Source organism: Streptomyces plumbidurans, from assembly GCF_019857225.1.
Classification (GTDB): Bacteria; Actinomycetota; Actinomycetes; order Streptomycetales; family Streptomycetaceae; genus Streptomyces; species Streptomyces plumbidurans.
Map to the genome: position 1 here is coordinate 1 of NZ_JAFJSY010000072.1, position 56,423 is coordinate 56,423.

Annotated in this window: 52 protein-coding genes, 1 rRNA gene and 1 pseudogene (1 of these 54 running past the window's edge); 39 read left to right on the forward strand and 15 right to left on the reverse strand. The window is 71.8% G+C overall.

The window, feature by feature from the left end; all coding sequences use genetic code 11:
- Window positions 1-103 precede the first annotated feature (103 nt).
- The 3 genes from rrf to JYK17_RS32315 all read left to right on the forward strand — a co-directional run bounded on the left by rrf (window position 104) and on the right by JYK17_RS32315 (window position 2,270).
- Window positions 104-220: ribosomal RNA gene (gene rrf, locus JYK17_RS32305) — 5S ribosomal RNA — on the forward strand.
- Window positions 221-411: 191 nt separating this feature from the next.
- Window positions 412-1,575: a hypothetical protein gene (locus JYK17_RS32310; RefSeq protein ID WP_222811779.1), complete on the forward strand. Its 1,164-nt coding sequence runs from the start codon at window positions 412-414 to the stop codon at window positions 1,573-1,575.
- On the forward strand, window positions 1,467-2,270 hold the full coding sequence (locus JYK17_RS32315) for a hypothetical protein (RefSeq protein WP_222811776.1): 804 nt from the start codon (window positions 1,467-1,469) through the stop codon (window positions 2,268-2,270). The genes JYK17_RS32310 and JYK17_RS32315 overlap by 109 nt, the downstream gene beginning before the upstream one ends.
- An 84-nt stretch (window positions 2,271-2,354) precedes the next feature.
- Here JYK17_RS32315 and JYK17_RS32320 read toward each other — a convergent pair whose 3' ends face one another.
- Entirely contained in the window at window positions 2,355-3,647 is a 1,293-nt protein-coding gene (locus tag JYK17_RS32320) for a DUF1015 domain-containing protein (RefSeq protein ID WP_222811763.1), read from the reverse strand.
- 72 nt (window positions 3,648-3,719) lie between these two features.
- On the opposite strand from JYK17_RS32320, the gene JYK17_RS32325 reads away from it, so the two are divergent.
- From JYK17_RS32325 to JYK17_RS32340, 4 genes are all read left to right on the forward strand, one after another.
- On the forward strand, window positions 3,720-4,748 hold the full coding sequence (locus JYK17_RS32325; RefSeq protein WP_128803453.1) for an HAD hydrolase-like protein: 1,029 nt from the start codon (window positions 3,720-3,722) through the stop codon (window positions 4,746-4,748).
- 46 nt (window positions 4,749-4,794) lie between these two features.
- On the forward strand, window positions 4,795-5,838 hold the full coding sequence (locus tag JYK17_RS32330) for a FecCD family ABC transporter permease (RefSeq protein WP_128803454.1): 1,044 nt from the start codon (window positions 4,795-4,797) through the stop codon (window positions 5,836-5,838).
- A gap of 14 nt (window positions 5,839-5,852) precedes the next feature.
- Window positions 5,853-6,872 (forward strand): FecCD family ABC transporter permease, encoded by a 1,020-nt coding sequence (locus JYK17_RS32335; protein ID WP_261996387.1) that lies wholly within the window; start codon window positions 5,853-5,855, stop codon window positions 6,870-6,872.
- A gap of 464 nt (window positions 6,873-7,336) precedes the next feature.
- The gene (locus JYK17_RS32340) at window positions 7,337-8,143 is read left to right on the forward strand and encodes an ABC transporter ATP-binding protein (protein ID WP_372465349.1); all 807 of its coding nucleotides are present in this window, start codon (window positions 7,337-7,339) and stop codon (window positions 8,141-8,143) included.
- Here JYK17_RS32340 and JYK17_RS32345 read toward each other — a convergent pair.
- Complete coding sequence (locus tag JYK17_RS32345) at window positions 8,127-8,474, reverse strand: sterol-binding protein (RefSeq protein ID WP_108012039.1); 348 nt, start codon at window positions 8,472-8,474, stop codon at window positions 8,127-8,129. The genes JYK17_RS32340 and JYK17_RS32345 overlap by 17 nt on opposite strands.
- A gap of 204 nt (window positions 8,475-8,678) precedes the next feature.
- Here JYK17_RS32345 and JYK17_RS32350 point away from each other — a divergent pair, with 204 nt between their 5' ends.
- From JYK17_RS32350 to JYK17_RS32375, 6 genes are all read left to right on the forward strand, one after another.
- Complete coding sequence (locus JYK17_RS32350) at window positions 8,679-9,008, forward strand: hypothetical protein (RefSeq protein ID WP_372465350.1); 330 nt, start codon at window positions 8,679-8,681, stop codon at window positions 9,006-9,008.
- 7 nt (window positions 9,009-9,015) lie between these two features.
- On the forward strand, window positions 9,016-9,831 hold the full coding sequence (locus JYK17_RS32355) for a TlyA family RNA methyltransferase (protein WP_108012038.1): 816 nt from the start codon (window positions 9,016-9,018) through the stop codon (window positions 9,829-9,831).
- On the forward strand, window positions 9,828-10,733 hold the full coding sequence (locus JYK17_RS32360) for an NAD kinase (RefSeq protein ID WP_108012037.1): 906 nt from the start codon (window positions 9,828-9,830) through the stop codon (window positions 10,731-10,733). Before JYK17_RS32355 ends, JYK17_RS32360 begins: the two co-directional genes overlap by 4 nt.
- Window positions 10,734-10,888: 155 nt before the next feature.
- Window positions 10,889-12,607, forward strand: a complete 1,719-nt coding sequence (gene recN, locus JYK17_RS32365) for a DNA repair protein RecN (RefSeq protein WP_108012072.1) — start codon at window positions 10,889-10,891, stop codon at window positions 12,605-12,607.
- A gap of 68 nt (window positions 12,608-12,675) precedes the next feature.
- Window positions 12,676-13,485 carry a hypothetical protein gene (locus JYK17_RS32370; protein WP_222811765.1) on the forward strand — a complete coding sequence of 270 codons (810 nt, stop codon included), beginning with the start codon at window positions 12,676-12,678 and terminating at the stop codon, window positions 13,483-13,485.
- 727 nt (window positions 13,486-14,212) lie between these two features.
- Window positions 14,213-15,349, forward strand: coding sequence for a glycosyltransferase family 4 protein (locus tag JYK17_RS32375; protein WP_108012035.1), 1,137 nt, complete (start codon window positions 14,213-14,215; stop codon window positions 15,347-15,349).
- A gap of 6 nt (window positions 15,350-15,355) precedes the next feature.
- Here the strand turns inward: JYK17_RS32375 and JYK17_RS32380 are convergent, their stop codons facing one another.
- Window positions 15,356-17,044 (reverse strand): PucR family transcriptional regulator, encoded by a 1,689-nt coding sequence (locus tag JYK17_RS32380; RefSeq protein ID WP_222811766.1) that lies wholly within the window; start codon window positions 17,042-17,044, stop codon window positions 15,356-15,358.
- A gap of 79 nt (window positions 17,045-17,123) precedes the next feature.
- Between JYK17_RS32380 and JYK17_RS32385 the strand changes: the two genes are divergently transcribed.
- On the forward strand, window positions 17,124-18,080 hold the full coding sequence (locus tag JYK17_RS32385) for an LLM class F420-dependent oxidoreductase (protein ID WP_222811767.1): 957 nt from the start codon (window positions 17,124-17,126) through the stop codon (window positions 18,078-18,080).
- A 56-nt stretch (window positions 18,081-18,136) separates the two neighbouring features.
- Here JYK17_RS32385 and JYK17_RS32390 read toward each other — a convergent pair whose 3' ends face one another.
- On the reverse strand, window positions 18,137-19,939 hold the full coding sequence (locus JYK17_RS32390) for a glycoside hydrolase family 15 protein (protein WP_222811778.1): 1,803 nt from the start codon (window positions 19,937-19,939) through the stop codon (window positions 18,137-18,139).
- Window positions 19,940-20,403: 464 nt separating this feature from the next.
- Between JYK17_RS32390 and pyrG the strand changes: the two genes are divergently transcribed.
- From pyrG to JYK17_RS32440, 10 genes are all read left to right on the forward strand, one after another.
- Window positions 20,404-22,092: a CTP synthase gene (gene pyrG, locus JYK17_RS32395; RefSeq protein ID WP_108012031.1), complete on the forward strand. Its 1,689-nt coding sequence runs from the start codon at window positions 20,404-20,406 to the stop codon at window positions 22,090-22,092.
- A 94-nt stretch (window positions 22,093-22,186) separates the two neighbouring features.
- On the forward strand, window positions 22,187-22,813 hold the full coding sequence (locus JYK17_RS32400) for an NUDIX domain-containing protein (protein WP_108012030.1): 627 nt from the start codon (window positions 22,187-22,189) through the stop codon (window positions 22,811-22,813).
- A gap of 219 nt (window positions 22,814-23,032) precedes the next feature.
- The gene (locus JYK17_RS32405) at window positions 23,033-25,117 is read left to right on the forward strand and encodes a tetratricopeptide repeat protein (RefSeq protein ID WP_222811768.1); all 2,085 of its coding nucleotides are present in this window, start codon (window positions 23,033-23,035) and stop codon (window positions 25,115-25,117) included.
- 140 nt (window positions 25,118-25,257) lie between these two features.
- A complete protein-coding gene (gene ald, locus JYK17_RS32410; protein ID WP_128804564.1) occupies window positions 25,258-26,373 on the forward strand; it encodes an alanine dehydrogenase in 1,116 nt (371 codons plus the stop codon).
- A gap of 504 nt (window positions 26,374-26,877) precedes the next feature.
- Entirely contained in the window at window positions 26,878-27,918 is a 1,041-nt protein-coding gene (locus JYK17_RS32415) for a ParA family protein (protein ID WP_261996384.1), read from the forward strand.
- Window positions 27,903-28,493 (forward strand): hypothetical protein, encoded by a 591-nt coding sequence (locus JYK17_RS32420; protein ID WP_108012027.1) that lies wholly within the window; start codon window positions 27,903-27,905, stop codon window positions 28,491-28,493. Before JYK17_RS32415 ends, JYK17_RS32420 begins: the two co-directional genes overlap by 16 nt.
- 18 nt (window positions 28,494-28,511) lie before the next feature.
- Window positions 28,512-29,576 (forward strand): segregation and condensation protein A, encoded by a 1,065-nt coding sequence (locus JYK17_RS32425; RefSeq protein WP_222811769.1) that lies wholly within the window; start codon window positions 28,512-28,514, stop codon window positions 29,574-29,576.
- Window positions 29,573-30,247: an SMC-Scp complex subunit ScpB gene (gene scpB / locus JYK17_RS32430; protein ID WP_108012025.1), complete on the forward strand. Its 675-nt coding sequence runs from the start codon at window positions 29,573-29,575 to the stop codon at window positions 30,245-30,247. Before JYK17_RS32425 ends, scpB begins: the two co-directional genes overlap by 4 nt.
- Complete coding sequence (locus tag JYK17_RS32435) at window positions 30,247-31,320, forward strand: pseudouridine synthase (RefSeq protein WP_222811770.1); 1,074 nt, start codon at window positions 30,247-30,249, stop codon at window positions 31,318-31,320. The genes scpB and JYK17_RS32435 overlap by 1 nt, the downstream gene beginning before the upstream one ends.
- Before the next feature lie 261 nt (window positions 31,321-31,581).
- Entirely contained in the window at window positions 31,582-32,139 is a 558-nt protein-coding gene (locus JYK17_RS32440) for a TIGR03086 family metal-binding protein (protein WP_222811771.1), read from the forward strand.
- A gap of 157 nt (window positions 32,140-32,296) precedes the next feature.
- Here the strand turns inward: JYK17_RS32440 and JYK17_RS32445 are convergent, their stop codons facing one another.
- Window positions 32,297-33,211, reverse strand: coding sequence for a DUF72 domain-containing protein (locus tag JYK17_RS32445; RefSeq protein WP_108012022.1), 915 nt, complete (start codon window positions 33,209-33,211; stop codon window positions 32,297-32,299).
- A gap of 96 nt (window positions 33,212-33,307) precedes the next feature.
- Here JYK17_RS32445 and JYK17_RS32450 point away from each other — a divergent pair, with 96 nt between their 5' ends.
- The 3 genes from JYK17_RS32450 to JYK17_RS32460 are packed head-to-tail and all read left to right on the forward strand — an operon-like array spanning window position 33,308 to window position 35,811.
- Window positions 33,308-34,039, forward strand: a complete 732-nt coding sequence (locus JYK17_RS32450; RefSeq protein WP_108012021.1) for an NUDIX hydrolase — start codon at window positions 33,308-33,310, stop codon at window positions 34,037-34,039.
- Window positions 34,036-35,058, forward strand: a complete 1,023-nt coding sequence (locus tag JYK17_RS32455; protein ID WP_108012020.1) for an ADP-ribosylglycohydrolase family protein — start codon at window positions 34,036-34,038, stop codon at window positions 35,056-35,058. The genes JYK17_RS32450 and JYK17_RS32455 overlap by 4 nt, the downstream gene beginning before the upstream one ends.
- Window positions 35,059-35,061: 3 nt before the next feature.
- Window positions 35,062-35,811, forward strand: a complete 750-nt coding sequence (locus tag JYK17_RS32460) for a nucleotidyltransferase domain-containing protein (protein WP_222811772.1) — start codon at window positions 35,062-35,064, stop codon at window positions 35,809-35,811.
- On the opposite strand, the gene JYK17_RS32465 is transcribed toward JYK17_RS32460, so the two are convergent.
- The 4 genes from JYK17_RS32465 to JYK17_RS32480 all read right to left on the reverse strand — a co-directional run bounded on the left by JYK17_RS32465 (window position 35,743) and on the right by JYK17_RS32480 (window position 38,430).
- Window positions 35,743-36,480 (reverse strand): nucleotidyltransferase domain-containing protein, encoded by a 738-nt coding sequence (locus tag JYK17_RS32465; protein ID WP_128803467.1) that lies wholly within the window; start codon window positions 36,478-36,480, stop codon window positions 35,743-35,745. The two genes, JYK17_RS32460 and JYK17_RS32465, sit on opposite strands and share 69 nt — an antisense overlap.
- A gap of 22 nt (window positions 36,481-36,502) precedes the next feature.
- Window positions 36,503-36,913, reverse strand: a complete 411-nt coding sequence (locus JYK17_RS32470; protein ID WP_108012017.1) for a Rieske (2Fe-2S) protein — start codon at window positions 36,911-36,913, stop codon at window positions 36,503-36,505.
- Window positions 36,910-37,494 carry a DUF6529 family protein gene (locus JYK17_RS32475; protein WP_108012016.1) on the reverse strand — a complete coding sequence of 195 codons (585 nt, stop codon included), beginning with the start codon at window positions 37,492-37,494 and terminating at the stop codon, window positions 36,910-36,912. Before JYK17_RS32475 ends, JYK17_RS32470 begins: the two co-directional genes overlap by 4 nt.
- 276 nt (window positions 37,495-37,770) lie before the next feature.
- Window positions 37,771-38,430, reverse strand: coding sequence for a hypothetical protein (locus tag JYK17_RS32480; protein ID WP_108012015.1), 660 nt, complete (start codon window positions 38,428-38,430; stop codon window positions 37,771-37,773).
- Window positions 38,431-38,688: 258 nt separating this feature from the next.
- Between JYK17_RS32480 and aroH the strand changes: the two genes are divergently transcribed.
- The 5 genes from aroH (at window position 38,689) to der (ending at window position 43,162) form a co-directional block, all read left to right on the forward strand.
- Complete coding sequence (gene aroH / locus JYK17_RS32485; RefSeq protein WP_108012014.1) at window positions 38,689-39,057, forward strand: chorismate mutase; 369 nt, start codon at window positions 38,689-38,691, stop codon at window positions 39,055-39,057.
- The gene (locus JYK17_RS32490) at window positions 39,054-40,139 is read left to right on the forward strand and encodes a prephenate dehydrogenase (RefSeq protein ID WP_108012013.1); all 1,086 of its coding nucleotides are present in this window, start codon (window positions 39,054-39,056) and stop codon (window positions 40,137-40,139) included. Before aroH ends, JYK17_RS32490 begins: the two co-directional genes overlap by 4 nt.
- Window positions 40,140-40,267: 128 nt before the next feature.
- Entirely contained in the window at window positions 40,268-40,954 is a 687-nt protein-coding gene (gene cmk / locus JYK17_RS32495) for a (d)CMP kinase (RefSeq protein WP_222811773.1), read from the forward strand.
- Window positions 40,912-41,634, forward strand: a complete 723-nt coding sequence (locus tag JYK17_RS32500; protein ID WP_372465348.1) for a lysophospholipid acyltransferase family protein — start codon at window positions 40,912-40,914, stop codon at window positions 41,632-41,634. Before cmk ends, JYK17_RS32500 begins: the two co-directional genes overlap by 43 nt.
- Window positions 41,635-41,683: 49 nt before the next feature.
- Window positions 41,684-43,162 carry a ribosome biogenesis GTPase Der gene (gene der, locus JYK17_RS32505; RefSeq protein ID WP_108012010.1) on the forward strand — a complete coding sequence of 493 codons (1,479 nt, stop codon included), beginning with the start codon at window positions 41,684-41,686 and terminating at the stop codon, window positions 43,160-43,162.
- A gap of 70 nt (window positions 43,163-43,232) precedes the next feature.
- Here the strand turns inward: der and JYK17_RS32510 are convergent, their stop codons facing one another.
- Complete coding sequence (locus JYK17_RS32510) at window positions 43,233-43,631, reverse strand: hypothetical protein (RefSeq protein WP_181362440.1); 399 nt, start codon at window positions 43,629-43,631, stop codon at window positions 43,233-43,235.
- A gap of 74 nt (window positions 43,632-43,705) precedes the next feature.
- Entirely contained in the window at window positions 43,706-44,488 is a 783-nt protein-coding gene (locus tag JYK17_RS32515; protein WP_108012009.1) for a DUF8842 C-terminal domain-containing protein, read from the reverse strand.
- Window positions 44,489-45,022: 534 nt separating this feature from the next.
- Here JYK17_RS32515 and JYK17_RS32520 point away from each other — a divergent pair.
- Window positions 45,023-45,712, forward strand: coding sequence for a transglycosylase family protein (locus JYK17_RS32520; RefSeq protein WP_108012008.1), 690 nt, complete (start codon window positions 45,023-45,025; stop codon window positions 45,710-45,712).
- Between the two features lie 111 nt (window positions 45,713-45,823).
- Entirely contained in the window at window positions 45,824-46,507 is a 684-nt protein-coding gene (locus JYK17_RS32525) for a transglycosylase family protein (protein ID WP_108012007.1), read from the forward strand.
- On the opposite strand, the gene JYK17_RS32530 is transcribed toward JYK17_RS32525, so the two are convergent.
- From JYK17_RS32530 to JYK17_RS32540, 3 genes are read right to left on the reverse strand one after another with little or no spacing between them, the layout of a single operon-like run.
- Window positions 46,407-47,117, reverse strand: a complete 711-nt coding sequence (locus JYK17_RS32530) for an ATP-binding cassette domain-containing protein (protein WP_108012006.1) — start codon at window positions 47,115-47,117, stop codon at window positions 46,407-46,409. The genes JYK17_RS32525 and JYK17_RS32530 overlap by 101 nt on opposite strands.
- A complete protein-coding gene (locus tag JYK17_RS32535; RefSeq protein WP_108012069.1) occupies window positions 47,114-49,810 on the reverse strand; it encodes an ABC transporter permease subunit in 2,697 nt (898 codons plus the stop codon). The genes JYK17_RS32530 and JYK17_RS32535 overlap by 4 nt, the downstream gene beginning before the upstream one ends.
- On the reverse strand, window positions 49,810-50,286 hold the full coding sequence (locus JYK17_RS32540; RefSeq protein ID WP_222811774.1) for a hypothetical protein: 477 nt from the start codon (window positions 50,284-50,286) through the stop codon (window positions 49,810-49,812). The genes JYK17_RS32535 and JYK17_RS32540 overlap by 1 nt, the downstream gene beginning before the upstream one ends.
- A gap of 142 nt (window positions 50,287-50,428) precedes the next feature.
- Between JYK17_RS32540 and JYK17_RS32545 the strand changes: the two genes are divergently transcribed.
- The 4 genes from JYK17_RS32545 to JYK17_RS32560 all read left to right on the forward strand — a co-directional run bounded on the left by JYK17_RS32545 (window position 50,429) and on the right by JYK17_RS32560 (window position 54,228).
- Entirely contained in the window at window positions 50,429-51,004 is a 576-nt protein-coding gene (locus JYK17_RS32545; protein ID WP_128803472.1) for an MTB12 C-terminal domain-containing protein, read from the forward strand.
- Entirely contained in the window at window positions 50,973-52,271 is a 1,299-nt protein-coding gene (locus JYK17_RS32550) for an ABC transporter substrate-binding protein (protein ID WP_222811775.1), read from the forward strand. Before JYK17_RS32545 ends, JYK17_RS32550 begins: the two co-directional genes overlap by 32 nt.
- Before the next feature lie 85 nt (window positions 52,272-52,356).
- Window positions 52,357-53,175 carry a hypothetical protein gene (locus JYK17_RS32555; RefSeq protein ID WP_108012002.1) on the forward strand — a complete coding sequence of 273 codons (819 nt, stop codon included), beginning with the start codon at window positions 52,357-52,359 and terminating at the stop codon, window positions 53,173-53,175.
- A 12-nt stretch (window positions 53,176-53,187) separates the two neighbouring features.
- Window positions 53,188-54,228 carry a helix-turn-helix transcriptional regulator gene (locus tag JYK17_RS32560; RefSeq protein ID WP_108012000.1) on the forward strand — a complete coding sequence of 347 codons (1,041 nt, stop codon included), beginning with the start codon at window positions 53,188-53,190 and terminating at the stop codon, window positions 54,226-54,228.
- Here JYK17_RS32560 and ctaD read toward each other — a convergent pair.
- Window positions 54,122-55,795: pseudogene (gene ctaD / locus JYK17_RS32565) on the reverse strand (aa3-type cytochrome oxidase subunit I); the annotation flags it as partial. The gene JYK17_RS32560 and the pseudogene ctaD sit on opposite strands and share 107 nt — an antisense overlap.
- Before the next feature lie 427 nt (window positions 55,796-56,222).
- On the opposite strand from ctaD, the gene JYK17_RS32570 reads away from it, so the two are divergent.
- Window positions 56,223-56,423 carry the 5' portion of an I78 family peptidase inhibitor gene (locus JYK17_RS32570; RefSeq protein WP_128803474.1) on the forward strand. 15 nt of this gene lie beyond the right edge of the window, so only the first 201 of its 216 coding nucleotides appear in the window; its start codon is at window positions 56,223-56,225; its stop codon lies beyond the right edge, outside the window.

The following is a 56,423-nucleotide window of genomic DNA, read 5'->3' on the forward strand; positions in this document are numbered from 1 at the left end:
GTTGCTCGCGTCCACTGTGTTAGTTCTGAGGCAACGACCGTTGCCGGCTTTGAGCGGAACACATAACTGAAGAGTGTGCTTGTTCGCTCGAAACCATTAGGGTTTCGGTGGTTATAGCGTGAGGGAAACGCCCGGTTACATTCCGAACCCGGAAGCTAAGCCTTACAGCGCCGATGGTACTGCAGGGGGGACCCTGTGGGAGAGTAGGACGCCGCCGAACAATCTTTGGGAAGGACCCCTGGTCCCCAGCGTTCAGCTGGGGACCAGGGGTCCTTTTCTTTTTACAATGCTTGCTGTACCGAAGACAGGAGTCACCGATGTCCACCAACTCTCCCGACGACCGACCGGAGCGCGACCAGCGTCGACGGGACGGTGGGGACCGCGGCGACCGAGGCGGCTATCGCGGGGACCGTGGTGGCTTCCGCCGCGACGACCGCCGTGACGATCGTCGCGATGACCGTCGGGACGACCGGCGTGACGACAACCGCGGTGGTGGCGGTGGGTACGGCGGGCGTCGGGACGATCGCGACCGTGGTCCGCGTCGCGACGACCGAGGTGACCGCGACCGCGGCTTCCGCCGTGATGACCGCGGGGACCGAGGTGACCGGGGGGACCGTCCGCCCTTCCGGCGTGACGATCGTGGTGATCGTCCCTCGTTCCGGCGTGACGACCGCCGCGACGACAACCGTGGCGGTGGCGGTGGGTACGGCGGGCGCCGGGACGACCGGCGGGGTGATGACCGCGGCGACCGTGGTGCGCGGCCGGCGTACCAGCGTGATGACCGTGACCGTGGCCCGCGTCGGGATGACCGGGGTGACCGTGACCGCGGCTTCCGCCGCGACGACCGAGGCGACCGCGACCGCGGCTTCCGCCGCGATGACCGGGGTGACCGGGGAGATCGTCCGTCCTTCCGGCGTGACGATCGTGGTGATCGTGGCGATCGCGGGGACCGTCCCTCGTTCCGCCGCGACGACCGTCGTGATGACCGCGGGGACCGCGGTGACCGTCCGTCCTTCCGCCGAGACGACCGTGGCGACCGTCCCTCATACCGCCGTGACGATCGGCGGGACGACCGGCGCGATGATCGACGCGACGATCGCGGTGACCGTCCGTCCTTCCGTCGTGACGACCGCAGCGACCGTGGCGATCGCCCCTCCTACCGTCGCGACGACCGTCGGGACGACCGGCGTGATGATCGCCGTGACGACCGCGGCGGTGACCGCGGTGGCTTCCGCCGGGATGACAGGCGGGATGACAGCCGGGGTGACCGGGGTGGATTCCGGGGCCGGGACGATCGTGGCGGACGTAGCAGTGGTCCTCGTCGGGACGACCGTGGGGGCCGCCCCGGAGGATTCAGGGGGCGTGACGACCGGCGCGGTGGTGGCGGTGGCCGGTTCCGTGACGACCGACCCCGTGACCGTGACCGTGACAGGGACCGCGACCGTGACCGTGAGCCGATCAAGCGGCTGCCCATCCCCGAGGACGTCACGGGCGACGAGATCGACAAGGACGTACGGCAAGAGCTGCAGAGCCTGCCGAAGGGGCTCGCGGAGGACGTCGCCAAGAACCTGGTGATGGTCGCTCGGCTCATCGACGAGGACCCCGAAGGGGCCTACGGGTACTCCAGGGTCGCCCTGCGGCTGGCGTCGCGTGTCGCCGCCGTACGCGAGGCGGCCGGGTTCGCGGCGTACGCGAACCAGAAGTACGCCGAGGCGCTGGCCGAGTTCCGGGCCGCGCGGCGCATGACGGGCACCGTGGAGCTGTGGCCCGTGATGGCCGACTGCGAGCGTGGGCTCGGGAGGCCGGAGAAGGCTCTGGACATGGCCGGGGCGCCGGAGGTGCAGAAGCTGGACAAGGCCGGGCAGGTCGAGATGCGGCTGGTCGCGGCCGGCGCCCGGCGCGACATGGACCAGCTCGACGCGGCCATCGTGACGCTGCAGAGCCCCGAGCTCGCCTCCAACTCCGTGCAGCCCTGGACCGCGCGGCTGCGCTACGCGTACGCGGACGCGCTCCTCGCTGCCGGTCGTGAGGGCGAGGCACGGGAGTGGTTCGCGAAGGCCGTGGAGGCCGACCGCGACGGCAGCACGGACGCCTCGGACCGGCTCGCCGAGCTGGACGGCGTGGAGTTCGTCGACGCCTTCGACGGGAGCGACGAGGACGACGACACCCAGGACGCCGGCACCGAGGCGGAAGCCAACAAGGCCGCTGAGAAGGACGACGAGAAGGACGACGACCAGGACAAAGGCCACGACCAGGCCGACAGGGATTGACCGTTAGGGTTGATCGTCAGGGACTGATCGTTGACGAAAGGGCGGGGCCGTGAGGTCCCGCCCTTTCGTGTGTCCGATCGTGTGTCAGACGTCCAGCGTCCGTAGCACCAGCCCGGACGCCGGCTTCGGGCCGAACGACGTCGACTTGCGGGGCATCGTCACCCCCTGGCGGGCCAGGTCGCGTACGACCTCTTCGCGGACCGGGTGCAGCAGTACGGCCGTACCGCCGTCGCGCTCCGCTTTCTCGACCGTGGCGGCCGTGTCGTGGATGTAGGCGATGTGGGCCGGGGAGTCCTCGGGGATGTGCCAGACGTGGTCGAGGAGTGCGGCGTGCAGGACCGCGGCGTCCAGGGTGCGCCAGGCTGCGGGGCGGTCCGTCGGGATCGTGCGGGCCAGGAGGTCCGGGTCCGGTTGGTCGATCAGGTGGAAGGCGCCGTCGCCGGCCAGCAGGAAGGCGTTGCCGTCGCGGGCACTGTCGGCCAGCGCTTCGAGGGCTGCGGGCAGGGACACCGGCAGGTGCCGTATGCGGAACAGGCCTTCCACGGCGGCGAGCGCGTCCGCGACCGGCACACCGTGCAGGAGGCGGTGGATGGCGCGGACGCGCAGTGGGTAGCGGGCCGTGTCGACGAGGAGGACGAGGCCGTAGTCCCAGGGGCTGGGGGAGGCGTGCTCCGCGCGTAGACGGCGGTACGTCGCCCAGCGGTGGTGGCCGTCGGCGATCAGGGCCTGGTGCTGTGCGAGGTCGGACTGGATGCGGGCGAGGTCGGCCGGATCGGTGACCGCCCACAGACGGTGGCTGTAGCCGTCCTCCGTGGTCGTCGCGAGCAGCGGGGGGCGGTCGGCCATCCGCTCCACGAGGTCCGCTGCGGCCGACGCCGAGCCGTTGCCGCGGTAGGTCAGCAGCAGGGGTTCGAGGTTCGCGGAGGTGGCGCGCATCAGGGCCGCGCGGTCGGCGACGATGTGTGGCATGACGTCCTCGTGCGGCAGGACCACGCCCTCGGACGGGTCGGAGACGCGCAGGGCGCCTATGATGCCGCGCTGCACCATGCCGTCGTCGGCATGCTGTTCGTAGACGTACAGGCCGGGTTTGTCGTCGGCGGCGAGTACGCCCTCCGACTGCCAGCGGCGCAGGGTGTCGGACGCCTGCTCGTTGCGGGCGCTCGGCGTCGGGGCCTGCGGGAGGATCAGGCGGACGATGTTGTACGGGTCCGCCGACTGGAGATGGTGCAGACCGTCGGGGCGTACGACGACGTCGTACGGCGGCGACGTCACTGCGGCCAGGCTGCCGACCCGGTCCGGGTCGTAACGGAGGCCTCGGAACGGGGTGAGTTCCAGGCCCCGGAGCGCCTTTGCTTCCGAGTGACCTGCTGTGTTCATCCCGGCATCGTACGTGTGTCAGAGGCGTGAGGGATGATCGGGGGAAAGTCGACGAGCGAGGAGCGATGTGGAATGAGCCAGAGCGTCAGGACGAGGCCCGAGGGCAGTGGCCAGGCCCTGAGCGAGGCGTATGACACGGCGCTGCTCGATCTGGACGGGGTGGTGTACGCGGGGGGCAGTGCCATCGCCCACGCCGTCGAGTCGCTGGCCACCGCCCGGTCGGGCGGGATGCATCTCGCGTACGTCACCAACAACGCGCTGCGGACGCCGGACGCGGTGGCCGCTCATCTGACCGAGCTGGGGATCCCGACCGGTGCCGAGGACGTCATCACGTCCGCGCAGGCGGTCGCGCGGTTGATCAGCGAGCAGATACCGGCGGGCGCGCGCGTGCTGGTGATCGGCGGGGAGGGGCTGAAGGTCGCGCTGCGCGAGCGGGGTCTTGAGCCCGTCGAGTCGGCGGAGGACGATCCGGCGGCGGTCGTGCAGGGGTACGGCGGACCCGATCTGGCGTGGGGCCGCTTCGCCGAGGCGTGCTACGCCATCGCGCGCGGGGTGCCGTGGTACGCCTCCAACACCGACCTGACCATTCCCAGCGCACGCGGGATCGCGCCGGGCAATGGCGCAGCGGTGGAGGTCGTGCGGATAGCGACCGGCGCCGATCCGCAGGTCGCGGGCAAGCCGCTGCCACCCATGCACCGGGAGACGATCCTGCGTACGGGCGCCGAGCGGCCGTTGGTGGTCGGGGACCGGCTGGACACGGACATCGAGGGGGCGTTCAACGGCGAGGTGGACTCGCTGCTCGTCCTGACCGGCGTCACCGACGCGGCACAGCTGCTCGCAGCGCCGCCGCGGCACCGGCCGGCGTATGTCGACGCGGATCTGCGCGGAATGCTGACGGGACAGCCGGAGGTCAGCGAGGCGGGTGACGGCTTCCGGTGCGGCGGCTGGACGGCGACGGCGGCGTCGGAGCGGCTTGAACTGGACGGCGACGGCGAGGCCCTGGACGGTTTGCGGGCGCTGTGCGCTGCGGCCTGGACATCGGCCGGCGAGGGTGAGTGCGAGCTGGACGCGGGGAAGGCGCTGGGCAGGCTGGAGTTGTGAGGCGGCGGCTTGGGTGAGGGGTGCGAGGGTAGGCTAACCTAACTACGTGTTGGTCGACAGTCCTCCCGAACAGCGCGCGGAGACCGCCCCCGCGCCCCCAACCCGCCGGGCGATACGGGCCTTTGGGCTGCTGCTCTCTCTCGTCGTCCTGGTGCTCGTCGCCCTGGCGAGCATCGCGATCGGCGCGAAAGAGCTGTCCCTGGGACAGGTGTGGCACGGACTGTTCCAGGACACGGGGACGTACGGCGACGTAGTCGTGGACGAGCGGCTGTCGCGCACGGCGCTCGGGCTGCTCGCGGGTGCCGCACTCGGCCTCGCCGGTGCGGTGCTCCAGGCCCTCACCCGCAATCCGCTGGCCGACCCCGGACTGCTCGGCATCAACGCGGGCGCGTCGGCCGCGGTCGTCACGGCCATCACGTACTTCGGTGTCACCAGCCTGACCGGCTACGTCTGGTTCGCCTTCGTCGGAGCAGCGGCCGTCGGCGCGCTGGTCTGGTTCCTCGGCGGCAGCCGGAGCGCGACGCCGGTGCGGCTCGCGCTCGCCGGTACCGCCATCAGCGCCGCGCTGTACGGCTATCTGCAGGCCGTGATGATCACGGACGAGGCGGCGCTGAACAAGATGCGCTTCTGGACGGTCGGTTCGCTCGCCTCGGCGACCGACTCGACGATCCTGCAAGTGCTGCCGTTCATCGCGGCCGGTTCGGTCCTCTCCCTCGTGCTCGCCCGCCCGCTCAACGCCGTTGCGATGGGCGACGACACCGCCACCGCGCTCGGCGCCAACCTGAACCGCACCCGGGCGCTGTCCATGCTCGCCGCGACCGTGCTGTGCGGGGCGGCCACGGCGGCTTGCGGGCCGATCGCCTTCGTCGGGCTGATGGTTCCGCACGTCGTACGGTCCTTCACCGGCCCCGACCAGCGCTGGATCCTGCCGTACGCCGCGATCCTGTCGCCCGTCCTGCTGCTCGGCGCGGACGTGCTCGGGCGGATCGTCGCCCGCCCCTCCGAGCTGCAGGTCGGCATCGTCACCGCGATCATCGGCGGGCCGGTCTTCATCTTTCTCGTACGACGGCGAAGGACGGCACAGCTGTGAAGAGCACCCGTGTGATGAGGTCCCCGGGTGGGCTCTCCGTGCGCCTGGACGCACGGGCCGCCCTCGTCGTCGTCCTGCTGCTGCTTGCCGCGCTCGCCGCGGGCGTCGCACTGATCGGCACCGGCGACTTCCCCATCTCGGCCGGCGATGTGCTCAAGACCCTTGCCGGGAACGGGAACGCCGGGCAGGAGTTCATCGTCGACGAGCTGCGGCTGCCGCGGGTCCTGGTCGGGCTGCTGGTCGGCGCCTCGCTCGGACTGGGCGGCGCGCTGTTCCAGGCCGTCACCCGCAATCCGCTCGGAAGTCCTGACGTGCTCGGGCTCGGCCAGGGTGCGACGGCCGGGGCGCTGGTGATGATCGTGCTGTTCTCCGGCAGCGCGGCCGAGGTCACGGTGGGCGCGCTGGTGGGTGGGCTGGTCACCGGGCTGGCCATCTATCTGCTCGCCTGGAAGCAGGGGGTGCACGGCTATCGGCTGGTCCTCGTCGGAATCGGCGTCTCCGCGATCGTCACGGCGGTCAACGGCTATCTGCTCACCGTGTCCGACATCGTCGACGCCGCCCGTGCGGTCGTCTGGATGACCGGGTCCCTCAGCGGTCGCGACTGGGACCAGGTCTGGCCGCTGCTCGGGCTGTGCGCCGTGCTGGTCCCACTCGTCCTCGTCAACGCGCGCGGGCTGCGGATGTTGGAGATGGGCGACGACGTCGCCGGCGCCCTGGGCGTACGCGTGGAGCGCGTGCGGGCGCTGCTCATGGTGGCCGCCGTCCTGCTCACCGCGACGGCCACCGCCGCTGCGGGTCCCGTCAGCTTCGTGGCTCTCACCGCACCGCAACTGGCCCGCCGCCTGACCCGCTCGCCGGGCCCCAACCTCCTGCCGTCCCTCTGCATGGGCGCCGCCCTCCTGGTCACCGCCGACTTGACCTCCCAGCGGCTCTTCGGCGCCGACCAACTGCCCGTCGGCGTGGTCACCGGAGTACTCGGCGGTGTCTATCTGCTCTGGCTCCTGGTGACGGAACGCAGGGCGGGGCGGATATGAGCGACTTGAAGGGGCTGGGCGTGGGGTTGGTGGGGGAGCCGGGCCCGGGCTTGGCGGTGAAATCGGGCGTGGGCTCGGCGGCGAAGCCGGGTGCGGGCACGGTGGCGAACCCGGACTGGGGCTCGGCGGCGAAGCCGGGCGCGGGCTCGGCGGTGGAGTCGGGTGCGGGCAGGGCGACGAACCTGGACTCCGGCATGGCTGGGGGGCCGAGCGCCGGCTTGGTGGCGAATCCGGCCACGGGCAAGGCGGCGGGCGCGGGCGCGGGGGCGGAACCGAACCGGGTCGCGGCCACCAACCCAGACCCGGAGACAGCAACCACCCTGGACCCCAGCACAGCCACCACCCCCGACCCCAGCACAGCCACCACCCCCGACCCAGCCATGTCGACAAAGCCGGACGCGTGTACATCGACAAAGTCGGTCGCCGGCGGCACGGCGATCGTGACGAACACCCGAAGGAGCACTGTGAACCGCCTGTCCGCCGAGAGTGTGACTCTCGCCTACGATCAGCGGGTCATCGCCGAGGAGTTGTCGGTGGAGATCCCGGACAACTCCTTCACCGTGATCGTCGGTCCGAACGCGTGCGGCAAGTCCACGTTGCTGCGTGCCCTGTCGCGGATGCTGAAGCCGAACCGGGGGCGCGTACTGCTCGACGGGCAGGTCATCCAGTCGATGCCGGCCAAGAAGGTCGCGCGCGCACTGGGTCTGCTGCCGCAGACGTCGATCGCGCCGGACGGCATCACCGTCGCCGACCTGGTGGGCCGCGGCCGCTACCCGCACCAGGGCATCCTGCGCCAGTGGTCGACGGAGGACGAGCGGGTCGTACAGGAGTCGATGGCGCAGACCGGGGTCACCGAGCTCGCCGATCGCTATGTCGACGAATTGTCCGGAGGTCAGCGGCAGCGGGTGTGGATCGCCATGGCGCTCGCCCAGCAGACGCCGTTGCTGCTGCTCGACGAACCGACGACCTACCTCGACATCCAGCACCAGATCGACGTCCTCGACCTGTGCGCCGAACTGCACGAGGAACAGGGCCGCACCCTGGTAGCCGTACTCCACGACCTCAACCACGCCGCCCGCTACGCCACCCATCTGATCGCGCTGCGCGAGGGACGGATCGTCGCCGAGGGCGCGCCGAACGACATCGTCACGGCCGACCTGGTCGAGGAGGTCTTCGGGCTGCGCTGCCAGGTCATCGACGACCCGGAGACGGGAACCCCGCTGGTGGTGCCCGCGGCGCGGAAGGCGCGGGCCGCTACAGCAGCTTCCTGAGGAGGAGCAGGTCCCGCAGGCCGGCCTCCAGCTTCACCCGGCCCGAGCCCCACGCCCGGGCGAAGTTCAGCTCGCCGGAGACCAGCGCCACCAGGTCGTCGCCCTTCATGGTGAGCCTGATCTGGGCCTTCTCCCGTGGAGTGCCCTGCACCGTGTCCTCGACCACGATCCGGCCGCCGGTCATCCGGCCGACGAAGGTGATGTCGAGGTCGGCGATCCGGCAGCTGACCGAGCGGTCCAGTGAGACGGCCGTACGGACGTCCCCCTCGGCGCTCCGCATGTTGTCCGAGAGCTTTTCGAGTGCGGCGCGGCACTCCTCGATCGTGGCCATCGAGATCGACGGTACCCCAGGGCTTCGGGGTAGCGTCTGGGCATGAGCGACACTGTGCCCGAGCCCACGGCGGGGGACCAGCCGGCCGAGGCCGCTTCCTTGGGCGAGCCCGCACCCTCGGTCGAGCCCGTACCCCAGGTCGAGTTCGCGAACCTGGGCGAGCCCGCACCCCTCGTCGAGCCCGCACCCCAGGTCGAGTCCGCCATCCTGGGCGAGCCCGTACTCCCGGTCGAGCCCGCACCCCCGGTCGACACCGCGCCCCCGGTCGACACCGCACCCCTGGCCGAGGCCGACCAAGACCCCGCGGCCCCCGCTCCGCTGAACGTGCCCCGCACCCCGACCGGCAATGCCGAGGTCGATGAGCAGTTGGAACGGCTCGGTGACGCCGACCACCTCAGCACCGACGGACACATCGAGGTGTACGAGGATGTACACCGGGGGCTGCGCGACACGCTCACCGCGCTCGACGCCCGCCCGGGACCTCCGGCGCCCCCGCCCTCGAACCGACCGCCGTCGTACCAACACAGGAGCTGAACCGAACGTGGCAGGAGTCGCACGCCGCCGTCTGGACGCGGAGCTGGTCCGCCGGAAGCTGGCGCGCTCGCGCGAGCACGCCAGCCAGCTGATCGCGGCCGGGCGGGTCACCGTCGGCAAGACCGTCGCGACCAAGCCCGCCACCCAGGTGGAGACGGCGGCGGCGATCGTCGTCGCCGGCGACGCAGGCGATCCCGACTACGTCTCGCGGGGCGGCCACAAACTCGCCGGGGCGCTCGAGGCCTTCGTGCCGCGGGGACTCGTCGTCGAAGGACGGCGGGCGCTCGACGCCGGCGCGTCCACCGGCGGCTTCACGGACGTACTGCTGCGGTCGGGCGCCGCACACGTCGTCGCCGTGGACGTGGGATACGGACAACTCGCCTGGAGTCTGCGCAGCGATGAACGCGTCACCGTCAAGGACCGTACGAACGTACGCGAGTTGACGCTCGAAGCGATCGATGGGGAGCCTGTGGATCTAGTCGTGGGGGATCTGTCGTTCATCCCGCTCGGCCTGGTACTGCCTGCCTTGGTGCGGTGCGTGAAACCGGACGCCGACCTGGTGATGATGGTCAAGCCGCAGTTCGAAGTGGGGAAGGAACGGCTCGGCAGCGGGGGTGTCGTACGGAGTCCGCAGCTGCGGGCGGAGGCCGTGCGCGGGGTGGCCCACAAGGCGTGGGACCTGGGGCTCGGGGTGAACGGTGTCACCGCCAGCCCGCTGCCCGGACCGTCCGGGAATGTCGAGTACTTTCTGTGGCTGCGGGCCGGGGCACCCGAACTGGACCCGGCCGACGTAGACCGTGCAGTGGCGGAGGGGCCGCGTTGACACAGAACCGAGCTCGTACTGTTTTCCTGCTCGCCCACACCGGGCGGCCCGCGGCCATCCGCAGCGCCGAACTGGTCGTGAAGGGGCTGCTGCGTGAGGGCATCGGCGTGCGCGTCCTGGAGTACGAGGCGCGCGACCTGCCGCTGCCCGAGGAGGTGGAGCTGGTCAAGGAGGCCACCCCGCAGTGCCTCGACGGGTGCGAGCTGCTGATCGTGCTGGGCGGGGACGGGACGCTGCTGCGCGGTGCCGAGTTCGCCCGGGCCTCCGGGGTGCCGATGCTCGGCGTCAACCTCGGGCGGGTCGGGTTCCTCGCCGAGGCCGAGCGGGACGATCTCGACAAGGTCGTCGACCGGGTGGTGACGAAGGCGTACGAGGTCGAGGAGCGGATGACCGTCGACGTCGTCGTCCACCGCAACGGCGACATCGTGCACACGGACTGGGCGCTGAACGAGGCCGCCGTGCAGAAGGTGTCCGCCGAGAAGCTCCTCGAGGTCGTGCTGGAGATCGACGGGCGGCCGGTCACCGGGTTCGGCTGCGACGGGATCGTGCTGTCGACGCCGACCGGGTCCACGGCGTACGCCTTCTCGGCGGGCGGGCCGGTGGTGTGGCCCGAGGTGGAGGCGCTGCTCATGGTGCCGATCTCGGCGCACGCGCTGTTCGCGAAGCCGCTGGTCACGTCGCCGGACTCGGTGCTCGCGGTGGAGGTGCTGCCGCACATCCCGCCGGGGGTGCTGTGGTGCGACGGGCGGCGGACCGTCGATCTGCCGCCCGGGGCGCGGGTCGAGGTGCGGCGGGGGGCGGTGCCGGTGCGGCTCGCCCGGTTGCACCACGCGTCGTTCACCGACCGGCTCGTGGCGAAGTTCGCGCTGCCGGTCTCCGGATGGCGAGGAGCGCCCCATTAAAGGCGTAGCGGAACGCACACCTGGAGGCGTTGCACTCGGGTGGGTGACAATGTGCCGTCCTTGTGCATTCGTCACCTGCACCTTCACACAACCGGGACGGGGGCCGTCGCACTTCCCGGTACTGACCTCGTAAGGTCGTAGCCGTGCTGGAAGAGATGCGGATACGGTCACTCGGAGTCATCGACGACGCGGTCGTCGAGCTGTCGCCCGGGTTCACGGCCGTCACCGGTGAGACCGGTGCGGGCAAGACCATGGTGGTCACCAGTCTCGGACTGCTGCTGGGCGGGCGGGCCGATGCCGCGCTCGTGCGGATCGGGGCCGACAAGGCCGTGGTGGAGGGGCGGATCGCCGTTCCCGACGGCTCCTCGGCCGTCGTACGCGCCGAGGAGGCCGGGGCCGAGCTCGACGACGGCGCGCTGCTGATCAGCCGTACCGTCTCCGCCGAGGGACGCTCCCGGGCCCATCTGGGCGGGCGCAGCGTGCCCGTCGGAATGCTGGCCGAACTCGCCGACGAGCTGGTGGCCGTGCACGGGCAGACCGACCAGCAGGGATTGTTGAAGCTGTCCCGGCAGCGGCAGGCGCTCGACCGGTACGCCGGGGACGCCGTGGCCGGGCCGCTGGCCAAGTACGGCGAGGCGTACCGGCGGCTGAGGGCGGTCTCCACCGAGCTGGAGGAGATCGTCACGCGCGCGCGTGAGCGGGCCCAGGAGGCCGACATGCTGCGCTATGGCCTCGACGAGATCGCCGGGGTGGAGCCGCGGGCCGGTGAGGACGTGGAACTCGCCGAGGAGGCGGAGCGGCTCGGGCACGCCGAGGCGCTGTCCTCGGCCGCCACGGCCGCGCACGCCGCCCTCGCGGGCAACCCGGAGGACCCCGAGGGCATCGACGCCGCCACGCTCGTCGCGGGCGCCCAGCGGGCGCTGGACGCGGTGCGGTCCTACGATCCGGCGCTGGCGGCACTCGCCGACCGGATCGGCGAGATCGGCATCCTGCTGGGCGATGTCGCGGGCGAGTTGGCGGGGTACGCCGACGACCTGGACGCCGATCCCCTGCGCCTTGCGGCGGTTGAGGAGCGGCGTGCCGCGCTCACCGCGCTGACCCGGAAGTACGGCGAGAACGTCGCCTCGGTGCTGGCGTGGGCCGAGCAGAGTGCCGCGCGGCTGACCCAACTGGACGGCGACGACGAGCGGATCGGCGAGCTGACCGCCGAGCGCGACGCGCTGCGCAGCGAACTGGGCGGACTGGCGCAGGCGTTGACGGACGCGCGGTCGGAGGCGGCCGAGCGGTTCGCCGCCGCCGTGACCGCGGAGCTGGCCTCGCTCGCCATGCCGCACGCGCGCGTGTCGTTCGAGATCCGGCAGACCGAGGACCCGGAGGGCGTGGAGGTCGGTGGGCGCCCTGTCGCCTACGGGCCGTCCGGCGCCGACGAGGTCGAGCTGCTGCTCGCGCCGCATCCGGGCGCGCCGCCGCGGCCCATCGCCAAGGGCGCCTCCGGTGGTGAGTTGTCGCGCGTGATGCTCGCCGTCGAGGTCGTGTTCGCGGGCACGGACCCGGTGCCGACGTATCTCTTCGACGAGGTGGACGCCGGCGTCGGCGGCAAGGCGGCGGTCGAGATCGGGCGGCGGCTCGCGCGTCTTGCGAAGACCGCGCAGGTCGTGGTTGTCACGCACCTTCCGCAGGTGGCGGCCTTCGCCGACCGGCAGTTGCTGGTGGAGAAGCGCAACGACGGGTCCGTGACCCGCTCCGGCGTGAAGGTCCTCGAGGGCGAGGACCGGGTGCGCGAACTCTCGCGCATGCTGGCCGGCCAGGAGGACTCCGAGACGGCCCGGGCACACGCGGAGGAGCTGCTCGCGACGGCGCGAGCGGACGGGTAGCGCCTGCCGGCGGAGCAGCAGAAGGCGTACGGGCAGAGCGTGTCGGTGCCGCCCCGTAGGGTTGCCGAATGATCAACCGTGCTTGCAGGACAAGGTCGTTCGCACTCGCCGCCGGACTCACCCGTGCCGGGATCGCCGGGCTGCGCGCCAAGACGCCCGGCGGGCGCGGGCGTTGGGAGCGGACCAACCATGCGGGCCGGACCGTGGAGTTGTACGCCGGGCCCGCGGCCGCGCTGGGCGCGGCCGTCGCGGCCGGGCGAGTGAGCCCCGTCGCCGGGTTCGCCGTACTCGCGGCCGGGCTCTGTGGGGGCTACGACGATGTCGCCGGGGCTGGTGATGACCGGCGCGGGTTCCGCGACCATCTCGGCGCGCTGCGGGACGGCGAGATCACCAGCGGGACGGTGAAGCTGTTCGGGATCTCCGCCGCGGGACTCGTCGCGGGCGCGCTGCTCAAGGAGCGCGCCGTGGACAAGGTGCTCGCGGGTGTCGTGATCGCCGGAGCGGCCCACTTCGTGAACCTCGTGGACGTCCGCCCGGCCCGGGCCGCCGGCGCGGTCCTCGCCCTCGGAGCACCGGGACTGCTGCGCTCCGGCCCCGGCGCACAACTCGCCGCCGCCGCAACGGGCGCCGCAGCGGCCGTCCTCCCCGACGACGCCGCCGAGCGCACAATGCTCGGCGACACAGGAGCGCACGCCCTGGGCGCGGCCCTGGGCACCGCCGTAGTGGCGGGCAACACCCGCGCCGGGCTCCTCGCACATGCCGCCGCTGTGGTCGCAGCGGCGGTGTATGGCGAGAAGGTGTCCGAGGCGGCTCGGTCGGGGGGTGGGCGGTTGTTTGGTGGGCGGCTGTTGGGCGGGGGTTCGTTGGGCGGGGTGTGATGCGTGGCGGCGTGCGCTGGGGCTGCCGCGGCCGTCTGCGGCGACCGGGCGCCTGAGGCGGCGCGGCCGTGCGGTGGAGGTCGTTGGGCGGGAGTCCGCCCGGCGGGCTGTGATGCGCGGCAGCGTGCACGGGGGCTGCTGCGCCGCGGTCTCGGTGCGGGGTTCGCTGCCGTGGCAACGGGCGCCGCTGTGCCGTCTTCGGCGACCGGGTGTCCGAAGCCGTGAGGTCATGGAGCGGGCGGTTGTTTGGCGGGAACGCATCGGGTGGGTTGTGATGCGCTGCGGGCGTGCGCGGGGGGTGCTGCGCTACGGCCTGGTGCGGGGTTCGCCTGCCGTCGCGGCGGGTGCCGCTGGAGCCGTTTGTGGCGACCAGGTGTCCGAGGCGGCGAGGTCGTAGGGCGGGCGGTCGTTTGGTGGGAAGCCGTCGGGTCGGCAGCGATGCCCGGCGTCGTGCGCTGGGGAGCGCGGGCGCGCGCTCGGCGCACGATTTCCGGGGCCGTGTACGCCCCGCGGCACCCGCCGCCCAAAAGAGCCCTCTGCTCACTCGTGTGAGTGACCAACCCCACCGTCGCGCCGCCTGCGCATCGTCTTCGCGTTGTCGGAACACCCGGGCGGACTGGCATCCTTGACGCAGTACGTGGAGGAAGCCGCGCGGCACACCCCCTCCGCTCGTTCCTTCTGTACTTTCTTCGTGACCGCCCGAAGCCGAACCAGGAGCCCCGGCCACGTGAGCCACGTGAGCAGCCACTCACCGCACGGCCAGTCGCCGCTGCGCACCGTGCAGGTGCTGGGCGGCGGCAACGCCGCCAGCGGCGCGCATGTGCGCTCGCTCGCGTCGGGACTGGTCGCTCGGGGCGTGCGGGTCACCGTGTGCGCCCCCGTCGAGGCCGAGCACACCTACGACTTCAGGAGCACCGGCGCCGACCATGTGCAGGTGCCGCGCAGCAGCGACCCCGGCGCCGTGGCCGCGCTGCGAGCCGCCTGCGCCGACGCCGACCTCGTCCATGCGCACGGCCTGCACGCCTCCTTCCGCGCCGCGCTCGCGCTCAGCGGCCGACGCACCCCGCTCGTCGTCACGCTGCACAACCGCGCACACGCCGAAGGAGCCCGCGCCCATCTGCTGCGCCTGCTGGAGCGGCGGGTCGTGAAGGCGGCCACCGTGGTGCTCGGCGTCACCTCGGACCTGGTGGACCGGGCGCGCCGCAGCGGGGCACGGGATGCGCGGCTCGCCGCCGTCACCCTGCCGCTCGCGCCCCGCGCCACGGAACCGGAGGACGCCGAGCGCCCCGGTCTCAAGGTGCGGGCCGAACTCGGCGCCACCGGGCGCCCGTTGCTGATGGCCGTCGGCTCCCTCGAACGGCACCGGGGTTACGACACCCTGCTGGACGCCACGCGCGCGTGGCGGCGCCTCGACCCCGTGCCGCTCGTCGTGATCGCGGGCGAGGGGCCGCTGCGGGGCGTGCTGCAGCGCCGTATCGAGAACGAGGGTCTGCCGGTACGGCTGCTGGGACGCCGCGACGACGCGGCCGAACTGCTCGCGGCCGCCGACCTCGCGCTGCTGCCCAGCAGTTGGGAGTCGCGCTCCCTGCTCGCCCAGGAGGCCCTGCACGCGCGCGTGCCGCTCGTCGCGACTCGCGTCGGAGGCATCCCCGAACTCGTCGGCGACGGCGCCGAACTCGTTCCGTACGGCGACCCGGAGGCCCTCGCCACCGCCGTCACCGCGCTCCTCGACGACCCCGCGCGCCGCGAGGAGCTCAAGGCCAAGGGCGCCCGGCAGGCCGCGACCTGGCCGACCGAGGACGAGACGGTCGCGCAAGTGCTGAGCGTCTACGACGAGTTGACCCAGCCCCGGCCGCTCACCTAGCCCTTCTCAGGGCACATGCCTGCGCGCCCGCAGGGCCAGGCTCAACGCCAGTACCGTCTGCGGGTCGTCGAGGTCCGTGCCGAGCAACTCGCCGATCCGGGCGAGGCGGTTGTAGAGGGTCTGCCGGTTGAGGTGGAGCTCGCGCGCCGTCTCCGCCTTGCGGCCCGCGTGCGCCAAGTACGTTTCCAGGGTGGGCAGCAGGGGCGGCCTGGAGCGGTCGTCGTGATCGCGCAGCGGGCCGATCGCACGGTCCACGAACGCCGCCAGGTCCGGATGGTCGCGCAGCCGCCACAGCAGCAGATCGATGTCCAGGCGTCGGGCGTCGTACCAGGGGCGGTCCGACAGACCCTGCGCCGCCGTCGCCGTCTCCGCCGCGTGTCTGAGCCCCGCCGAGGCCGCCGCCCAGCTCCCCGCCATCCCGACCACCACCGGCGGCTGCGCCCCGGGCCGGTGCATCCCGGCCCGCTCCACGCCCGCCCGCAGCGCCGCCGCGACCCGGTCCGCGACCGCCGGACGCTCCGCCTCCGAGCGCAGCCCCAGCAGGACGAGCACACGGCCCTCCACGGGCCGTACACCGAGCAGGACCGGCACCCCGACGGACGCCAGCTCCTCGGAGACCGCCCGCGCCAGCACCGCCCAGCCTCCCCCGCGCTCGAACTCGCTCGCACGGGAGGCACCCCCGGTCGGGGAGAGGGCGTCGCCCAGCCGCATCACGACCGGCAGCAGCGGGCTGCGGCCCGGCTTGAAGCCCAGCACGCGCGCCTGCGCGGGCGCGTCCTCGGCGCTGATACGGCCCTCGGCGAGATCCGTCAGGAAGTCGCCGCGGCCCCGCGCCGCCAGCTCCTCCTCCTGCCGCGCCTGCATCAGCACGACCGCCAGGATGCCCGCGGCCCGCTCGGCGGCCATGCGGTGCACGGGCACCAGCGGCGACCGTACGGGCAGCAGGACCAGCCGGGCCCGCACCGAACCGGTGCCGGGCCCGCCCCCGGGCACATCCACCAGAGCCGACCCGGACGGCGGCGGGACGTCCTTGTGCTGGCCGCGCAGCCCCTCCCACACCTGCAGCGGGTCCGCACCCTCGGGCCCGGCCCCGGCGGCGTACAGCAGCTGCCCGTCCGTCGTCTCAAGGAAGACCGGGTTGCCGCTGAAGTCGGCCAGGATGCCCAGCACTTGGGGCACTCCTCCGCCACCCAGCAGGGCCTCGGTGCAGCGGTGGTGCACCTCCTCCGCCTGCTGCAGCAGCGCGTAGTGGCCGTTGACGATCTCGGTGTGGATCTCCTCCGTGACCGTCACGAAGGGCACCTCGCGGTGCAGTTGGACCAGCGGAAGCCCGGCCGAGCGGGCCGTGTCGACCAGCGCGGCGGGCAGCCGTGTGAAGCGCGGGCCGAGCTCGACCACGAGGGCCGCGATGCCGCGCTCGGCCAGGGTGCGCACGAACGCCCGCTGGTCGGCCGGACGCGTACCGAGGCCGTACCCGGTGGTCAGCAGCAGTTCGCCGCCCTTCAGCAGCGAGGCGATGTTCGGCACCTCGCCCGCGTGCACCCAGCGCACCGTGCGCTGCAGCCGGTCCTCGCCCGCGAGGACCTCCGGCAGCCCGCTGCGCAGACCGGGCAGCTCCAGCGCCCGCTGAACGGTGATACCGGCGCCCCGGCCGCCGAATCTGCTCTCCGTGCCGCTGTCCGTGCCGCTGTCCATAGCCGGACGCTACCTGCGCCGATGCCTCCGGGACACCTCCGGGCGGTTACGGCGCGGGCGGCCGGGTAGCGGGCCGGGCATGGAATTCAGTGTGGTCGCAGTGGCGCGTGAGGACGACAGCCCCGTAGGGGAGCCGCTGCGGGTGGCGGCGCTCGCCGACCGGCTGGGCTACCGGGAGGTGTGGGCGGGGGAGGGGCCCACCTGGGACTCCTTCGTGCTGGCCACGGCGATCGGACGGGCCACCGAGCACGTCGCCCTGACGGCCGGCCCGGTGCCGGTGTCCGTGCGCGACCCCTACAGCCTCGCCCGCGGTGCCGCGTCGGTCGCCGCCGTCACCGGGCGGGCGGTCGGCGTGGCGCTCGGCACCTCCAGCAAGCGGGTCGTCGAGGGCGTGCACGGGCGGCCCCGGGTGCGCCCCGCGGCCCTACTGGAGGAGACGGCGGCAGCCGTGCGGGAGCTGCTGCATGCCGCGCCGGGCGGTCCCGTCGTGCCCGGCAGTCCCTTCACGCGCAGGCTCGCGCCGCCCGGCGGCCCGCTCACCGTCGCCGCATTCGGCGACCGCGCCATCGCGACCGCCGCGGCGCACGCCGACCGCATGCTGCTCGACATCGTCTCCCCGGAGCAGGTGCGCGACCTGCGCGCCAGGCTGGACGCGGCGGCCCGGAAGGCGGGCCGTACGCCGCCCACGCTCGCGGCCTGGCTGCCCGCCGCCGTCGATCCGGAGCCGGAATCGCTGGCGCAGATCCTCGGGAGCATCGCCGGCTATCTGACCGTGCCGGGCTACAGCGACGTGTTCACCGCGGCCGGCTTCGGCGAGGCCGTGCGGCTCGCCGCAGCCGGCGCCGACCGCGACACCCTGGTCCGCGCCCTGCCGGCCGAGGCCGCCGCCACCGCATGCCTGGTCGGCGACCTCAAAACCGTACGCGCCCGCATCGACGCCTACGCCGAGGCCGGGCTCGACGAGATCGCCCTGGTCCCGGCGACGGCGGCGGACCCGGCGGGGGAGCGGACCCTGACGGCGCTCAGGCCGGACTGAGCGCCGGGCCGTCGGCATCGGCCGACCCGCCGCGTTCAGCGGTCAGCGCTCAGTACTCAGCCGCCGTACGCCCCCGACGCCGTCAGCCGCAGCGCCGTGTCGATCAGCGGAACATGGCTGAAAGCCTGCGGGAAGTTGCCGACCTGCCGCTGGAGCCGCGGGTCCCACTCCTCGGCGAGCAGGCCCAGGTCGTTGCGGAGCGCGAGCAGCTTCTCGAACAGCTTGCGGGCCTCGTCGACGCGGCCGATCATCGCCAGATCGTCCGCCATCCAGAACGAACAGGCCAAAAACGCCCCTTCGTCACCGGGCAGGCCGTCGACGCCCTCGCTGGAGCCCTCCGTCGGGTAGCGCAGGATGAAGCCGTCCGCCGTGGACAGCTCGCGCTGGATCGCCTCGATGGTGCCGATCACGCGCTTGTCGTCCGGGGGCAGGAAGCCCATCTGCGGAATCAGCAGCAGCGACGCGTCCAGCTCCTTCGAGCCGTACGACTGCGTGAAGGTGTTGCGCTCCTTGTCGTAACCCTTCTCACAGACGTCGCGGTGAATGTCGTCGCGCAGCCTGCGCCACCGCTCCAGCGGGCCGTCGGCGTCGCCGGACTCGATGAGCTTGATGGTGCGGTCCACGGCGACCCAGGCCATGACCTTGGAGTGCACGAAGTGCCGGCGCGGACCGCGGACCTCCCAGATGCCCTCGTCCGGCTCCTCCCAGTGCCGCTCCAGGTAGCGGATCAGCTTGAGCTGGAGCAGGGATGCGTAGTCGTTGCGGGCCAGGCCCGTCATGTGGCCGAGGTGCAGCGCCTCGGTGACCTCGCCGTACACGTCCAGCTGGAGCTGGTGCGCGGCGCCGTTGCCGACGCGCACCGGCGCGGAGTTCTCGTAGCCGGGCAGCCAGTCCAGCTCCGCCTCGCCCAGCTCCCGCTCGCCCGCGATGCCGTACATGATCTGCAGGTTCTCGGGATCGCCCGCGACCGCGCGCAGCAGCCACTCGCGCCAGGCGCGGGCCTCCTCGCGGTAGCCGGTGCGCAGCAGCGAGGACAGGGTGATGGCCGCGTCGCGCAGCCAGGTGTAGCGGTAGTCCCAGTTGCGCACGCCCGCGATGTCCTCCGGCAGGGAGGTGGTGGGGGCGGCGACGATGCCGCCGGTCGGCGCGTACGTCAGCGCCTTCAGCGTGATCAGGGAGCGGATCACGGCCTCGCGGTACGGGCCGTGGTACGTGCAGTGCTCCACCCACTCGCGCCAGAAGTCCTCCGTCGCCTGCAGCGAGGCCTCCGGCTCCGGCAGCGCGGGCGGCTGCTTGTGCGAGGGCTCCCAGGAGATCGTGAACGCGATCCGGTCACCCGGTGCGACCGTGAAGTCCGAATACGTGGTCAGGGACTTGCCGTAGGTCTCGCACTCGGTGTCGTACCAGACCGAGTCCGGTCCCGCGACGGCGACCGTGCGCCCGTCGTGCTTGTGCACCCACGGCACCACACGCCCGTAGCTGAAGCGCATCCTCAGGGCCGAGCGCATCGGGACGCGGCCCGAGACGCCCTCGACGATGCGGATCAGCTGGGGGGCGCCGTCACGCGGCGGCATGAAATCAATCACTCGGACCGTGCCGCGCGGGGTGTCCCACTCCGATTCCAGGATCAGGGAGTCGCCGCGGTAGCGGCGGCGGGCGGCGGTGGGCGGTTCGGCGTCGGAGGCGTGCGCGGGGCCCAGCCGCCAGAAGCCGTGTTCCTCGGTGCCCAGCAGCCCGGCGAAGATGGCATGCGAGTCGAAGCGGGGCAGGCACAGCCAGTCCACTGTGCCGTCCCGGCAGACCAGGGCAGCGGTCTGCATGTCTCCGATGAGTGCGTAGTCTTCGATGCGCCCGGCCACGTGCAACTCCAGTCGAACGGCCACGTCACACCCCCATGGGGGTGCTGTCGCTAGTGCGGTCAAGGGGTCGTTGTAATGCGTCGTTGAGCGGTGAAGCAAAGCAGGCGTCCAGCCATGTGGCAAAACGACGATTTCTGCTCAACGAACTGACGAGCTCTCGTTGTTCCGGCGCATACGGGCGGGGGTGGTGCCGCGATGCCGGCCGGGCCCGGCAGCGAGTGTCCGAGCAGGATACGACGCACGTAGATGATCTGCGTGCCGCTCCGGACAACCCGAATAGGCCGAACGGGTGAGCAACGGGTGAGAAATCCGGGAGACCGTGCGGGTCCGTGGTGACTCGTGTGCGGAGCGTGGCCGGAAGCCATCCCTCTCGGGCGCTGATACCCTGGTAGCCCGTGGACCGGTGGGCGAGAAAACCCCGGAACCGCACCCCAGACCGCGACCACGGGAGCCCCCCTTTGGCCATGCCGCCCGCTGCTTTCCGAAACAGCAACGCCACGACGACCAAGCACATCTTCGTCACCGGGGGTGTCGCCTCCTCGCTCGGGAAGGGTCTCACCGCCTCCAGCCTCGGCATGCTGCTCAAGGCGCGGGGCCTGCGCGTCGTGATGCAGAAGCTCGACCCGTACCTGAATGTCGACCCGGGCACGATGAACCCCTTCCAGCACGGTGAGGTCTTCGTCACCAACGACGGCGCCGAGACCGATCTGGACATCGGACACTACGAGCGCTTCCTCGACCGGGACCTGGACGGCTCTGCCAATGTCACTACAGGCCAGATCTACTCGACCGTGATCGCCAAGGAGCGGCGCGGCGAGTACCTGGGCGACACCGTGCAGGTCATCCCGCACATCACCAACGAGATCAAGCACCGTATCCGCCGCATGGCGACCGACGAGGTCGATGTCGTCATCACGGAGGTCGGCGGCACGGTCGGCGACATCGAGTCCCTGCCGTTCCTGGAGACGGTCCGCCAGGTCCGCCACGAGGTCGGCCGTGACAACGTCTTCGTGGTCCACATTTCCCTCCTGCCCTACATCGGCCCGTCGGGAGAGCTGAAGACGAAGCCGACCCAGCACTCGGTTGCGGCCCTGCGCAACATCGGTATCCAGCCGGACGCCATCGTGCTGCGCTGCGACCGCGAGGTCCCGACCGCGATCAAGCGCAAGATCTCCCTGATGTGCGACGTCGACGAGGCCGCCGTGGTGGCCTGTCCCGACGCCCGCTCGATCTACGACATCCCGAAGACCGTGCACGGCGAGGGCCTGGACGCCTATGTCGTGCGCAAGCTCGACCTGCCCTTCCGCGACGTGGACTGGACGACCTGGGACGACCTGCTCGACCGCGTCCACAAGCCCGACCACGAGGTCACCCTGGCGCTGGTCGGCAAGTACATCGACCTGCCCGACGCCTATCTCTCGGTCATCGAGGCGCTGCGTGCGGGCGGCTTCGCCAACAAGGCCCGCGTGAAGATCAAGTGGGTCACCTCCGACGACTGCAAGACCCCGGCCGGTGCCGCGGCGCAGCTGGAGGACGTCGACGGCATCTGCATCCCGGGTGGCTTCGGCGACCGCGGTGTGCTCGGCAAGGTCGGCGCGATCAAGTACGCCCGCGAGAACAGGATCCCGCTGCTCGGCCTCTGCCTGGGCCTGCAGTGCATCGTGATCGAGGCCGCCCGCAACCTGGCCGACATCTCCGACGCCAACTCCACCGAGTTCGACCCCGCCACCGGCCACCCGGTGATCTCCACCATGGCCGAGCAGCTCGACATCGTGGCCGGCGAGGGCGACATGGGCGGCACCATGCGCCTGGGCATGTACCCGGCCAAGCTGGCCGAGGGCTCGATCGTGCGTGAGGTGTACGACGGCAAGGAGTACGTCGAGGAGCGGCACCGGCACCGCTACGAGGTGAACAACGCCTACCGCGCGGAGCTGGAGAAGAAGGCCGGCATCCTGTTCTCCGGCACGTCGCCCGACGGCAAGCTCGTGGAGTACGTGGAGTACCCGCGCGAGACGCACCCCTACCTGGTGGCGACCCAGGCACACCCCGAGCTGCGCTCGCGCCCGACCCGCCCGCACCCGCTGTTCGCGGGCCTGGTGAAGGCCGCTGTGGAGCGTCAGCAGGGTGAGGACGCGCCGAAGAGTTCCGAGTAGCACGACAGTTGTACGGTGGCCGGGGTGCTCGCATTCAAAAAGTGAGCGCCCCGGCTGCATTTGAGCGTGTTTGTAAAGCGGTGGAAGGGCAGGCATGACGATCAAGGACAGCCCGGAGGAGTGGGAGATCCGGGCGACGGAGACCCCCTTCGTGGGCAACAAGACCTCCGTCCGCACCGACGACGTGGTCATGCCCGACGGTCATGTGGCCCGCCGCGACTACCAGGTCCACCCCGGCTCGGTGGCCGTCCTCGCCCTCGACGGCGAGGGCCGGGTCGTGGTCATCCGCCAGTACCGCCACCCCGTGCGCCACAAGCTGTGGGAGATCCCGGCGGGCCTGCTGGACGTGCCCGGCGAGAACCCGCTGCACGCCGCCCAGCGCGAGCTGTACGAGGAGGCCCACGTCAAGGCCGAGGACTGGCGGGTGCTGACCGACGTGTACACCACCCCCGGCGGCTGCGACGAGGCCGTCCGCGTCTTCCTCGCCCGCGATCTGTCCGAGGCCGATGGCGACCGCTTCGAGGTCGAGCACGAAGAGGCCGACATGGAACTCGCGCGCGTACCCCTCGAAGAGCTCGTACGGGGTGTGCTCGCGGGCGAGCTGCACAACAACTGCCTTGTCGTGGGCGTCCTTTCGCTGGTCGCCGCGGAGCACGGGGACGGGCTCGACGCCCTGCGCCCGGCCGAGGCACCGTGGCCCGCGCGCCCCTTCGAGTCCTGAACGCACCCGTTCCGGCGCTTTTACCGGACCCGTTCCGGCACTCTTTCCGGCACCCGTTCCTGCACTCTTCCCGTACCGGTGTGACGATCGGCTGATCCGATCGGGGGACGTGTCCGCCGCGCTCCGCACGGAACGTAGCAGAGCGTGAACTAGGCTCTGAACACGCCCGAACCGGAGTCCCGGCGGGCTTGCACGCGCGGTGGGACGGGAGTGTGGCCCGTGGCGGATCAGGCGGTGGACACGGACGGTGCACGGCCGGCGGGGCGCGCTGCGGACGAGGGCCGTTTCCTGGGCCGTAAAAGGGAGTTGAAGGAGCTGCGCGCCGACATCGAGCGCGCGGGACTGGACACCATCTCCGGCCGCAAGGCCCCTCGCGCACGCGTCCTGCTCATCGCCGGAAGGCCCGGTTCCGGACGCACGGCGCTCGCCGAGGAACTGGCCCGGCAGGTAGCGGAACGTTACGACGACGGAGTGCTCCGGGCACGGCTGAGCGAACACGACGGCACCCCCGTACCGGTCGAGCGCGCCGCCCGCGAACTGCTCGGCGCGCTCGGGCGGCCGACCCCCGCCGGAGCCACCGAGGACGATCTGTGCGAGGCGCTGCGCAGCGCCCTCGCCGACCGCCGGGCACTGGTGCTCCTGGACGACGCGGCGGACGCCGAACAGGTCGACGCGCTGCTGCCGGACACACCGGAATGCCTGGTCGTGGCCGTTTCCGGCGGACCTCTCACCGGGATCTCCGACGTCCGCCCCTGCACCCTGGGCGGCCTCGACACCAAGTCCGCGGTGGAGCTGCTCAGCCGCTTCACCGGCTCGGTCCGCATCACGGTCGACCCCAGGGCCGCCGAGAGCCTGGTCGAGGAGTGCCAGGCTCAGCCGGCCGCGCTGAGGCTGGCCGGAGGCTGGCTCGCCACCCGCCCCAAGGCCACCGTCGCCGACCTCGCCAAGCAACTGAACACGGAGAGCGACGAAAGTACTCCGCTGCGCCGGGTCTTCGGGCTCGTGTACGCCTCGCTGTCCGCGCCGAACGCCCGGATGCTGCGGCTGCTGGCGCTGGCCCCGGCCGGCCAGGTCGACCCGCACACCGCCTCCGCGCTGGCCGGCTGCTCGGTGGGCGACGCCCGCTCCGCGCTGGACTCCTTCGTCGACCTCGGGCTGCTGCGGGCGCTCAGGTCACCGTTGCCGCAGTACGAGGTGCCGGGCTGTCTCCACCCCGTGCTCCAGGCGCTCGCCGAGACCCAGGACCGGCCCGGGGAGCTGCAACTGGCCAGGGCCCGGATGCTGGAGCGGACGGTACGGCTGCTGCAGTCGTGCCGGACGATCACCGAGACCGACAACCCCGAGGCCCGCGAGAAGCTTCAGGCCATGCCGCGCTCGCTGCGCTTCGCCGACCCCCGGGCCGCCGAGGACTGGCTGCGGGCGCGCAGGCCCGCGCTGCTGGCCGCGGCCCGGCTCGCCGTCGCCGACGGTGAGCTGGACACCCTGGCCCGGCGGCTGATGTCCCAGTTGGTCAAGGCCATGGTGGCGCATTTCGGCACCCGGGCCGCCGCCCCCGACCTGTACGGCATCCATCGGCTCGTCCTGGACGTGGCCGAGCGGCGCGACCTGCCCAGGGAGCAGGCCGCCGCCCTGCTGAACCTCGGCGATCTGGACGCCCGGACGGGCCGTACCCGGGAGGCGCTGGTGCGGTATCGGGCCGCGCTGGACGCCGGACGCCGGGCGAACGACCCGTACGCCGCCCGTCGCGCGATGGAATCCGTAGGCGGCGCGCACCTGGAGCTCGGGGACTTCGACCGGGCCGCCGACTGGTTCGGGCGCGCCCTCGCGCAGTGCCTGGCCCGGGACGACAGGGCGGGCGCCGCGCGGCTCCACGGCCGGATCGCCGCGGCCCACACCTACGCGGGCCGCTACGGCGAGGCCCTGCGCAGCTGGCGCGCCGCGGTCACCGGGTACCGCAAGAGCGGGGATGTCGCCGCCCAGGCGCGGGCGCTCAGCGAGGTGGCACGGGTCCAGGAGTACGCGGGCCGGCCCGAGGAGTCGCTGGAGACCTGCCACGAGGCGGTGGAGCTGGCGCGCCGCGCCGAGGACGTACGGCTGCAGGCGGCGCTGCAGCTGCGGCTCGCCGACACCCTGGAACGCCTCGGTGACCCCGCCTCGGCCCAGCTGCACCGCGGCTCGGCGGAGCGCCTGCTGGGCGAGGACGCGCCACAGACGGAGGAACCGGCGGAGGCGTCGGGGGAGGTCGAAGTCCCGAAACAGGACGGTGACGCCTGCGAAATCCGTAGTGCTTGTCCTGAAGATTGATGCAATGAAAGGCTAGACAGCGGGAACGCCTTCATTAAACTGGCTCTGCCGCACCTTCTCCTGCGGTGTCTCCTGGTGTGCCCATGCATGCCTGGGTATGTGTGTATTGCCCCATCCACGAGCCAAGGACCGTGATCGACGTGAAGGTCGGCATCCCCCGCGAGGTCAAGAACAACGAGTTCCGGGTGGCCATCACCCCCGCCGGCGTGCACGAACTGGTGCGCAACGGCCACCAGGTCGTCATCGAGCAGGGCGCAGGCGCCGGCTCGTCGATCCCGGACGAGGAGTACGTCGCCGCGGGCGCGAAGATCCTCGGCACCGCCGACGAGGTGTGGGCCACCGCCGACCTGCTGCTGAAGGTCAAGGAGCCCATCGCCGAGGAGTACCACCGCCTCCGCAAGGACCAGACGCTCTTCACCTACCTGCACCTGGCCGCCTCCAAGGAGTGCACCGACGCGCTCGTCGAGTCCGGCACCACGGCGATCGCCTACGAGACCGTGGAGCTGCCCAGCCGCGCCCTGCCGCTGCTCGCCCCCATGTCCGAGGTCGCCGGCCGCCTGGCCCCGCAGGTCGGCGCCTACCACCTGATGCGGTTCAACGGCGGCCGCGGTGTGCTGCCCGGCGGCGTCCCCGGCACCCAGCCCGCCAAGGCCGTCGTCATCGGCGGCGGCGTCTCCGGCTGGAACGCCACGCAGATCGCCGTCGGCATGGGCTTCCACGTCACGCTGCTCGACCGCGACATCAACAAGCTCCGTGAGGCGGACAAGGTCTTCGGCACCAAGGTGCGGGCGATCATGTCCAACTCCTTCGAGCTGGAGAAGGCCGTCCTGGACGCCGACCTCGTCATCGGCGCCGTCCTCATCCCGGGCGCCAAGGCCCCCAAGCTCGTCACCAACGAGCTGGTGTCCCGGATGAAGCCCGGCAGTGTCCTTGTCGACATCGCGATCGACCAGGGCGGCTGCTTCGAGGACTCGCGTCCCACCACGCACGCCGAACCGACCTTCAAGGTCCACAACTCGGTCTTCTACTGCGTCGCCAACATGCCGGGCGCGGTGCCCAACACCTCCACCTACGCGCTGACCAACGCCACGCTGCCCTACATCGTCGAACTGGCCAACAAGGGCTGGGTGGAGGCGCTGCGCCGCGACCCCGCGCTGGCCAAGGGCCTCAACACGCATGACGGCAAGGTCGTTTACCGCGAGGTCGCCGATGCCCACGGCCTGGAGCACGTGGAACTGGAGAGCCTGCTCGGCTGACCGGACGGTCGTCGAGCCGCTAAGTCACCATTCGGTAAAAGGCGATACGTCAACACAGGTCGTCAACACCGCGCACACGGCCGGACCTTGCCCGACAAGGTCCGGCCGGATGTGTGTATGGTCACTTTGCGGCTCTCGGTCAACTCGCCTCGAACGTAACCCTTTGGTCGATTCGTACACCGGTGAAACCTGCCGTGCGACGGCCGTACGCCCTTGACAGAGGGATGTTTCATTGCCGACACATCCTGCCGGGTCCGGCGGATTGTGTTGCTGCGGACGCCCGACACGCCATAGAGTCGCCAACCGTCGGCATGGTGCCACGCTGACCTGTCTAGAAATTTCCTGGTCACCAAGGAGGTAAGACGACTTGTGAATGAGTCGACATTTTCTCCCGGGGGTGGTCAACCAGGAACGCCGGTAGGGGGCCAGGCCTCCGCGGGGTTCGAGGCTGTCGGCTCCGTTGCTGTGCGCACCTTCGCAGCCCATCAGAGCCCGGGTCCGCAGATGATCCGGACTGCACACCAGAGCATGGATGGCCATCACGTGAACGCCATGGCCGGCGACGGAAGTGGCGCGCCCCACAACCACTTCGCCGACTACGACGAACTGCCCGAAGGGCACTTCTACGACCCCGACGCGGAGTACGAGCCCGACCCCGAGTACGCGGCCACCCTCGCCCCCGACGCTGCCCGCCAGCGCCGTGAGCGCATCGGCCCGACCGGACGTCCGCTGCCGTACTTCCCGATCCCGGGCCCGCTGACCGATCACGGCCCCGCGAAGATCATCGCGATGTGCAACCAGAAGGGCGGCGTCGGCAAGACCACGTCGACCATCAACCTGGGTGCCGCGCTCGCGGAGTACGGACGCCGCGTGCTGCTCGTGGACTTCGACCCGCAGGGCGCGCTGTCGGTGGGCCTCGGTGTCAACCCGATGGAGCTCGACCTCACCGTCTACAACCTGCTCATGGAGCGGGGCATGGCGGCGGACGAGGTGCTCCTGAAGACGGCGGTCCCGAACATGGACCTGCTGCCCAGCAACATCGACCTGTCCGCCGCCGAGGTCCAGCTGGTCTCCGAGGTCGCGCGCGAGTCCACGCTGCAGCGCGCCCTGAAGCCGCTCATGGCCGACTACGACTACATCGTGATCGACTGTCAGCCCTCGCTCGGCCTGCTCACGGTCAACGCCCTGACGGCCGCGCACAAGGTGATAGTGCCTCTCGAGTGCGAGTTCTTCGCGCTACGAGGTGTCGCGCTGCTGACGGAGACCATCGAGAAGGTTCAGGAGCGGCTCAACCCGGAGCTGGAACTCGACGGGATCCTCGCCACGATGTACGACTCGCGCACCGTGCACAGCCGTGAGGTGCTCGCGCGTGTCGTCGAGGCGTTCGACGACCACGTCTACCACACGGTCATCGGGCGCACGGTCCGCTTCCCGGAGACCACGGTCGCCGGTGAGCCGATCACCACGTACGCCTCCAACTCCGTCGGCGCCGCCGCCTACCGCCAGCTCGCCAGGGAGGTGCTCGCCCGGTGTCACGCCGAGTGAGTCTGCCGGGGGCCGACGAACTCTTCCGTACGACAGGGGGAATGGCGCTCCAGCCGTCCACTCCGCGGCGGGGGGCCAACGGCGAGGCACGGGTGCCCGCGCCCGCCACGGAGAGCGACGGGGTCGCGGCCGCGTCGTCCGAGGACGCGCCGCAGTCGGTGCCCGCGCAGGGCGGTGACGGCGAGGGCGCGGAGCATGTGGCCGCGGAGCCCGAGCAGGCCGACGCCGGCGAGTCCCGCAGCCGCGCCGCGGCCGGGGAGCGCAACGCCCGACGTCAGACGGCGCAGGAAGGTTCTGCCGCGCCCTCCGGTGCCGCACAGCAGCCCCGCAAGCGCGGCCGGTCCAGTCCCTCGCGCCGGCCCAGCGGGCGTGAGCGGCACGACGAGAAGATCACCGTCTATGTGTCCGCCGAGGAACTCATGGACCTGGAGCACGCGCGTCTGGTGCTCCGCGGTGAGCACGGTCTCGCGGTCGACCGCGGGCGCATCGTCCGCGAGGCGGTGGCTGTCGTGCTGGCCGACCTGGAGTCCCGCGGGGACGCGAGCATCCTCGTACGTCGGCTGCGCGGGCGGTAGCGATAGCCTGCGGGGGCCATGACCTCCAACGACGTTCCCGCCCCCGGCGCCGGAGCCGCTGCCTCCGGCGGCCGGCGCCGCGTGCTGGGGCGGGGGCCGGGGGCGGCGCCCGCGGCCGTCGCGGTCGAGCCGGAACCACTGCCCGAGCCCCAGCCCGATCCTCTGCCCGATCCTCTGCCCGAGCCACCTGCTGTCGTAGCGGACCCGCACGACGGCGCAGAAGATGAAGCACAAGAAGAAGCACAAGAAGCAGGAGCAGCAGAAGAAGAACCGGACGACGGTGTCTTCAAGGTCCGCCTCGCCAACTTCGAGGGCCCCTTCGACCTGCTCCTCCAGCTGATCTCCAAGCACAAGCTGGACGTCACCGAGGTCGCGCTGTCGAAGGTGACCGACGAGTTCATGGCGCACATCCGGGCGATGGGTCCGGACTGGGACCTGGACCAGACCACGGAGTTCCTGGTCGTCGCCGCCACGCTGCTCGATCTGAAGGCCGCCCGGCTGCTGCCCTCCGCCGAAGTGGAGGACGAGGCCGACCTCGCGCTCCTCGAAGCCCGCGACCTGCTGTTCGCGCGGCTGCTGCAGTACCGCGCGTACAAACAGATCGCCGACATCTTCAACCGCCGGCTCGACGAGGAGGCCCGCCACTACCCGCGTACCGTCGGCCTCGAACCGCACCACGCCGAGCTGCTGCCCGAGGTGGTCATCAGCATCGGCCCGGAAGGCTTCGCGAAGCTCGCCGTGAAGGCGATGCAGCCCAAGCCCAAGCCGCAGGTCTACGTCGACCACATCCACGCGCCTCTGGTCAGCGTGCAGGAACAGGCCCGGATCGTGGTCGAGCGGCTCAAGGAGTCCGGCGAGGTCAGCTTCCGGGCGCTGGTCGAGGACACCGAGGACACCCTCACCGTCGTGGCACGATTCCTCGCCCTGCTGGAGCTGTACCGGGAGAAGGCCGTCGCGCTCGATCAGGAGACGGCGCTCGGCGAGCTGATGGTGCGGTGGACCGGTGGGGAGGGCGGGGCCCAGCCCATGGTGACCGACGAATTCGACCGACCGCCCGAGCCACCCAAGGAGGGCAAGACGTGAGCGAGGACACCGTGGACCTCCCGGCGGGGCTGCGCAGCGTCGCCGACCTCGACCTCAAGCCGGCCCTGGAGGCCGTCCTCATGGTCGTGGACGAGCCCGCGAGCGAGGAGCACCTGGCGAAGATCCTGGAGCGGCCCAGGCGCCAGATCGGCGACGCGCTGCGGCAGCTGGCCGACGACTACGCGGTGCAGGGCCGCGGCTTCGAGCTGCGGTTCGTCGCCGGCGGCTGGCGCTTCTACAGCCGTGCCGAGTACGCGCCCGCCGTCGAGCGGCTCGTCCTGGACGGCCAGACGGCCCGGCTGACGCAGGCCGCCCTGGAGACCCTCGCGGTCGTCGCCTACCGCCAGCCGGTGAGCCGCAGCCGCGTCTCGGCCGTACGAGGAGTCAACTGCGACGGGGTCATGCGCACCCTGCTGCAGCGGGGTCTGGTCCAGGAGGCGGGCGCGGAACCCGAAACAGGTGCGATCCTGTACACGACGACGAACTACTTCCTGGAGCGGATGGGCCTGCGCGGTCTGGACGAGCTCCCGGAGCTCGCGCCCTTCCTCCCGGAGGCGGAGGCGATCGAGGCCGAGACCCAGGAAGCCGTACCGTCGTTCGATCCGGATGCACCGGACCCGGACGACGGACCCACGTCGGCCATGACTGACACGACGACGACGGAACTTTGATGCGAAGCAGCGGCAGCGGCAAGAGCGGCGGGCGCGGTAATTACCGCGGTGCCGGCAACAACAGGGACCAGAAGCAGGGCGGCCAGGGCGGTCGTCCGAGCAAGCCCCGCCCCGAGGAGCGCCGCTACGACGTGGGCCCCGGCGCCACCCAGGACGGTCCCAAGTCGGGGCGCGGCGGCTCCGCGCGCGGCGGCGCCAAGGGCGGTCCGAAGCAGTCCCGGCAGGGCGGGCGCGGGCGTACGGCGCCCGGCACCTCCCGGGAGTACGAGGCACGCGCCGAGGAGCGCAACCGCGAGCGGTACGCGGGCAAGAAGGACGTCAAGCTCCCGAAGACCTTCCCCGGCGCCGAGCAGGAGGGCGAGCGGCTGCAGAAGGTCCTCGCGCGCGCGGGCTACGGCTCCCGGCGCGCCTGCGAGGAGCTGATCGAGCAGGCCCGCGTCGAGGTCAACGGCGAGATCGTCCTGGAGCAGGGCAGGCGCGTCGACCCGGAGAAGGACGAGGTCAAGGTCGACGGCCTGACGGTGGCGACGCAGTCGTACCAGTTCTTCTCGCTGAACAAGCCGGCCGGTGTGGTTTCCACCATGGAGGACCCCGAGGGGCGGCAGTGCCTCGGTGACTACGTCACCAACCGCGAGACCCGGCTCTTCCACGTCGGGCGGCTCGACACCGAGACCGAGGGCGTCATCCTGCTCACCAACCACGGCGAGCTGGCGCACCGGCTGACCCACCCCAAGTACGGCGTGAAGAAGACCTATCTCGCCGCGATCGTCGGCCCGATCCCGCGCGACCTGGGCAAGAAGCTCAAGGACGGCATCCAGCTGGAGGACGGGTACGCGCGTGCGGACCACTTCCGGGTGGTCGAGCAGACCGGCAAGAACTACCTGGTCGAGGTCACTCTGCACGAGGGCCGCAAGCACATCGTGCGCCGCATGCTCGCGGAGGCGGGCTTCCCGGTCGAGAAGCTGGTGCGCACCTCGTTCGGGCCGATCACCCTGGGCGACCAGAAGTCGGGCTGGCTGCGGCGGCTGTCCAACACCGAGGTCGGGATGCTGATGCAGGAAGTCGATCTCTGACAGTTCGCTCGCGGGCGATACGTTTTCGCCTTCTCGCCGGTCTGTACTCAGTGAGCGGCGAGAGGGGTGGGCATTCATGACTGCTGCGACGAGGGACCGCGAGGGGTTCGGCGGGGCGACGGATCCGTACCGGCGCTGCCACGAGGGCCACGAGGGCCGTACGCGGCGTCCGGGTCCCCCGGGGCCCGCCGAGCCGTCACAGGCGCCCGAGGAGCCACTGAGGGCCCCTGGCGCGGGTGTTCCGTTGCCTCGGGTGCTGTCGTGAACGCCGGGGAGCTGCTGGAGCGGTCGCTCGCCTATGCGCTGGGCAGTGTCGCCGAGGTGGGGCCGGGGAACCTCGAACGCGTCACACCGTGCGCGGAGTGGGACCTCGGGGAACTGCTCGGGCATCTCCACGACTCCCTGGACACCCTGCACGAAGGGCTGACGGGCGGCCGGATCGGGCCCTTTCCCCGGCAGCCGGGGGTGGCCGACCCCGCGTGTGCGTTCCGCACGCGCGCGTGCGCCGTGCTCGGAGCCTGGGCCGCCGGGCCGGGGGAGCAGGTCGTGGTGGGCGAACTGCCGCTGGATCTACGGGTAATGGCCGCCGCGGGGTCGGTGGAGATCGCCGTCCACGGGTGGGACGTCGCCCAGGCCTGCGGGCGCCCGCGACCGATCCCGGCCTCACTCGCCGGCGAACTGCTGCCCGTCGCGCGCTGCGTGGTGGCCGATGAGGACCGAGGCGTGCGCTTCGCCGAGGCGCTCGCCGTGCCAGCCTGCGCGGGGCCCGACGCACGTCTGCTGGCCTTCCTGGGGCGGTGCGATTCCCTTCCGGAGTGAGGCGCGGATTCGGTCGTCGTGCGGTTACGGTTCGCCCGTCGGCCTCGTGGGCTGCTGTGGACGTCGGCGGATGTGCGGTCTGTGGCGCCGAGCAGCTGCCTTCCTGGGCCGGTGCGATTCCCTTCCGGGGTGAGGCGCGGTTTCGGTCGTCGTGCGGTTACGGTTCGCCCGTCGGCCTCGTGGGCTGCTGCTCGTCGGCGCTGCGGACGTCGGCGGAGGTGGGGCCGGTGGCGGCGAGTAGTCGTCGCATGTGCTCGGCGGCGCGGACCGCGGCGTCTCCGCAGCAGTTGTTGAACAGGACGTGGACCTGGTTCACCTGACCGGCCAGGGTGCGCAGACGGGGGAGCCAGTCGGCGAGTTCGTCCTCGGCGTAGTCGTGCCGGAAGCGGTCCTCCTTGCTTCCCTTTCCCCAGGCGGCGTTGCGGCCGTGGAAGCGGACGACCGAGAGCCGCGGTGTGGTGACCGGGGTGACGGGCGGGATGGACGTGGGGAGTGTCTGGGTCATGTCGACGGCGACGGCGGCCATGCCGTAGCGGGTGAGCAGCGCGCGCGTCGCGTCCGCCCAGGTGCTGCGCCACCACCCGGGGTGCCGGAACTCGACGGAGACCGGCCACCCCGCGGTCCGCTCGGCACACTCCTGGAGGAACTCCCCGGCCCGCCGGCCCGGCCGGAACCACGGCGGCAACTGCAGCAGCACGCTGCCCAGCCGCCCGGCCGCGCGCAGCGGCTCGATCCCCTCCGTGAACCGCTCCCACACCGCGTCCAGCACCTTCGGGTCCCGCGGCTCGGGGCGCAGCCCGTCCGGCATCACGTTGTCGCGCGTCGGGTGCCCGGTCAGCAGCGAGAACGCCTTCACGTCAAAGAGGAACCCGGGCGGTGTGCGCTCGGCCCAGGCCCGGCACGTCCGGGCGTCGGGAATCGCGTAGTAGGCGGAGTCGACCTCGACGATCGGGAACTGCGCGGAGTAGTGCCGCAGTCGGCCCTCCGCGTCCCGGCGGCCCGGCGGGTACCAGCCGCTGCCGATCAGCGCTCGGTCCGTCCACGAACACGTGCCCACCAGGATCTCGCCCATGGCAGCCCGGTTACCCGCTCAAGGCTTCTCAAGGCTTGTGGAAGCACCCCGACCCTGTTTATAGTCGTGATGACCATTAACAGGGGGTGGGCGCACATGACCTTCGACCGGGCGGGCTACGACAAGTACGCCTACGAGCCCTTCGCCGTCACCGTCGACCTCGCCGTCCTCACCGTCCGCGACGGCGCCCTGCAGGTACTGCTCGTCGAGCGCGGACAGGAGCCGTACGCCGGCCACTGGGCGCTGCCCGGCGGCTTCGTGGAGCCGCACGAGTCCGCGGAGACCGCCGCCCGGCGCGAACTCGCCGAGGAGACGGGCCTCGCCGACGTCACCGGACTCCACCTGGAACAACTGCGGACCTACAGCGAACCCGGCCGCGACCCCCGGATGCGGGTCGTCTCCGTGGCCTTCACCGCACTTCTCCCGCACGCCCCCGAGCCGCAGGCCGGCACCGACGCGGCACAGGCGAGCTGGCTGCCGTACGACTCGGCCGGTCCGCTCGCCTTCGACCACGACCGCATCCTGGCCGACGCCCACGAACGCGTCGGCGCCAAGCTCGAGTACACCTGTCTCGCCACCGCCTTCTGCCCGCCCGAGTTCACCCTCGGCGAGCTGCAGCGGGTCTACGAGACGGTCTGGGGCACCACCCTCGACCGGCCCAACTTCCGCCGCAAGGTGCTCGCCACACCCGGCTTCGTCGACCCCGTGCCGGGTGGCGCCCGGCTCACCGGCGGCCGTGGCAAGCCCGCGGCCGTCTACCGCGCGGGTCCGGCCACCGCCCTGCACCCGCCCCTTCTTCGACCGTCCCGGGAAGGACGCCCCGCATGACCTTCGACATCGTCGACAAGCAAGCCGCCACCGGGGCGTTGACCGGTCTCGCCCTCGGGGACGCGCTCGGCTTCCCGACCGAGTTCAACGACGTTCCCGGGATCATCGCCAAGTTCGGGCCATGGCGGCAGATGCCGCTGCCGACACCCGCGATCGTCTCCGACGACACACAGATGACCCTGGCCGTGGGACACGCGCTGCGGACGGCCACCGACCGCGGGGTGCTCGAACCGGAGAGTCTCGAAGGGCCGCTGCGCAAGGAGTTCGTGCGGTGGTACGAGTCGCCGGACAACAACCGAGCGCCGGGCAACACCTGTCTGCGCGCCTGCGAGCTGCTGCGGGACGACAGCCGCGCCTGGCAGGACGCCAGCCAGATCGGCTCCAAGGGCTGCGGCGCCAACATGCGGGTGGCACCCGTCGGCCTCCTCCCCGGCCTGAGCGAGGAACAGCGCGCGGGCGCCGCCCAGTTGCAGTCCGCGCTGACGCACGGGCATCCCACGGCACTCGCCGCCTCCGACCTCACCGCCCACGCCGTACGACTGCTCGCCGAGGGCGCCGAACCGGCCGGACTGGTCGGCCAGTTGCACTCGTACGCACGGGAGAACCGCAGCCGCTACCACGAGCCCTGGCTCGGCGACCTGTGGACCCGGGCCCATGACGCCTCCCCGGAGGCGTTCATCGCGCGCGGCTGGGACGAGTGTCTGGAGATCCTCGGCCGCCTTCAGGAGGCCGTGCGCACGGCCTCGCCGGAGAACGATCCGTGCCTGGCCACCGGTGCGGGCTGGATCGCCGAAGAGGCCCTGACGACCGGCCTGTTGTGCTTCCTGCAGTTCGCCGACGAACCCGTCACGGCGATCAGGCGGGCCGCCTGCACCTCGGGCGACTCGGACTCGATCGCCGCACTGACGGGCGCCTTCGCGGGCGCCCGGCTCGGCGCGGAGGCATGGCCGACCGAGTGGGCCGACCGCATCGAGTACGGCAGCGACCTGGTGACCCTCGGGGCCCTCTGGGACTCTTGAGCCATGATCGGCACTCTCCCCCTCGACCTGACGGCGGTGGTCGCCGAGCAGCCCGACCCGGTGCTGTTCGCGACCGTCTCCGGCGCGCATCTGTACGGCTTCCCGTCCCGCGACTCCGACGTGGACCTGCGCGGCGCGCATCTGCTGCCGACCGCGGACCTCGTGGGTCTGCGGGAGCCCGAGGAGACCCGGTCCCGGATGTGGGACCGGGACGGCGTGGAGATGGATCTCGTCACCCACGACCTGCGCAAGTTCGTACGCCTGATGCTGCGCCGCAACGGCTATGTGCTGGAGCAGCTGCTCTCGCCCCTGGTCGTGCACACCACCGATGCCCACCGGGAGCTGGCGGCCCTCGCACCCGCCGTCGTCACCCGCCATCACGCCCATCACTACCGGGGGTTCGCGCGGACGCAGTGGCGACTGTTCGACAAGACGGGCGAGTTGAAGCCGCTGCTCTACACCTTCCGGGTGCTGCTCACCGGCATCCATCTGATGCGCAGCGGGCAGGTGCGGGCCCATCTGCCCACGCTGCTCGGCGAGATGGAGGCGCCCGCCTACCTCGCGGACCTGATCGCCGCGAAGGCGGAACAGGAGCACGGGAAGGCCGACGTCGACCACGCGCGCGTGCAGGCCGACGTGGAGCGGCTGCACGTCGTGCTGGACGAGGCACAGACGGCCTCCGCGCTACCCGACGCCCCGGCCGTCCACGACGCCCTGCACGACCTCGTCGTACGGATCCGGCTGGAGCGCTGAGGCGCGCCGCACCCGGACGAGGAAGTCCTCCACCCGGCGGTGATCCGGCTCGGCGGGCAGCGGGCTGCGGAGGGCGGCCTCGTCCGCCTCGTTCGCCAGGCGGTTCATCCAGGACTCGACCTCGGGCCAGGAGACCTCGCCCCGCTTGACCGCCAGCAGCGGCTCGCGCTGGTCGCCGACGTCGAGGGTCAGGGCGCCCGTGCGCAGCAGGTCGCGGGAGCTCATCAGCAGACGCAGCAGGTGCATGGCGTGCTTCCAGCGCGGGGTGCCGTGGGCGCGGACGGTCGCCTCCAGCTTCCTGCGCTGGCCGAGTGCGTAGCGGGTGAACGTCCCGTGGGCGCGCCGGGACAGGAACGCCTCGCGCAGCGCGAGCAGTTCACGGCCGGTGTCGTCGACGTACTCGACGAAGGGGGAGTGCAGGCACTCCAGGATGTTCGGGTTGGCGCGCAGCGCCAGCTCGCAGAAGCGCTCCAGCTCCCAGCCGAACTGCTCCTCGGCCGGACCCTCGACATGGGTCGGCGGCTTCTCGAAACGCCAGAACAGAGCGGTGGGAGCGAGGAACACGCCCCGGCGGTCGGTGTCGCTGCCCTCCGTCGCCAGACCGAAGGCGCGCGAACCCATGACACAGGCGTAGATCGTGTGGTCGCGGACCAGGGTCTCGGGGCGCATGAACGGGAGCGTACGCGGCGCCTCACGCCAGGCTGATGGAATTTCCCTTCACCTTGATCTGCTGCTCGGCCAGCGGCTTCGGGGCGGGGCCGCGGGCCACCGAGCCGTCGGCCACCTTGTACTTGCTGCCGTGGCAGGGGCAGTTGATCGTTCCGTCGGCGACGGCGCTCACCGTGCAGCCCTGGTGGGTGCAGATCGCCGAGAAGGCCTTGAACTCGCCCTTCTTCGGCTGGGTCACCACGACCTTCTCGTCCTTGAAGATCTTGCCGCCGCCGACCGGGATGTCGGACGTCTTCGCCAGCTCCTGACCGCTGGAGGCGTTCACCGAGGACGATCCCGAGTCGTTGTTGTCGCCGTAATTGCTGCAGCCGGCGGCGAGCGTGGCGGCGCCGGTCGCGAGGAGAACCGTGCGACGGGTCGAGCGGTGGGTCATGTCGTCACTCCGAACGTACGGAAGAACCAGAGGGCGGAGGTCAGCCAGATGAGGGTGAGCGCCGTGAAGACCAGCCCGCCGACGAGCGGAAGCAGCCAGCCGGGAAGCCGCTCGGAGCGGAGCAGAAGCATTTTTGCACTGAAAACACCGAAGAAGAAACAACCCAGGATGGAATGCAGCAAAACGCGCGTTTCATAGGTCTGGTAACCCAGCGCGTACAGACAGTGCACGGCGACCGGGACCGCCACGAGGAACGCGATCCGCCCCGACCAGCGGTGCAGCTTCGACGCCCAGCGCGGGCCCGGCAGCCTGCCGTAGACCATGAGGGCGCTCACCAGCTGGACGAGCGCGAAGAAGAACGCGGTCGTCGCCAGCCATGACTTCACCGCCCCCGTGCTGCTGAAGCCGGCGAGGTTGAAGGCGGTCCCCGCCGGGTCGTGGACCCGCCCGTACACACCGAGGCCGACGGCCACCGCGGCGGCGGCGAGAGCCGGGACGAGATAGCGGACGGCGCCGGCGGGGCGACGGACGGGCTCGGGCGAGGGGAATCCCTGGGTGGCGGCGTTCGGGTCGACGGTCATGGTCGGCTCCCTGGAGCGGACGGTGGTGTCGGCTGACGACGGGACGGACGCCGTCGCCGCGAGGCGGTGAGACGGCGCGCCGTGGGTGCCGGGAGGTGGCGTGGGGTGCGGTGGTTGAGGGTTGGCAGGGTGTGCGGTGGTTCCGGGTCGGCGGGGTGCCATGGTTCGGCTGACAGAGGTGCGCGGTGGTGCAGGGGTGGCGGTGGGGGCGCCTGGTGTCTCGGGGCCGGTGGCCGGGGTGTGCGGTCCTTCGGGCCGGTGCAGCGTCTTGCCCCGTCAGGGGGTGGCCGGGCGTGCCGTGAGGTGTTGTTCGTCGACCGTTACCGCGCCCGTTGTCGGGTCGATGGGCGGTGCGGCGCCGGGGGTTCCGTCGCGGGTGAGGATGCCTACCTGCTTGCCGCCCGGCAGGACGATCCAGCCGCCGTCGAGCTTCGCCCCACGCACTGTGGTCGTGGCGCGCCACAGGGCGCCCGGCTTTTTGGCCCTGTTCGCGGTGAAGCCGTAGTGGCCGCCGCCGACGTCGGCCGTGCCGCGGATGCGCCTGCCGTCCTTGAGGGTGCCGTTCAGGACGTCGCCGTTCTTGCCGGTCAGCCGCATGCTGCCGTCGTCCCTGACGTCGCCCTTCAGCCACGACTCCTTGGCGTGGCCGTCGCAGAAGTACGCGATCGCCTTGCGGTCGCGCACCGTCACGGCGACGGCGGAGGAGTCGTCGTCCGTCCGTCCGGCGTAACTCGCGTCGGGCACGGACACCCGCGACGGCGAGGGGCTGGGCGGCGTGGCGGTCTTCGTGGGAGCCGGCGACGCGGCAACGGTCGGCGGCTTCTTCTTCGGCGTGGACGAGACGGCTTCGGTCCCCGTCGTCGCGTTGAGCGACAGCATGAACAGGCCGAGCAGCAGTCCCGCGAGCAAGGTGATCAGCGGTCCAGGACGCTTCATACGGACCTCCCCCGAGGCGATGGTGCTGCCATCAGAGCGGACCGCGGGCCCGGCGTAAAGAGGCGCAGAGGGGCGTCCGGCGCCAAGTAGCGGAATTGGGTCGATTCAGAGACATTGGCGATGTCTCCGGTACTCGCGGCGAGCGGTGTACGCGGCGCCGTCCCGTCTCAGCGGGCGGGCGCCGCGTACCCGCTCGTCACGGGCTGACTACGCTGGACGGTCGTAAAGCCGATCCGAACAGCAGCAAGGAGTCGAGCCGTGGCGGTACGAGCGGTCCGGGGAGCCGTCCAACTGGAACGGGACGAGGCCGGCCACATGGACGAGCAGGTGGGGGCCCTGCTCACCGCCATCCTGGAGCGCAACGCCCTGACCGCCGACGATCTGATCAGCGTCTGGTTCACGGCCACCCCCGACCTGCACAGCGACTTCCCGGCGGCCGCCGCCCGCAAGCTCGGCGCCGGATTCGCCGACGTCCCCCTGATCTGCGCCCAGGAGCTGGACATCGAGGGCGCCATGCCCCGCGTCGTCCGCGTCCTCGCGCACATCGAGTCCGACCGGCCCCGCTCCGACATCGCCCACGTCTACCTGGGCGCGGCGGCCGCTCTGCGCAAGGACATCGCCCAGTGAGAACCGCGCTCGTCATCGGCACCGGGCTCATCGGCACGTCCGCCGCCCTGGCCCTGTCGCAGCGGGGCGTCACCGTGCACCTCACGGACCACGACCCCGAGCAGGCCCGTACGGCCTCGGCGCTCGGCGCCGGCACCGACGAGCCCCCCCAGGGCCCGGTCGACCTCGCGATCGTCGCCGCCCCGCCCGCCCACGTCGCCGCCGTGCTGGCGGACGCGATGCGCCGGGGCGTGGCCCGCGGCTACCTCGACGTGGCCAGCGTCAAGGGCGGCCCGCGGCGCGAGCTGGAGGGACTGGGCCTGGACCTGGCCGCCTACATCGGCACCCACCCGATGTCGGGCCGTGAGAAGTCCGGCCCGCTGGCGGCCACCGCGGACCTCTTCGAGGGCCGCCCCTGGGTGCTCACGCCGACCCGGGACACCGACACCGAGGTGCTCAACCTCGCCCTGGAGCTGGTCTCGCACTGCCGTGCCGTGCCGGTGGTCATGGACGCCGACGCGCACGACCGCGCCGTGGCCCTGGTCTCGCACATGCCGCACCTGGTCTCCAGCATGGTGGCCGCGCGCCTGGAGAACGCCGAGGAGGCGGCCGTACGACTGTGCGGCCAGGGCATCCGGGACGTCACCCGGATCGCCGCCTCCGACCCCCGGATGTGGATCGACATCCTGTCCGCGAACCCCGGACCGGTCGCCGACCTGCTCTCCGACGTCGCCCTGGACCTGGACGAGACCGTGCGGGCGCTGCGCTCGCTGCAGTCCTCCGACGAGGCCAAGCGCCTCGAGGGCACGAGCGGCATCCAGGAGATGCTGCGGCGCGGCAACGCCGGACAGGTCAGGGTCCCGGGCAAGCACGGCTCCGCGCCGCGGGCGTACGAGGTCGTGGCGGTGCTGATCGACGACCAGCCGGGCCAGCTCGCGCGGATCTTCGCGGACGCCGGCCGGGCCGGGGTCAACATCGAGGACGTACGCATCGAGCACGCGACCGGGCAGCAGGCCGGTCTGGTGCAGCTGATGGTGGAGCCGCAGGCGGCGCCGGTCCTGACGGCGGCCCTGCGGGAGCGGGGCTGGGCGATCCGGCAGTGATCCCGCGGGGCAGCGACCGTGAGCCGATCATCCGTCTGTAAGAGGGCGCCCAGGGACCCAGTAACCTGGTGCGGGGCACGATCGCGCCCCGCCACCCCCGTCGCACCGCACCAGGAAGGTGTCCCCCCGTGGAAAACGGCGCTGCCCAGCCCGTGATTGTCGCCATCGACGGCCCCGCCGGCACCGGCAAGTCGAGCACGTCGAAGGCCGTCGCCGCGCAGCTCGGCCTGAGCTACCTGGACACCGGCGCCCAGTACCGGGCGATCACCTGGTGGATGGTGAACAACGGGATCGACATCGACGACCCGTCCGCGATCGCCGCCGTGGCGGGCAAGCCCGAGATCGTCTCCGGCACCGACCCGGCCGACCCCACGATCACGGTCGACGGCGTGGACGTGGCCGGACCGATCCGCACCCAGGAGGTCTCCGCCAAGGTCAGCGCGGTCAGCGCGGTCCCCGAGGTGCGGTCCCGGATCACCGAGCTGCAGCGCTCGGTGGCCGCCGCCGCGAAGGCCGGCATCGTGGTCGAGGGCCGTGACATCGGTACGACCGTGCTGCCGGACGCCGATCTGAAGGTCTTCCTGACCGCCTCCGCCGAGGCCCGCGCCGCCCGCCGCAGCGGCGAGCTCAAGGGCTCCGACGTCAACGCCACCCGCGAGGCCCTGATCAAGCGCGACGCGGCCGACTCGGGCCGCAAGACCTCGCCGCTCGCCAAGGCGGACGACGCGGTCGAGGTGGACACCACCGAACTCACGCTGGCCCAGGTCATCGAGTGCGTCGTCACCCTCGTCGAGGAGAAGCGGGCCGGAAAGTGACCGGAGCCCCCGTTCCCTCCGAGAAGGGCGCAGAGGTCGGGCGGCGCATCGGCGTCGGCCTGATGTACGGCCTGTACCGGCCCCGCGTCCTCGGCGCCTGGAAGGTGCCCGCGACCGGCCCGGTGATCTTCGCCGTCAACCACTCGCACAACATAGACGGCCCCATGGTCATGGGCGTGGCGCCCCGGCCGACGCACTTCCTGATCAAGAAGGAGGCGTTCGTCGGCCCGCTCGACCCGTTCCTGCTGGGCATCGGCCAGCTGAAGGTGGACCGGTCGATCGCCGACCGCGGGGCGATCACGCGGGCGCTGGACGTCCTGTCGGCCGGCGGGGTCCTCGGCATCTTCCCGGAGGGCACCCGCGGCGAGGGCGACTTCGCCTCCCTGCGCGCCGGACTCGCCTACTTCGCCGTCCGCAGCGGCGCCCCGGTCGTGCCGGTCGCCGTGCTGGGAAGCTCCGGGCGGCCCGGACGGTTGATAAAGGCGCTGCCTCCGCTGCGCAGCCGTATCGACGTGGTCTTCGGCGACCCGTTCGAGGCGGGCGACGGCACGGGACGGCGTACGCGCAAGGCGCTCGACGAGGCGACCGAACGCATCCAGAAGCAGCTCACCGCGCACCTGGAAAACGCCAGGCGGCTCACCGGCCGCCGGGCGACACTGAGTAGTGGATCAACCCCGTAGAACCGGGTGCTCCACCGACCACCACGATGAACGACGAGGTACGGACTTCATGAACGACCACATCCACTCCGAGGGCTCTTTCGAGGAGCACGACCACGGAGAGCTTGGCGATGCCGAGTACGCGGAGTTCATGGAGCTCGCCGCGGAGGAGGGCTTCGACCCCGAGGACGTCGAGGGCGCCATCGAGGAGGCCGGTCACGGCCCGTTGCCCGTCCTCGCCGTCGTCGGCCGCCCCAATGTCGGCAAGTCGACTCTGGTGAACCGCATCATCGGCCGCCGCGAGGCGGTCGTCGAGGACAAGCCCGGCGTCACCCGCGACCGCGTGACCTACGAGGCGGAGTGGTCCGGCCGCCGCTTCAAGGTCGTCGACACCGGCGGCTGGGAGCAGGACGTCCTCGGCATCGACGCCTCCGTGGCCGCCCAGGCGGAGTACGCGATCGACGCCGCCGACGCCGTCGTGTTCGTCGTCGACGCCAAGGTCGGCGCGACCGACACCGACGAGGCGGTCGTACGACTGCTGCGCAAGGCCGGCAAGCCCGTGGTGCTGGCCGCCAACAAGGTGGACGGGCAGAGCGGCGAGGCGGACGCGGCCTATCTGTGGTCGCTGGGCCTCGGCGAGCCGCACCCGGTCTCCGCGCTGCACGGCCGCGGCACCGGCGACATGCTGGACGCCGTGCTCGAAGTACTGCCGGACGCGCCGCGCGAGACGTTCGGCGCGGGCGGCATCGGCGGTCCGCGCCGAATCGCCCTGATCGGCCGCCCGAACGTCGGCAAGTCCTCCCTGCTGAACAAGGTGGCGGGGGAGGAGCGCGTCGTCGTCAACGAAATGGCGGGCACCACCCGCGACCCGGTCGACGAGCTCATCGAACTGGGCGGTGTCACCTGGAAGTTCGTCGACACGGCCGGTATCCGCAAGCGCGTCCATCTGCAGCAGGGCGCCGACTACTACGCCTCGCTGCGCACCGCGGCCGCGGTCGAGAAGGCCGAGGTGGCGGTCGTCCTGATCGACGCCTCCGAGTCCATCTCGGTGCAGGACCAGCGCATCGTCTCCATGGCCGTCGACGCCGGACGCGCCATGGTCATCGCGTACAACAAGTGGGACACCCTCGACGAGGAGCGCCGCTACTACCTGGAGCGGGAGATCGAGACCGAGTTCGGCCAGGTCTCCTGGGCGCCCCGGGTCAATGTCTCCGCACAGACCGGCCGCCACATGGAGAAGCTGGTCCCGGCGATCGAGACGGCTCTGGCGGGCTGGGAGACCCGGGTCCCCACCGGCCGGCTGAACGCCTTCCTCGGTGAGCTGGTCGCCTCCCACCCGCACCCGGTCCGCGGCGGCAAGCAGCCCCGCATCCTGTTCGGCACCCAGGCGGGCACCAAGCCCCCGCGGTTCGTGCTGTTCGCCTCCGGGTTCATCGAGGCGGGCTACCGGCGCTTCATCGAGCGCAGGCTGCGCGAGGAGTTCAGCTTCGAGGGGACGCCCATCCACATCTCCGTGCGGGTGCGCGAGAAGCGCGGCAAGAAGAAGTAGCGCCATGTGTGGGAGGGGCGGTCCCGGCCGGGACCGCCCCTCCCACACGTCGCCGAGGACGCGTCGCGCCTCAGTTGCTCGCGCTGCTTCCGCGCGGGCCGGGCGGCAGCGCGGCCGGCAGCTGGTGCATGCCCGTGCCCTGCTGCCCGGTCGACCCGACGCGCTGCCACTGCGACTGCTGCCGTGCGCTGACGGCGCCCGCGCTGTAGGCGCTGTACGAGCTGCTGAACGACCCCGGGCGGTGTCTGGTGTGCAGTCCCGTACTGCGCGGGATGTTCCCGAAGGCGGTGAACCCCAGCTCCTCCTCGCCGCTGCGGTCACCCGGCAGCGTGCGGAAGGACCTGACCCACTCGGCGTAGAGCGCGTCGTAGATGGGCGTGGCCGAGGGGCCGCCCGAGTTGTCCTGGGCCGACCGCGCGGACGGGATCGGCTGGAGGGGCTGGCGGCGGGGGACTTCGTATGCGTGCACGTATGTCCAAACGACCCCGGAACTCAAGGGATGCGGTCGGCGCCGGCCCCGTCGGGTGCACGCCGAGGGCGCACTCACGTCCCCGCGAGAGGCATGGCGACACCGACCAACTGCCCGTTGGCCGCCGCCTTGTCCAACGCGTCCCGCAACAGGTCCTCGCGCGGCTGGCGCCCGATGGAGCCCACCGGCGCGGCGAACAGCAGCACCTGCCGCAGCTTGTTGGCGGCGGTCCGCCAGCCCTCGGTGACCTGCAGCGGCTGGTGCGCCTGCCACCACGCCACCGGCTGCGTGCCGTTGCTGCCGGGCTGCAGCACGGCGTGCAGCTGGCCCATGGCGAGCAGCACCGACCAGCCGTGCAGCACCGGCGGCACCTCGTTCAGCTGGGTCAGCGGCATGAAGCCCTGCTCGATGAGCAGCGGCAGGAAGTCGTCGCCCGCCCCCGTCGTGCCCGGCCGCACGATGGGGCCGGTCGGCTCGACCACCAGCGCCGGGTGCAACTCGCCGCCGATCAGGACGAGTCCGCTGGTCACCCCGAGCACGGCCTGCTCGGGGACGACCTGCGCCGGGTCCAGGTCCACGCCGTCCCCGGAGATGGACCGCACGGCACCGCGGAGCTGCTCCTCGGTGACCTGGACGACCTGCGAGGGCAGACAGGTGGCATGGGCGAAGGCGAGGACCGCGGTCTCCTCGCCGATGAACAGGACGGTGCTGGTGCGCTCCTGCGCGGAGTCGCCGGGGGTGCGGCAGGACGTGCAGTCGTAACTGCCCGGGGCGTTGTCTCCGGCGAGCAGCCGGTCGGCTTCGTCGTCGCCGATCTCGGCACGTACCTCGTCGCTGACGTCGAGCATGCGCGGCACGGGTGGCTCCCTCGGGGTCGTGGTGCGCGGCGGGGCCGGGTGGCTCCCGGCCCGTGAACCGGGTGGGCCCGGGCTCATGAAGAAGACAACGGGCGATCTGTGGCGGGAGTCACGCCCCAAGCCGAACGGAATCGAACCATCCACCGCGCAGGGTCACCGCAGGTGCGGAATCGGATACTCACCGTCAAGTCCGTGGAAATCCAAGGAAGTTGGTTTCGTGAGGTGAGTCACAGATCGTCCCGGTCTCCGGTCGACAAATCATGAAATGCACGAATGAAATGGGTGGCCGAAAAAAGTCGTTACCCGCGGTAATGGCGAACTGGCCTGGAATGACAAGCAGTTGGTTGCTGACGCCTCGACAGGCTCTCTACATTCCTCCGCCGTGTGCAACGAGCACCGCTCGGGTACGTCCGTCGGCCGAACAAGCCGGCTCAGCACCACCTCCGGCGGACGGGACGGAGCGTGACGACCACTCAGGTGGGTGGGAGGCGCGCCTCGCTCTGGGGGACCCCGGGTTGTTCGAGAGGGAACTTCATGTCCGAATGTGCCGATACCACTCACGGCAGCGCTCGTCACGACAACGCACGCAGGACGCCGGGTCGTACGACGGCGGTCCTCGCCGGGGCCGCGCTGCTCGCCGCCCCGCTCGGACTGCTCGCCGCGGCCGGGAACGCCGCGGCTGCCGACAACGGAGTGTGGGACCGCATCGCCCAGTGCGAGAGCGGCGGCAACTGGCACATCAACACAGGCAACGGCTACTACGGCGGGCTCCAGTTCTCCGCCGGCACCTGGCGCGCCTACGGCGGCACGGCCTATGCGCCCACCGCCGACCAGGCATCCAAGGGGCAGCAGATCGCCGTGGCCTCCAAGGTCCAGCGCGCCCAGGGTTGGGGCGCCTGGCCCGTCTGTTCGGCACGGGCCGGTGCGTACGGAAGCGCACCCGCATCCTCGGCCTCGGTGACCACGAAGTCAGCCGGGTCCACCAAATCGGCCAAGCCGACCAGGACAGCCCCGTCGAAGAAGCCGTCGAAGGCGCCGGCACGTTCGACGGGCCACACGGCGCGCGGAGAGTCCCGTGGCGACTACACCGTCCGCCGTGGCGACACGCTGAGCAGGATCGCCGCACGGCACGGGACGACCTGGCAGAAGCTGTACGCCGCCAACAAGGCCGTCATCGGCGCCGACCCCGATCTGATCGTGCCCGGGCAGCAGCTCGACCTCTGAGCCGCCCCCGCACCGCACACGGGCCCCTCCGGTCGTCCGACTGGGTGGGGCCCCTCGGCGCACACGACGCGCCGGAGCGGTCCCGGGCCGCCCGCTGCTTACCGTGGCCCGATGTTGCGCACGCACCACAGGCAAGGCGCGCCCCGCAGGTACGGCACGCCGATCGCACTGGTTCTGGCCGCCGCCCTGTGCGGCCTTTCGGCCCCCGCCACCGCCCGGGCGGCAGCGCCGCCCCCGCAGCGCGGAGTGCTTCCCACGCGCGTGGCCCACGACTGCGCCAAGGACCACTGGCCCTGGGGCTGCGTCGCGAAGTGCGAGAGCGGCGGCCGTTGGAACGCCAACACCGGCAACGGCTACTACGGGGGCCTGCAGTTCTCGCAGCCCACCTGGCGGGCGTTCGGCGGGCTGAAGTACGCCGCGCGCGCGGACCTCGCCACGCGCGACGAGCAGATCGCCGTCGCCAAGAAGGTGCTGGCCGAGCAGGGCTGGGGCTCCTGGCCCGTCTGCTCCGACCGGTACGGGCTCGAAGGGCGGGTGCTCAAGGTGCGGCCCGGCCGGACGCTGTCCTCGATCGCGGAACTGCTCGGCGTCGGCGGCATCTGGGAGGCGCTCCACGGGACCGACGGGAACGACGGGACCGACGAGGACATGACCGGCGGCGGTACGGACGAGGTGAGCCCCGGTACGACGGCGTTCACCCCCGAGGACCCGGCCCTCGACGGGGAGCCGCACCGGGCCCGCGCCGAGTTCGGCCCGCCTCTCGACGACGCTCCAGCTCGGCCGCCTCTCCACTGAACACCACGGCGCCGCGGCGCAGTTCGTACACCAGGACCCCGGGCCGGCCCTGCAGCCCGGGCGGCAACCGCTGCTCGGCGACGACGACACACGCGTCGAGACCGGCCAGCAGTTCGTACGTACGCGCCGCGACCGCGGGCGACATGCCCTGGGCGGGCTCGTCGACGAGCACCACGCGCGCGCGTGCCAGCAGGGCGCGGGCGAGCGCCAGCATGCGCTGCTCGCCACCGGAGAGAGTGCCGGCCCGGCGCCCCAGCAGCGGCCCCAGCTGCGGATAGGCCTCCAGGGCGACCTCGTGCTCGCGGGCCGTGAGGTCCAGGTTCTCGCGCACGGTCAGGGACGCGAACACGGCCTGCCGCTCGGGGACCAGGCACAGCCCGCGGCGGGCCCGCTCGTAGGCCGGCATCCGGCTGACATCGGCACCGTCCCACACCACCGCGCCGCCGGACAGCGGCACGGTTCCCGCCAGCGCGCGCAACGCCGTCGTACGGCCGGAGCCGTTGCGGCCCAGCAGCACGGTGAGGCCGGGGCCGGGGGCGGCGAGGGTGACGCCGTGCAGGGCCTCCAGGGGGCCGTAGCGCACGCGCGCGTGGCGCAGCGAGATCGTCATGCGCCCGCCTCCGTGGCGCCGAGGGCGTCGAGCACGTGCCCGGGCGGGCCCGAGGCGACGATGCGGCCCGCCGTCATCACATGCACGACGTCCGCGAGGTCGGCGACCAGGTCGAGGTCGTGCTCCACCACGAGGAGGGCGGCCCCGTCGGCCGCGAGAGCCCTGAGCACGCGGGCCAGCGCGGTGACTTCGCCGCTGTCCAGGCCGGCGGCCGGCTCGTCGAGCAGCAGGACGCGGGGACTTCCGGCCACGGCTCGCGCCAGCTCCACGCGGCGCAGGGTGCCGGTCGGCAACCCGGCGGCGGGGAGAGAGCGGACCGCGCCGTCCAGGCCCAGCAGGCGGAGGGCGCGTTCTGCGGCTGCCGGGTCGTGGATGCGGCCCTGTTCTGCGCCCACGCGGACGTTCTCGGCGACGGTCAGGGTGGGGAAGACGGACAGTTGCTGGAAGGTGCGGGCGATGCCGAGGTGGGTGCGGGTGTGGGTGGGGAGGTGGGTGATGTCTTTTTCGCCGAGGCGTACGTGGCCCTGGGTGGGGCGGAGGGTTCCTGCCAGGCAGTGGAACAGGGTGCTTTTGCCTGCGCCGTTCGGGCCTACGATCGCGGTGATGCGGCCGGGGGGTACGTCCAGGTCCACGCCGTTCAGGGCGGTGAAGGTGCCGTAGCGGGCGTGTAGGGCCTGGGCTTTGAGGGTTGGTGCGGGGGCGTGGGGGTGCACCCGGCCTTCGGCCGGGTTTGTGGTGCCACCCGCACCGCCCGTTTCGCTTTCGTTGTCGGGTGCGGGTGGCCCTTGTGGGGGTCGAGCGCCATCGGCGGGTGCCGGTTTCGGTCGTACGGCTGCCTGTCTCGGCCGTAGCTGTCTTGCTGCCCGCAAACCCACCGGTGTCAGGCGGGACTCGGGGCGTGGGTGCAGGCGTTGCGCCGCTGTTCTGAGGGCCTCGTACGGGCCGCCCGGGAAGCGGCCCACCAGCACTGCCAGTACGCCGATCAGGGCTGCCGCGACGCCGCCCCGGGCGCCCGCGTCGAGGCCCACCAGCAGTGCCGCTGCGAGGAGGGCGCCCAGGGTGCTGTCCGCGCCGAGTACGACCACTGCGGCGAACCACAGCAGGCCGCGGACGGGGTCGAAGGCGCCCGGGTCGAAGGCGCGCAGCCCCATGCCGAGCATGCCGCCGCCGAGGGCGGCCAGGGCGGCGCCCGCGACGAACGCCAGGAGCTTGAGCGAGGGGACGTGGACGCCCGCCGCCGACGCGCCCGGCTCGTGGTCCCGCATGGCCGCCAGCGCACGGCCCGTACGGCCGGTGCGCAGCGCCCGCGTCGCCAGCAGGGCGGCCGCCAGCAGGGCCAGTTCGAGGACGTAGTAGGCGCGGTCGCCCTCGAAGCCCGCCGGGCGCCCCAGCGAGAGCCCGGAGGTGGCGTACGGCTGGGCGAATACGAAGCGGCTCACCCCGACGCCCACCGCGAACGTCGCCAGCGCGAGCGCGAGGCCCCGGCGGCCGATCGCCGGCCAGCCGGTCAGCAGACCGAGCGGAGCGACCAGCACCACCGCCACCGCGAGCGCGGCCAGTTCGGGCAGCCGGGGCAGGCCCGGGAAGCGGCCCGCCGCGAGCAGCGCCGTGAACAGGGCGCCCAGACCCGCGTACGCCGCCTGCCCCAGCGAGATCTGGCCGCCGCGACCGGTGACCACCACCAGCGAGAGCAGGACCACGCCCAGCGCCGGAACCTGGACCGACGTGTGCAGGTCCGAGCCGGCGAAACCCAGCGGCAGCAGGAACAGCACGACCGCCACGGTCCACGCCCCCGGCGGCGTCGGCACGCGCGCGGTGGCCGTGCGCGGCAGCGCGTCGCGGGTGCCGATGCGGGGCAGTGCCAGCGCCGCCACCAGCAGGGCGACGACGAACAGGTTCGCGCCCACCGCCTGCAGCAGGGGCGCGCCCCAGCCCGGCGGATGCAGCCGCGTCAACTGGCTCTGCGCGACGCCGATGCCCAGCGCGACGACGACGGCCACCGGCAGACTGCGCATCCGCGCCGCCACCGCGACCGCCACCACCTCCATGACGAGCAGCGGCATCCCGTACGGATCCAGCCGGACATACGGCGCCAGCAGCACACCCGTCAGACCCGCCGTGAAGGAGCCGAACGCCCAGCCGGCCGCCGCCACCCGGTCCGCGTCGATCCCGCCGAGCACCGCCAGCTGCCGGTCGTCGACCACGGCCCGCAGCTCCGTGCCGAACCGCGTCCAGCGGATCACCGCCCCGACCCCCACCGCCAGCACGAGCACCACACCCAACTGGCCCCAGGGATCCGCCGACACCAGCTCGGGCGCGTCGTTGCGCGCCCCCTGTCCCCACACCAGCGCCGCCCCGCCGACCAGGAGCACGAAGACGCCGATGGACGCGACGAGGGTCTGGGCCGGATCACCGCCCAGGACCGCCGTGGGACGGAAGACGAACCGTTCCAGCACCACGCCGATCGCCGGGGCCAGAACGACGAGCGTGACGGTCGCCCCGAGCCACAGCGGCCAGCCCCACTCGACGACGCACTGCCGCAGCACATACGCGCACACCATCGCGATCGCGCCGTGGGCGAAGTTGAGCACGCCGGTCGCGCGGTAGGTCACCACCAGGCCGATCCCGGTGAGCGCCGCCGCGCTGCCGACCGAGAGACCGGCCAGCGTGAGGTCGTACGTCAGTGAGGACATCAGCCGGTTTCGCCGGCGGGGTCGCAGATCGGGCACGGGCCCAGCTCGCCGCCGACCAGCAGCTTCGCGTCCACCGGCACCGCCTCCACCTTGCCGGCGACCAGCGGGCAGTCCGCACGGTGCCACAGTGTGCCGCCCGGCACCATCAGCAGGTCCCCGCTGACCGCGAGGGGCAGGGCCGCGGCGCGCCCGGCGTCGTCGGTGTCGGCGGATCCGGCGGCCACCAGGAGGCCGTAGAGCTCCTCCACGCGCGCGGCCGCCAGCGCGTTGCGGCCCTGGGTGAGCAGCACCGCCCCGGCGACGATCAGCGCCGCCCCGGGGACCGTGCAGGAGGCGAGGTAGGGCAGCTGGCGCTCGGCGAAGCGCTCGCCCGAGATGCCGTACCAGCCGATGACGCACAGCACCGCTCCCGCGGCGAGCGCGGCCCAGCCGGCCCACAGGACGGGGTGCACGGTTCGCAGTCGGCCTGTCCGCATCGCTGGCTCCCGCACGTCGCGTTCTTGCCCAAATGCCTGCTGCTCTTCCATGTAAGCCAATGGACTTGCACTATGCCTTCTGCAAGCCGACCCTGAAAGCACCGGGCGCACCTTGCCCGGACAACACCCGGTGGTGAGCCAGATGGTTCTCGGGAGCGACCTCAGGAGCACAAACGCACCAAGGGGGCGCGGCCCACGGGCGGCGGGCCGGGGCGCGGCGGCGCTGACCGCCCTCGTACTCGTCCTCGCCCCGGTCCTCGCGGCATGCAGCGACGACAGCGGTGGTGGCAGCCAGAGCGCGCCTCCCACCCCGTCCGTGGAGAAAACGACGAGCGCCCCGGCGACGGCACCGGCCGACCCGACGGCCGCGACGAAGCAGATCCAGCAGAACTGGAAGAAGTTCTTCGACCCGGCCACGTCCATGAAGGACAAGCAGGCGGTCCTGGAGAACGGCGACCGGATGGGCCCGGTCATGCAGGCGTTCAGCGGTGACCAGCGCGGCGGGCAGGTGCAGGCGAAGGTGACGAAGGTCGAGTTCACCTCACCTGCCAGGGCGAACGTGACCTACGACCTCACCCTGAAGGGGGCCACCGCACTGCCGGGCGCCACCGGGACGGCCGTCGAGCAGAACGGCACCTGGAAGGTCTCCGTGAACACGCTGTGCGCACTGGTCGGCATGAGCGGAAATGCCTCGGCGTCGGCTCTCCCCGGCTGCTGAGACCGCTGCCGCGGTGCTGCTGCTCCTCGTGGGCACGGCCTGCGGCAGCCGGCTGCCGGAGAGCGACTTCGAGCACGGCGGCCGCACCGCCGCGCCCGCGCCCAGCAGCGCCGCGCCGGTCCGCGTCGGCATCGTCACCAGCGCCACCAGCCCGGTCGGCGGCAACACCTTCACCGGCCCCCGCGACGGCGCCAAGGCCTGGTTCGACCGGCTCAACGCCCAAGGGGGCATCGACGGGCACCCCGTGGAGGTGCACGAGTGCGACGACGGTGGCAGCGGCGTCGGCGACAACTCCTGCGTGCACAAGCTGATCGACGACGACAAGGTGGTCGCCCTGGTCGCCACCACCGCGCTGGACTACGCGGGCGCCCCCCGCGTCTCCCACGCGCGCGTGCCCGACATCGGCGGCCAGCCCATCGGGGCCGCCTACGACACCTGGCCGCACCTGTATGGCATCTACGGCAGCCTCGCGCCCCGCGACGGCACCCCGGGCTGGGGCGGAAAGCTCTACGGCGGCACGGAGGTCTACCGCTACTTCAAGCGCGTGAAGGGCGCCCGCACGGCCGCCGTGGTGTCGTACAACCAGGCCGCGTCCGCCTCCTACGCCCGCCTCGTCGAGCAGGGGCTCAAGGCCGAGGGCTACAAGGTGGTCACCGAGGAGGTCGACTTCGCGCTGCCCAACTTCCGTGCCGCTGCGGCCGATCTGAAGGAGCAGGGCGCCGACCTCGTCTTCGACGCCATCGACACCCACGGCAACGCCCAGCTGTGCAAGGCGATGGACGAGGCCGGCGCCGAGGTGATCGCCAAGGTCACCAACGTCCAGAACTGGACGTCCACCGTCCCCGACGACTACAAGGACTCCCCGCGCTGCCGCAACGCCCTGTGGGCGACCGGCTCCAGCCGCAACTACGACGACACGAGCGACCCGGCCGTGCGGCGGTTCCGCAACGCCACCAAGGGCCTGAAGACGCACTCCCAGTGGCAGTTGGAGGGCTGGGCGGCCGCCATGTGGTTCACCGACGCGGCCAGGTCGTGTGCGAGGACGGGCATCACGCGCGCGTGCGTCGACGCCTCCATGAACCGCAGCGAGAACTACACCGCCGGCGGACTGCTGCTCCCGGTCCGCTTCGAGCGGCTGGCCGAGCCGCCGAAGCACCGCAGGACGTGTCTGTCGGTGGCCCGCTGGCAGGACGGCAAGGGATGGGTGTCCCAGGGCGACATGAACAGCACCTGCTTCGACGTGCCGCAGCTGCCCTACCAGCCGTAGATCCGCCGCGACGGAACGCAACCAAAGGGCCCCGGTACCGGTCTGACCGGGCAGCACAGGGCGAGGGAGGAAGGAGCCTGACCGGATGACGACGTTGGCCCCGCAGGCCGCACCGCTGCGCGCCGACTGCATCGCCGACTCGGCGGGCGGGCTGACCTTCGACGTGCCGGCGTCCGGGGAGACCGGCCCCGCCCTGCTCGTGCTGCGCCTGCGGGAGGGCCACGAGGAGGTCTGCCTGCCGCTGACCCCGGCCGGGGACGGCCGGCTGCGTGCCGCCCTGCCCAGCAGCGTCGCCCTCCCCGAGGGCCGCTGGGACGCCTACGCGCGCGTGGCCTCCGGGGAGCCGCGCCGCCTCGCGCCCGGCGTCACCGATCTGCGCTCGCTCGCCGCCCGCACCCCGGGCGCCGCCCGCGGCCACGTCGCCGTCCGTATCCCGTACGCCACCCGTCAGGGCAGGCTCAGCGTCCGCAGCTGGCTGCGCGCCCCGCACGCCGAAGTCGGCGAACTGCACGTCGAGCAGGGCGTGTTGAGCGTGCGGGGACGGGTGTACGGCACCGGGCTCGGCCCGCACGCCCACGCCGAGGTGCGCGCCCGGCACGCGCCCGTGCCGGTGCTGCGGACCGAAGTCCTCGCCGACCGGGCCGAGTTCCGCCTCAAGGTGGTGTACGCGGCCCTGGAGCCGGGCGTGTGGGACCTGTGGCTGCGGCCCGCCGGGGAGACGGGGCCGCAGGTGCGGCTCGCGCGGCTGCTCGACGACGTGGCCGACAAGAAGCCGGTGTTCACGTATCCACGCGTGCGCGTGGACGGGCCGTACGGACCGGTCGAGGCCGGGCCGTACTACACGCGGGACAACGACCTGTCGGTGTCCGTCACCGCGTGCGCCGCGCCCGGTGAGGCCCTTTGACAGACTCGGATCATGTTGGAGACCTCGGCACGACTCCTGCGGCTGCTCTCGCTCCTCCAAGCCCACCGGGACTGGTCCGGCGCCGATCTGGCCGACCGCCTCGGTGTCACCCCGCGCACCGTGCGCAGGGACGTCGACCGGCTGCGTGAACTCGGCTACCCCGTCAACGCCAGCCCCGGCACCGGCGGCGGCTACCAGCTGGGCGCCGGCGCCGAACTCCCGCCGCTGCTGCTGGACGACGACGAGGCGGTCGCCGTCGCCGTCGGGCTGCGCACGGCCGCCGGACAGGGCATCGAGGGCATCGGCGAGACCTCCGTACGCGCGCTCGCCAAGCTGGAGCAGGTCCTGCCGGGGCGTCTGCGGCGCCGTGTGAGCGCCCTGAACGCCTTCACCGTGCCGATGCTGCGCGGCCCGCAGTCCTCCGCCGTCGACCCGGCCCTGCTGACCGCGCTGGCGAACCTCTGCCGGGACGCCGAGCGCCTCCGCTTCGAGTACAGCGACCACGGCGGCACCGCCACCCGCCGCACCGTCGAACCGCACCGCCTGGTGTGCAGCGAGCGCCGCTGGTACCTGGTCGCCTGGGACCTGGACCGCGACGACTGGCGTACGTTCCGCGTCGACCGCATCACGCCGAAGCCGCCGCACGGCCCGCGCTTCACCCCGCGCACCCCGCCCGCCGAGGACCTCGCCGCCTACGTCTCCCGGGGCGTCTCGACGCGCGCGTACGCCTCGCACGCGCTCGTCCGGCTGCTGGTGCCGATCGAGGAGGCCACTGAGCGGATCTCACCGAGCGCGGGGCAGCTGGAGGCAGACGGTCCTGACGCCTGCCTGCTGCGCACGGGAGCCGCGAGCCTGGACGTGATGGTGGTTCACGTGATGCTGACCGGCTTCGAGTTCGAGGTGCTGGAGCCGGCCGAGCTGACCGAGGCGATCAGGACCGCCCGGGACCGGCTTGCTCGCTCTCTGGCTCGGGCTGAGGCGTCACCGCGGCCAGTTCGGGATGGTGCAGATCGAACGCCGGGGACTCGGAGCGGATCTTCGGCAGGGTCGTGAAGTTGTGCCGCGGTGGCGGGCAGGAGGTCGCCCACTCCAGGGAGCGGCCGTAGCCCCAGGGGTCGTCGACGTCGACCTTCTGGCCGTACTTGGCGGTCTTCCAGACGTTGTAGAGGAACGGCAGCGTCGACATGCCGAGCAGGAAGGCGCCGATCGTCGAGATGGTGTTGAGGGCCGTGAAGCCGTCCGCGGCGAGATAGTCCGCGTACCGGCGCGGCATGCCCTCCGCGCCCAGCCAGTGCTGCACCAGGAACGTGGTGTGGAAGCCCACGAACAGCGTCCAGAACTGGATCTTGCCGAGCCGCTCGTCGAGCATCTTGCCGGTGAACTTGGGCCACCAGAAGTAGAACCCGCCGAAGATCGCGAAGACGACGGTGCCGAAGACGACGTAGTGGAAGTGCGCGACCACGAAGTAGCTGTCCGAGACATGGAAGTCCAGCGGCGGGGAGGCGAGGATCACCCCGGTCAGACCGCCGAACAGGAAGGTCACCAGGAAGCCCGTCGCCCACAGCATCGGGGTCTCGAAGGACAGCGAGCCCTTGATCATGGTGCCGATCCAGTTGAAGAACTTCACGCCGGTCGGCACGGCGATCAGGAACGTCATGAAGGCGAAGAACGGCAGCAGCACCCCGCCGGTGACGAACATGTGGTGGGCCCACACCACGACCGACAGACCGGTGATCGCCATGGTCGCGCCGACCAGCGTGAGATAGCCGAAGAGCGGCTTGCGGCTGAACACCGGGAGGATCTCCGTGACGATGCCGAAGAACGGCAGCGCGATGATGTAGACCTCGGGATGGCCGAAGAACCAGAACAGGTGCTGCCACAGCAGGGCTCCGCCGTTGGACGCGTCGAAGACCTGCGCCCCGAACCGCCGGTCCGCCTCCAGACACAGCAGCGCCGCGGCGAGCACCGGGAACGCCATCAGGATCAGGATCGACGTGAAGAGCGTGTTCCAGGTGAAGATCGACATCCGGAACATCGTCATGCCGGGGGCGCGCATCCCGATGATCGTGGTGATGAAGTTGACCGCGCCGAGGATCGTGCCGAAGCCCGCCAGCGCCAGACCCATGATCCACAGATCGGGTCCGACGCCGGGGGAGTGCGTCTCGCTGTTGAGCGGCGCGTAGGCGAACCAGCCGAAGGCGGCGGGCCCGTCGGGAACGAAGAGCGAGCCGAACACGATCAGCCCGCCGAACAGGAAGAACCAGTACGACAGCATGTTCAGGCGCGGGAAGGCGACGTCGGGGGAGCCGATCTGCAGGGGCATCAGCTCGTTGGCGAAGCCCGCGAACATCGGGGTCGCGAAGAGCAGCAGCATGATCGTGCCGTGCATCGTGAACAACTGGTTGTACTGGTGGTTGTCCATGATCTGCAGCCCGGGCCGGGCGAGTTCGGCGCGCATCAGCAGCGCCATCACCCCGCCGATCAGGAAGAAGGCGAACGAGGTGATCAGATAGAGGTGGCCGATCTTCTTGTGGTCGGTGGTCGTCAGCCAGTCGACGACCACCCGCCCCTGCCGACTGGGCACCGGTCGCGCCGCCGTGTGTACGGTCTGGGTCCCCATCGCTCGCTCGCCCCTTCGCTCGTTGCGCCCCGGGTCCGCCGCAACCCGCGGACACCTGGCCGCGAGCTCACGCCATGATGCTCGCGTGGCCGTGTGCTCCGACAGGGGGCGTGCGGGGGTTCTGTGCTGGAGCCATGGATTTCCTATGCTCTGTCAGCTCCCGCGGACTTGCCCGAAAGCGGTCGGGAAAGAACTCCGGAGTCAGTTCTGACGGCACTTTCCGCCGCGGAATTGGAAGAGCGTTCGCGACACGCGGCAATTACGTTCGATTGCCTGCAGAAGGTGTACGGAAGCGTCCGTTCGGGTGACGGAGCGGGCTGGAAACGCGTGTCGTGGTCCTGTGACAGAAGTGTGACCGGAGGGGGATACGGGCCGCGTGGGCCCAGCCCCGCTTCCCTGCCCGCCGGACAGGGCCTAGCGTGGCGGCATGGCACCGATTCCCACTCCGCAGGCGGAGCCCCAGGACAGTCCCGACGCCTACGTCGGCCTCGACGCGGCCGGCGCCGAGCGGCTCGCCCGCGACCGCGGATGGTCCACGGTCCGCTCGCTGCCGCCGGGGGCGATCATCACCATGGAGTACCGCGTGGGCCGGATGAACTTCGAGGTCGAGGACGACCGCGTGGTGCGG

Coding starts and splice junctions, on each gene's coding strand:
- JYK17_RS32480 (WP_108012015.1), bottom strand. CDS start 38,430: ATGAAGCGTCCTGGACCGCTGATCACCTTGCTCGCGGGACTGCTGCTC.
- JYK17_RS32525 (WP_108012007.1), top strand. CDS start 45,824: ATGTTGCGCACGCACCACAGGCAAGGCGCGCCCCGCAGGTACGGCACG.
- JYK17_RS32400 (WP_108012030.1), top strand. CDS start 22,187: ATGACGATCAAGGACAGCCCGGAGGAGTGGGAGATCCGGGCGACGGAG.
- JYK17_RS32530 (WP_108012006.1), bottom strand. CDS start 47,117: ATGACGATCTCGCTGCGCCACGCGCGCGTGCGCTACGGCCCCCTGGAG.
- JYK17_RS32475 (WP_108012016.1), bottom strand. CDS start 37,494: ATGACCGTCGACCCGAACGCCGCCACCCAGGGATTCCCCTCGCCCGAG.
- JYK17_RS32370 (WP_222811765.1), top strand. CDS start 12,676: ATGATCAACCGTGCTTGCAGGACAAGGTCGTTCGCACTCGCCGCCGGA.
- JYK17_RS32425 (WP_222811769.1), top strand. CDS start 28,512: ATGACCTCCAACGACGTTCCCGCCCCCGGCGCCGGAGCCGCTGCCTCC.
- der (WP_108012010.1), top strand. CDS start 41,684: ATGAACGACCACATCCACTCCGAGGGCTCTTTCGAGGAGCACGACCAC.
- JYK17_RS32560 (WP_108012000.1), top strand. CDS start 53,188: ATGTTGGAGACCTCGGCACGACTCCTGCGGCTGCTCTCGCTCCTCCAA.
- JYK17_RS32445 (WP_108012022.1), bottom strand. CDS start 33,211: ATGGGCGAGATCCTGGTGGGCACGTGTTCGTGGACGGACCGAGCGCTG.
- JYK17_RS32335 (WP_261996387.1), top strand. CDS start 5,853: ATGAGGTCCCCGGGTGGGCTCTCCGTGCGCCTGGACGCACGGGCCGCC.
- JYK17_RS32345 (WP_108012039.1), bottom strand. CDS start 8,474: ATGGCCACGATCGAGGAGTGCCGCGCCGCACTCGAAAAGCTCTCGGAC.
- JYK17_RS32550 (WP_222811775.1), top strand. CDS start 50,973: ATGCCTCGGCGTCGGCTCTCCCCGGCTGCTGAGACCGCTGCCGCGGTG.
- JYK17_RS32415 (WP_261996384.1), top strand. CDS start 26,878: ATGATCCGGACTGCACACCAGAGCATGGATGGCCATCACGTGAACGCC.
- JYK17_RS32380 (WP_222811766.1), bottom strand. CDS start 17,044: ATGGACAGCGGCACGGACAGCGGCACGGAGAGCAGATTCGGCGGCCGG.
- JYK17_RS32555 (WP_108012002.1), top strand. CDS start 52,357: ATGACGACGTTGGCCCCGCAGGCCGCACCGCTGCGCGCCGACTGCATC.
- JYK17_RS32455 (WP_108012020.1), top strand. CDS start 34,036: ATGACCTTCGACATCGTCGACAAGCAAGCCGCCACCGGGGCGTTGACC.
- JYK17_RS32320 (WP_222811763.1), bottom strand. CDS start 3,647: ATGAACACAGCAGGTCACTCGGAAGCAAAGGCGCTCCGGGGCCTGGAA.
- JYK17_RS32465 (WP_128803467.1), bottom strand. CDS start 36,480: ATGCGCCCCGAGACCCTGGTCCGCGACCACACGATCTACGCCTGTGTC.
- JYK17_RS32540 (WP_222811774.1), bottom strand. CDS start 50,286: ATGCGGACAGGCCGACTGCGAACCGTGCACCCCGTCCTGTGGGCCGGC.
- JYK17_RS32470 (WP_108012017.1), bottom strand. CDS start 36,913: ATGACCCACCGCTCGACCCGTCGCACGGTTCTCCTCGCGACCGGCGCC.
- JYK17_RS32535 (WP_108012069.1), bottom strand. CDS start 49,810: ATGTCCTCACTGACGTACGACCTCACGCTGGCCGGTCTCTCGGTCGGC.
- JYK17_RS32385 (WP_222811767.1), top strand. CDS start 17,124: ATGGAATTCAGTGTGGTCGCAGTGGCGCGTGAGGACGACAGCCCCGTA.
- JYK17_RS32450 (WP_108012021.1), top strand. CDS start 33,308: ATGACCTTCGACCGGGCGGGCTACGACAAGTACGCCTACGAGCCCTTC.
- JYK17_RS32460 (WP_222811772.1), top strand. CDS start 35,062: ATGATCGGCACTCTCCCCCTCGACCTGACGGCGGTGGTCGCCGAGCAG.
- pyrG (WP_108012031.1), top strand. CDS start 20,404: ATGCCGCCCGCTGCTTTCCGAAACAGCAACGCCACGACGACCAAGCAC.
- JYK17_RS32520 (WP_108012008.1), top strand. CDS start 45,023: ATGTCCGAATGTGCCGATACCACTCACGGCAGCGCTCGTCACGACAAC.
- JYK17_RS32435 (WP_222811770.1), top strand. CDS start 30,247: ATGCGAAGCAGCGGCAGCGGCAAGAGCGGCGGGCGCGGTAATTACCGC.
- recN (WP_108012072.1), top strand. CDS start 10,889: ATGCGGATACGGTCACTCGGAGTCATCGACGACGCGGTCGTCGAGCTG.
- JYK17_RS32545 (WP_128803472.1), top strand. CDS start 50,429: ATGGTTCTCGGGAGCGACCTCAGGAGCACAAACGCACCAAGGGGGCGC.
- JYK17_RS32325 (WP_128803453.1), top strand. CDS start 3,720: ATGAGCCAGAGCGTCAGGACGAGGCCCGAGGGCAGTGGCCAGGCCCTG.